The sequence below is a fragment of the Streptomyces sp. NPDC004667 genome (genome assembly GCF_040609475.1).
Classification (GTDB): Bacteria; Actinomycetota; Actinomycetes; order Streptomycetales; family Streptomycetaceae; genus Streptomyces.
In genome coordinates this window covers 1-54,043 of record NZ_JBEXKC010000055.1, presented here as the reverse complement: position 1 = coordinate 54,043, position 54,043 = coordinate 1, and the positions used below count along the sequence as shown (strand labels likewise).

Here is a 54,043-nt window from a genome sequence, read left to right as displayed (position 1 = left end):
GCCCGGTTACATTCCGAACCCGGAAGCTAAGCCTTTCAGCGCCGATGGTACTGCAGGGGGGACCCTGTGGGAGAGTAGGACGCCGCCGAACAATCATTGTGGGAAAGCCCCGCACCTTATGGTGCGGGGCTTTTCTGCGTTCAGGGGCCGGCCGGTCCGCTCGTGGACTCCTGTAGGGTCAGGGGGCAGCGATTCGACCATTTCTAGCGTCACAGTGGAGGCCCCCGGGTGGAGGTCCAGGAGACTCGGGTTCAGACTGACCGAATTTTCACCATTCCGAACATCCTGAGCATGGCTCGCCTCGTCGGCGTACCCCTGTTCCTCTGGCTGATCCTGGAGGGCTACGACGGGTGGGCGCTGGTCGTCCTCATGTTCAGCGGGATCAGTGATTACCTCGACGGGAAACTCGCGCGACGCTGGAATCAGATCAGCAATCTGGGGCGGTTGCTGGACCCCGCCGCGGACCGTCTCTACGTCCTGACCACCCTGTTCGGGCTGACCTGGCGCGAGATCCTGCCCCTGTGGCTGACCGGGCTGCTGCTTGCCCGTGAGGCAATGTTGCTGGTCATGGTGTGGATCCTGCGTCGGCACGGCTATCCGCCGCCCCAGGTGAACTTCCTGGGCAAGGCCGCCACCTTCAACCTGATGTACGCCTTCCCGCTGCTGCTGCTGAGCGACGGTACCGGCTGGTTGGCCTGGACGGCGTCCGTTTTCGGATGGGCGTTCGCGGGTTGGGGTACAACGCTCTATTGGTGGGCAGGAATCCTATACGTGGTGCAGGTCCGCCGTCTCGTGAAGGCGGATGCCACGGCCGATTGAGCTCACTCGGCGCCGGTACTGACGCGGAGGAGTAGCGGAGTCACCGTCCGGGACGGGTGAGGTCGGCCAGACCGTCATCTCTCTAGGAGGACTCTTCCGACATGAAGGCCGTCGTGATGGCCGGTGGCGAAGGTACGCGGCTTCGCCCCATGACCTCAAGCATGCCCAAGCCGCTCCTGCCGGTGGCGAACCGGCCGATCATGGAGCACGTGCTGAGGCTGCTGAAGCGGCATGGACTCAGCGAAACCGTGGTCACCGTTCAGTTCCTGGCATCACTCGTCAAGAACTATTTCGGTGACGGCGAGGAGCTCGGAATGGAGCTCACCTATGCCAATGAGGAGAAGCCACTCGGCACCGCCGGCAGCGTGAAGAACGCCGAGGAGGCCTTGAAGGACGACACCTTCCTGGTCATCTCCGGTGACGCGCTGACGGACTTCGACCTCACCGACCTCATCAACTTCCACAAGGAGAAGGGCGCACTGGTCACGGTGTGCCTGACCCGGGTGCCGAACCCACTGGAATTCGGCATCACCATCGTGGACGAGGAGGGCAAGGTCGAGCGCTTCCTCGAGAAGCCGACCTGGGGGCAGGTGTTCTCGGACACCATCAACACCGGCATCTACGTGATGGAGCCGGAAATCTTCGACTACGTCGACGCCGACGTCTCCGTCGACTGGTCCGGTGACGTCTTCCCGCAGTTGATGAAGGAAGGCCGGCCGATCTACGGCTACGTGGCCGAGGGCTACTGGGAGGACGTCGGCACGCACGAGAGCTACGTCAAGGCGCAGGCCGACGTACTCGAGGGCAAGGTCCAGGTCGACATGGACGGCTTCGAGATCTCCCCCGGCGTGTGGATCGCCGAAGGGGCCGAGGTCAGCCCGGACGCCGTCCTGCGCGGGCCGCTGTACATCGGGGACTACGCCAAGGTCGAAGCCGGCGTCGAGATCCGCGAGCACACCGTCGTCGGGTCGAACGTGGTCGTCAAGAGCGGGGCCTTCCTCCACAAGGCCGTCGTGCACGACAACGTGTACATCGGGCAGCACAGCAACCTGCGCGGCTGCGTCATCGGCAAGAACACCGACATCATGAGGGCCGCCCGGATCGAGGACGGGGCCGTCATCGGTGACGAGTGCCTGGTGGGCGAGGAATCGATCGTCCAGGGCAACGTGCGCGTCTACCCCTTCAAGACCATCGAGGCCGGCGCGTTCGTCAACACCTCGGTGATCTGGGAGTCGCGCGGTCAGGCGCACCTCTTCGGTGCCCGTGGGGTCTCCGGGATCCTGAACGTCGAGATCACCCCGGAGCTGGTGGTCAAACTCGCCGGGGCCTACGCGACGACCCTGAAGAAGGGGGCCATCGTCACCACGGCCCGTGACCACTCCCGAGGCGCGAGAGCACTCAAGAGGGCCGTGATCTCGGCCCTCCAGGCCAGCGCCATCGACGTGCGCGACCTGGAGAACGTACCGCTGCCGGTCGCCCGGCAGCAGACCGCCCGGGGAGCCGCGGGCGGGATCATGATCCGGACCTCTCCCGGGGTGCCGGACTCGGTGGACATCATGTTCCTCGACGAGCGGGGTGCGGACCTCTCGCAGGCGCAGCAGCGCAAGCTGGACCGCGTCTACGCGCGCCAGGAGTACCGCCGTGCCTTCCCCGGCGAGATCGGCGACCTCCAGTTCCCGTCGAGCGTCTTCGACTCGTACACGGGCTCGCTGCTGCGCAGGGTGGACACGACCGGCATCGCGGATTCCGGCCTCAAGGTGGTCGTGGACGCCTCCAACGGGAGCGCCGGACTCGTGCTGCCCAGCCTGCTGGGCCGGCTCGGGGTGGACGCGCTGACGATCAATCCCGGACTCGACGAGTCGCGGCCGACCGAGACCGCGGAGTCCCGGCGGGCCGGACTGGTGCGGCTCGGGGAGATCGTGGCCTCGGCACGGGCGGCCTTCGGCGTGCGCTTCGACCCGGTGGGTGAGCGGATCTCGCTGGTGGACGAGCGCGGGCGGATCATCGAGGACGACCGGGCCCTGCTCGTCCTGCTCGACCTGGTCGCCGCCGAGAAGCGCAGCGGCAAGGTCGCGCTGCCGGTGACCACGACACGGGTCGCCGAGCAGGTCGCCGCCTACCACGGTACGCAGGTGGAGTGGACGACGACCTCGCCCGACGATCTGACGCGGGTGGGCCGTGAGGAGACCACGATCTTCGGCGGCGACGGCCGGGGCGGGTTCATCGTCCCGGAGTTCAGCAGCGTCTTCGACGGATCGGCGGCGTTCGTCCAGCTGATCGGACTGGTCGCGCGCACCCAGCTCACCCTGAGCCAGATCGATGCCCGCATCCCGCGGGCGCACGTGCTCAAGCGGGACGTGCCGACGCCGTGGGCGGCCAAGGGGCTCGTCATGCGGCGGGTCGTGGAGGCGGCCGGCGACCGGCAGGTGGACACCACGGACGGCGTGCGCGTCGTGGAGACCGACGGACGGTGGGCCCTGGTGCTGCCGGACCCGGCGGAGGCCGTCACCCACCTGTGGGCCGAGGGTCCCGACGACGCTTCCGCGCAGGCCCTGCTCGACGAGTGGGGCGCGGTCGTGGAGGGCGCCGGGGAACACTGACCGGCGCCCGGCCCCGTAGGGCGGCCGGGTGCGCGATCGTGGGCGGGGCGGGCACGGGGAGTCACCCGGCCCGGTCCTCCGAACGGCGCATTGGAAGTGGGCGGCGGCGACATGCGACGATGTGCGGCATGTCGCAGCCGTCCAACAACCGGAGTCCGGCCCCGCCGCCCGCGCGCCCGGACGCGTCCATGTCGCTGCTGACGCACGTGATGGACAACAGTCTCGACGAGGGCTATGCGGAGGCGTCGGCCCGGCGTGAGGCGGACGGCACGGCAGGACTGCCGCGTACCCTCAAGGCCAAGCTGGCGCTCGCCGCCGGGCTCGTGCTCGCCGCGATGGTCGTCACCCTGGGTGCGGCCCAGGCGCGGGTGGCTGCGCCGGTGCTGGCCAAGGAGCGCCAGGAGCTGATCGACCGGGTCGAGCGGGCCGACGCGCACGCCAACGGCCTGGAGCGGGACATCGAGCGGCTGCGGACCGAGGTCGAGGACCGGCAGGGCGCGGTGCTCAAGCAGCCCGGCGGGGACCGGGCCCGGTTGCTGGCCCTGTTGTCGGGTGCAACCGAAGTGCACGGTCCGGGCGTCAAACTGGTGGTGGACGACGCGAAGGGATCTTCGTCGGGCGGCGGTGGCGGCCCGCGGGAGAGCGCCGGTTTCTCGGACACCGGCCGGGTCCGTGACCGGGACATGCAGCGGATCGTCAACGGGCTCTGGCAGGCCGGGGCGGAAGCCGTCTCGATCAACGGGCAGCGGCTGACGTCACTGTCGGCGATCCGGGCGGCCGGTGACGCGATACTGGTGGACAACAGGCCTCTGGTGCCGCCCTACGAGATCCTCGCGGTGGGGGACAAGAAGCGGCTCGGCACCGCCTTCCAGGATTCCGTGGACGGCCAGTACCTGCACGTCCTGCAGGAGAGCTACGGGATCCGCTACACCCTGTCCGCCGTGGACGAGGTGAAGCTGCCGGCCGCGTCGAGCCTGACCGTCCGCACAGCCACAGCAGTAGAGCCGAAGAAGGGTGCATCGTGATCGCGGTACTGGGCCTCGTGGCCGGAGTGGTGGTCGGACTTCTGGTCCGGCCCGAAGTGCCGGCCGTGGTGGAGCCTTATCTGCCGATCGCCGTGGTGGCCGCGCTGGACGCGGTGTTCGGCGGCCTGCGCGCGATGCTGGACGGGATCTTCGTCGACAAGGTCTTTGTGGTGTCGTTCCTCTCGAACGTGGTGGTGGCCGCGCTGATCGTCTTCCTCGGCGACAAGCTGGGCGTCGGCTCGCAGCTGTCGACGGGTGTGGTCGTCGTCCTCGGCATCCGGATCTTCTCCAACGCCGCGGCCATCCGCCGGCACGTCTTCCGGGCGTGAGGGCGATGAGCGACGACAACACCCCGCCCGAGGAGCCCCACGTCCCCGAGCGCCCCCTGAAGGGCGAGGCCGGTGCGGAAGCCCCGGAGTCCGGACCCGGGCCCGGGGAGCCGCAGCAGAGCGGGCGCCGGCGTCTGGCGGACGGTCTGTGGCCGCCGCGGGTCAGCCGGGCCCAACTGATCGTCGCGCTGCTGCTGTTCGTGCTGGGGCTCGGGCTCGCGATCCAGGTGCGGTCCAACAGCGACTCCAGCGCGCCGCTGCGCGGTGCCCGTCAGGAGGACCTGGTACGGATCCTCGACGAGCTGGACGGGCGGACCAAGCGCCTGGAGGACGAGAAGCAGAAGCTGGAGGACCAGCGCAAGGAGCTGGAGAGCAGCTCCAACCAGGCCGAGGAGGCCCGGCGGCAGACGGTGGAGAAGGAGCGCCAACTGGGCATCCTGGCCGGTACCGTGGCTGCTCAGGGGCCGGGGATCACACTGAAGATCACCGACACCAAGGGCCAGGTGCGCTCCGACCAGCTGCTGGACACCCTCCAGGAGCTGAGAGCGGCCGGGGCCGAGGCGATCCAGATCAACGGCGTGCGCGTCGTCGCGGGCTCGTACTTCTCGGACGAGGGCGGAGGGGTCTCGATCGACGGTAAGAAGATCACACAGCCCTACGAGTTCAGGGTGATCGGCAGACCGCAGGATCTGGAGCCGGCGCTCAACATCCCGGGCGGTGTCGTGCAGACCATGGAGAAGGAGCAGGCCACGGTCGCCGTCACACGGTCGGCGAAGATCGTTGTGGATGCCTTGCGGGCTGCGAAGCAGCCTGACTACGCTCGGTCGTCATCGTCGTGACGCGGGGCGGAACGTGGACAGGCTCACGTGGGCGTATGCCTGCGGGGGGTCGACGCACCGAAGTCGCGGTGCGTGGTGGAAACTGTCTGGTGGTTACGGACGTTGTGAGAATGTCCGGGTCGGCAGGTGTGTGCATGCAGAGTTCGTCCTGCCCCACGGGCGGGTCTGTTTCGGTCAAGGGGAATCGCCCGTGAAGTTGTTTGAGAAGTTGTTCGGCAAGAAGAACCGCGAGGAAAGCGGCGCGGCGCGTCACCGTGCGGGGCACGGTGACGGCGAAGGACAGGGCGACCGGCCGCTCTTCCGTGACGAGGTGGCCGGTCCGGGTGACATTTCGGGCGCGCAGGGCGCGTCGTCTGTTGACCCTGCCGGTTCCGGACGCATAGGTTTCGGTGACCCATCAACCTCAAGTGCGGGTGGAGGGTTTGCCCCCGACCCGTATGCCACCAATGCCTCCGCGGGGCAGCCGCGGCGCGAGGAGCCGTCCATGTCGGCCGAGCAGGTTTGCAGCAGGTGTGGCCACCGCAGCGATGCGGCGAGCCGTTTCTGCTCGAACTGCGGGGCGCCGCTGCGGGCGGGTCTGACGCCGGAGCGTGCTTCGGAGACCACGTCCACGATCTCGATCTCGGGCCTCGAGGCCTACGAGGCCGAGGTGTCGGGACAAGCGCACGTGTCGTCCTCGCTGTCCCCCGAGGCCCAGGCCGCGGTGGAGGCACTGCCCCCCGGTTCCGCCCTGCTGATCGTGCGGCGCGGCCCCAACTCGGGCAGCCGCTTCCTGCTGGACGGCGAACTGACCACGGCAGGCCGGCACCCGCAGAGCGACATCTTCCTGGACGACGTGACCGTCTCCAGGCTGCATGTCGAGTTCCGCAGGGGCCAGGAGGGCGGCTTCACCGTCGCCGACGTGGGCAGCCTGAACGGCACGTACGTCAACCGTGAGCCGATCGACTCCGTCGCCCTGCACAACGGCGACGAGGTCCAGATCGGCAAGTACCGGCTGGTCTTCTACGCGAGCCTGCGGGGCATCTGACCCTTCCCCCGGACGCGGTCCGGGGGGACCCCAGGGAAGGTCCCATGCTGCGTACCCCGACCGGCGGTGCCCCGAAGAGCGGCACCGCCGGGTCCGCCGGGCGGCTGGTGAGCATCGGAACGGTGCTGACCATGCTGCGTGACGAGTTCCCCGACGTCACCATTTCGAAGATCCGCTTCCTGGAGGCGGAGGGGCTCGTGGAGCCCGAGCGCACACCTTCCGGATACCGCAAGTTCAGCACGGGCGACGTGGAACGGCTCGGCCGCGTCCTGCGCCTGCAGCGGGACCACTACCTGCCGCTGAAGGTCATCCGCGAACAGCTCGACGCGCTCGACCGGGGTGAGCAGATCCGCATCCCCGGGCCCGCGTCCCACGGGGAGGCGGTGGACCCGGCCGGTCCCGTCGCCCTGTACGGGGAGGTGGGACGGGAGCGGCCCACCGTGGCCCGGGTGGGCCGGGCCGAGCTGATCGCCGCCGCCGAGGTGGACGAGGTGCAGCTCGTCGAATGGGAGTCGTACGGGCTCATCTCCGAGGTGCCGGACGGGGGGTTCGACGCCGAAGCGGTCACCGTGGCCCGCCTGATCGCGGATCTCGGCCGTTTCGGGCTGGAACCCCGCCACCTGCGGGCGATGAAGGCCGCCGCGGACCGGGAGGCCGGTCTGGTGGAGCAGCTCGTGGCACCGCTGCGGCGGCACCGCAACCCGCAGACCAGGGCGCACGCCGAGGCCACGCTGAAGGAGCTCGTGGGGCTCTCCGTACGGCTGCACGAGGCCCTGGTACAGACGGCCCTCGGGGTGCGGTCACACTGATCGGACGGCCCGGAAGGGGCCCCGACTACCCAAACCTGCCGAGCAGGTCCTAGGGTTGCTGTGTGAACGAGCTCGACGTTGTGGGTGTCCGGGTGGAAATGCCCTCCAACCAACCGATCGTGCTCCTGCGTGAAGTGGGAGGCGATCGGTACCTCCCCATCTGGATCGGTCCTGGGGAGGCGACCGCCATTGCCTTCGCGCAGCAGGGCATGGCCCCTGCCCGGCCGCTGACGCACGACCTGTTCAAGGACGTGCTGGAGGCGGTCGGTGAGGAGCTCACCGAGGTCCGGATCACGGATCTGCGGGAGGGCGTCTTCTACGCGGAACTGGTCTTCGCCAGCGGGGTCGAGGTGAGCGCGAGGCCTTCCGACGCCATAGCGCTGGCCCTGCGCACGGGAACGCCGATCTACGGCAGTGACGGCGTCCTGGACGACGCCGGAATCGCCATTCCCGACGAGCAGGAGGACGAGGTGGAGAAGTTCCGCGAGTTCCTCGACCAGATCTCACCCGAGGACTTCGGCACCGGCCCGCAGTGAGGGCCGGGGTGTGAGGGGCGCGGCCACGGCGAAACGCGGGCCGCGTCGACCACCGGGAACTTTCAGCCCATTCGAGTAGCCTTTCCCCGCAATGGGGTACGGGAAACCACTCTCAGGGTGATTATCACTCGGCGTGCCGAGTGTGGCGATCGTTGACGCACCCCTGGTCACTGCCTACCTTCAAGGTGGCAGGTCAAGGACGGAGGGTCGGCGTGAGGATCACGGGCGACGGTACGACCGGGGGCACCCCCGCACGCAGTGACGCTGGGCCGTACCCGCTGCACGGCGGCGCGCAGGGCTCCGCGCACCGTCAGCCGGCTTCGGCGCCGGTCGGACCGGTGAGCGACGCTCGGGCGCCCGAGCAGGTCGGCTACCGGGGACCGACGGCGTGCGCCGCTGCCGGGATCACCTACCGCCAGCTCGACTACTGGGCCCGGACCGGGCTCGTGGAGCCCAGCGTGCGGCCCGCGTACGGGTCGGGCACGCAGCGCCTCTACAGCTTCCGGGACGTGGTCGTCCTCAAGATCGTCAAGCGCTTCCTGGACACCGGGGTGGCGCTCCAGAACATCCGCACCGCCGTCCAGCACCTGCGCGACAGGGGTTTCCACGATCTGGAGCGCATGACGCTGATGAGCGACGGTGCCACCGTCTACGAGTGCACCTCCCCGGACCAGGTGGTGAGCCTGCTCCAGGGCGGGCAGGGAGTCTTCGGCATCGCCGTCGGCGTGGTGTGGCGGGACGTGGAGAACGCCCTGTCGCAGCTGCACGGGGAGCGGGTGGACACCGGGGAGACCCTGGTGGGCCACAACCCCGCCGACGAGCTGGCCGCACGCCGCAACCGGGCCGTCTGAGCGGCACCGGGGCGAGCGTGGCCGCGTTGTCAGTGGCGTAGGGCAGCATCGGTGCCGTGAGAGCCGCGCCGACCATCCTGCACCTGGACATGGACGCCTTCTACGCCTCGGTCGAGCAGGCGTCGAAGCCCAGTCTGCGGGGCAAGGCCGTAATCGTCGGGGGGCTCGGGCCGCGCGGTGTGGTGGCCACCGCCTCCTACGAGGCCAGGCGGTTCGGGGTGCACTCGGCGATGCCGACCGCCCAGGCCCGTCGGCTCTGCCCGAACGGCGCCTACCTGATCCCGCGCTTCAGCCTCTACCGGGAGGTCAGCGACCTGGTCATGGGCCTGCTGCGGGAGCTGTCGCCGCTGGTGGAGCCCCTGAGCCTGGACGAGGCCTTCGTCGACCTGGAGGCGGGCGGCACGGCCTTCGACTCGGCGAGCGCCCGGGCCACGGGGGAGCGGCTGCGGGCCGACATCGAGGCCGCCACGGGGCTGAGCGGCTCGGTGGGCCTGGCGGGGTCGAAGATGCTGGCCAAGGTGGCCTCCGAGGAGGCCAAGCCGGCCGGGCTGCTGCTGATCGAGCCCGGGACCGAGCGGGAGCTGCTCGCGCCCATGTCGGTGCGGACCCTGCCCGGGGTGGGGCCGGCCACCGGGGAGCACCTGCGGCGGGCCGGGATCACCACGGTGGGGGAGCTGGCCGAGGCCGGCGAGGACGAGCTGGTCCGGATGGTGGGGAAGGCGCACGGGGTCGGGCTGTACCGGATGGCGCTGGGGCTGGACGACCGGCCCGTGGTCGCCGAGCGGGACGCGAAGTCGGTCTCGGTGGAGGACACCTTCGACGTGGACCTGCACGACCGGGTCCGGATCCGCTTCGAGGTGCAGCGGCTCGCGGACCGGTGCGTGGGGCGCCTGCGGTCCTCCGGGCACTCGGGCCGGACCATCGTGCTGAAGGTGCGCCGCTACGACTTCTCCACGCTGACCCGTTCGGAGACCCTGCGCGGGCCGACCGACGACCCCTCGGTGGTCCGGGAGGCCGCGGCACGGCTGCTGGAGGGGGTGGACACCACCGGAGGCGTGCGGCTGCTGGGGGTGGGCGTGACGGGGCTCGCGGACTACACGCAGGAGGACCTCTTCGCCCAGGTGCTCGGCGCCGGGGCGGAGGCGGAGGAGGCGGGTGCGGTCGCGGAGGGCGCCGTCGCGGAGGGCGTCGAGCCGGAGGGGGAGGAAGCGGCGGCCGAGCCGGACGGGGCCGGCGGGACCGGTGCCGCCGTGAGTGCGGGTACCGCCGGTGGGGCCGTCGTGGAGGCGGGCGGGCCGGACGCGGCGGCCGCGCGGTACTGGCCGGCGGGGAGCGACGTACGGCACGCCCTGTACGGGCCCGGATGGGTCCAGGGCAGCGGGGTCGGACGGGTGACCGTACGGTTCGAGCGGCCCGGATCGCCGCCCGGGCGGGTGCGCACCTTCCGGATGGACGATCCCGAACTGGAGTCCTCCGATCCGCTGCCGCTCGTGGGGCGGGCGGAGGGGGCGGCCTAGATCCGCTCGTCGGGCGGCGGGCGGTGGAAGTCGGTCGGCAGGGAGACGTCCAGGCCGTAGTGGTGGTAGAGCTGGAGCTCCTGCTCGGGGGACAGGTGGCGCCCGACCCCGAAATCGGGTGCATCCCTGATCAAGGAACGCTCGAAGGGCACGCGCAGGGTGTCGTCCACCACTTCGCTGGGCTCCAGGGGGACGAAGGCGTCCCGTCCGAAGAGCCCGGTCCGGACGGCGGCCCATTCGGGCACGCCAGTGGCGTCGTCGAGGTAGACCTCGTCCACGGTGCCGATCTTGGCGCCGTTGCGGTCGAACGCCTTGCGGCCGATCAGGCTGCGCGGATCGATGTCGGTCTGCACGGTCCCTCCGTACGGTCGCAGTGGTACGAGTCATTCGTAATGACTACGAAAGTGCATATTTCAAGAGGGGGCCACTCGGGGAGCCTCCGGATCGTCGCTGGTAGGCTGGGTGATGGCTGTTGACCCTGTGCGGGAGAGTCCTCCGAGTGAGTACGACGGAGGCGCCGAAGGAGCAAATCCTCCCCGGAATCTCTCAGGCATACGTACCGCACGTGGTGAGGCCACTCTGGAAAGCAGGGGCGGGTACCGGGCACGCAGTACCGGTTCCTCTCCTCACCGACGGTGAAAGCCGGACCTCAGGGGCGATCCCCTTGCGGCCCGGTGAAGCTCTCAGGTTGAGATGACAGAGGGGGAGGCCGTCCGGGTGCCCGCGCCGTGGTGCCCCTCGCAGGTCATACGACCAGGAGGCCTCCGTCATGACCGCCAACCGCATTCCGCTCTCCCAGCTGGAGCGAGGCATCCCCTTCGAGCAGCGTCACATCGGCCCGGATGCCGAGGCGCAGGCGAAGATGCTCGCCCAGGTGGGCTACGGCTCCCTGGACGAACTCACCGCCGCCGCGGTACCGGATGTGATCAAGACCGCCGAGGCGCTGAACCTGCCCGAGGCGCGCACCGAGGCCGAGGTGCTGGCCGAGCTCCGCTCGCTGGCCGACCGCAACCAGGTCCTGTCGTCGATGATCGGTCTCGGCTACTACGGCACCTTCACGCCCCCGGTCATCCTGCGCAACGTCATGGAGAACCCGGCCTGGTACACGGCGTACACCCCGTACCAGCCCGAGATCTCCCAGGGCCGCCTCGAAGCGCTGCTGAACTTCCAGACCGTCGTCGCCGACCTGACCGGCCTGCCGACCTCCGGTGCCTCCCTGCTCGACGAGGGCACCGCCGCCGCCGAGGCCATGTCCCTGGCCCGCCGCGTGGGCAAGGTCAAGGGCGGGGTCTTCCTGATCGACGCCGACGCGCTGCCGCAGACCATCGCCGTGATCGAGACCCGCGCCGAGCCCATCGGGGTCGAGGTCGTCGTCGCCGACCTGTCCGACGGGATCCCGGCCGAGATCGCCGAGCGCGGCGTCTTCGGCGTGCTGCTCCAGTACCCGGGTGCCTCCGGCGCCGTCCGCGCGATCAAGCCGGTCATCGACCAGGCCCACGGGCTCGGTGCCATCGTCACCGTCTCCGCCGACCTGCTCGCCCTGACCCTGCTCACCTCCCCGGGCGAGCTGGGCGCCGACATCGCCGTCGGCACCACCCAGCGCTTCGGCGTCCCGATGGGCTTCGGCGGCCCGCACGCCGGCTACATGGCCGTCCAGCAGCAGCACGCCCGCTCGCTGCCCGGCCGCCTCGTCGGCGTCTCCGTGGACGCGGACGGCAACAAGGCGTACCGCCTGGCCCTGCAGACCCGCGAGCAGCACATCCGCCGCGAGAAGGCCACCAGCAACATCTGTACCGCCCAGGTGCTGCTCGCGGTCATGGCCGGCATGTACGCCGTCTACCACGGCCCGGACGGCCTGCGCACGATCGCGCGCCGGACCCACCGCTACGCCGCGCTCCTCGCCGCGGGCCTGACGGCCGGCGGGGTCGAGCTGGTGCACGGCTCCTTCTTCGACACCGTCACCGCCCGGGTGCCCGGCAAGGCCGCCGAGGTCGTCGCCGCCGCCCGTGAGGGCGGGGTCAACCTCTTCCAGGTCGACGCCGACCACGTCTCCGTCTCCTGCGACGAGACCACCCTGCGCGCCGACCTCGACGCCGTCTGGGCCGCCTTCGGCGTCAGCGCGGACATCGAGGCCCTGGACGCGACCACCGCCGACACGCTGCCCGAGGGCCTGCTGCGCTCGGACGCGTACCTCGGCCACCCGGTCTTCCACCAGCACCGCTCCGAGACCGCGATGCTGCGCTACCTGCGCAAGCTCTCGGACAAGGACTACGCGCTGGACCGCGGCATGATCCCGCTGGGCTCCTGCACCATGAAGCTCAACGCGACCACCGAGATGGAGCCGGTGACCTGGCCCGAATTCGGTCAGCTGCACCCGTTCGCCCCGGTGGAGCAGGCGGAGGGCTACCTCACGCTCATCACCGAGCTGGAGGAACGTCTCTGTGAGGTCACCGGATACGACAAGGTCTCGATCCAGCCGAACGCGGGCTCCCAGGGCGAGCTGGCCGGCCTGCTGGCCGTGCGCGCTTACCACCGGGCCAACGGCGACGAGCAGCGCACCATCTGCCTCATCCCGTCCTCCGCGCACGGCACCAACGCCGCCAGCGCCGTGATGGCCGGCATGAAGGTCGTCGTCGTCAAGACCGCCGACGACGGCGAGGTGGACGCGGACGACCTGCGCGCCAAGATCGAGCAGTACCGCGACGAGCTCGCGGTCCTGATGATCACCTACCCGTCCACGCACGGTGTGTTCGAGGAGCACGTCGCCGACATCTGCGCCCAGGTGCACGAGGCCGGCGGCCAGGTCTACGTCGACGGTGCCAACCTGAACGCCCTGGTGGGCCTCGCCAAGCCGGGTCACTTCGGCGGCGACGTCTCGCACCTGAACCTGCACAAGACCTTCTGCATCCCGCACGGCGGCGGCGGCCCGGGCGTCGGTCCGGTCGGTGTCCGGGCCCACCTGGCCCCGTTCCTGCCGAACCACCCGCTCCAGCCGACGGCCGGCCCGGAGACGGGCGTCGGCCCGATCTCGGCCGCGCCGTGGGGCTCGGCCGGCATCCTGCCGATCTCCTGGTCGTACGTACGCCTGATGGGTGGCGAGGGCCTCAAGCGCGCCACCCAGGTGGCGGTGCTCGGCGCGAACTACATCGCCAAGCGCCTGGAGCCCCACTACCCGGTCCTCTACACCGGTCCGGGCAACCTGGTCGCCCACGAGTGCATCATCGACCTGCGTCCGCTGTCGAAGGCGACCGGCGTGAGCGTGGACGACATCGCCAAGCGCCTGATCGACTACGGCTTCCACGCGCCGACCATGTCCTTCCCGGTGGCCGGCACGCTGATGATCGAGCCGACGGAGTCCGAGGACCTGGCCGAGATCGACCGCTTCTGCGACGCGATGATCGCCATCCGCGGCGAGATCGAGCGGGTCGCGGGCGGCGAGTGGCCGGTCGAGGACAACCCGCTGGCCAACGCCCCGCACACCGCGGCGGCCCTGGGCGGCGAGTGGAACCACCCGTACAGCCGTGACGAGGCGGTCTTCCCGGGCGGCGTCACCGCCGCCGAGAAGTACTGGCCGCCGGTGCGCCGGATCGACGGCGCCTTCGGCGACCGCAACCTGGTCTGCTCGTGCCCGCCGCTGGACGAGTACGACAACTGAGTCCCGTGACACGGTGAAGGGGCCGGTCCTGGAGCGTGAGCTCCGGGACCGGCCCCTTCGCGTGGTCCTTCCTCGTGCCGGCTCGGTGCAAGGTGGCCTAGGCCACCGCGAGCGGGCGGTGCGGAGCGATGATCTGGCCGTCCGGCAGCAGCTCACCGGTGTCCTCGAAGAGCAGGACCCCGTTGCACAGCAGGCTCCAGCCCTGTTCCGGGTGGTTGGCCACCGGGCGCGCGGCCTCCCGGTCGGCGGACTCTGATGACGGGCAGGCAGGCTGGTGCTGGCACATGGATGCGTTCTTTCGCTGCGGTGTGGTCTGTTCGCTACGGCTCGATGCGTGATTCATGGCCGTCCCCCTGGGTCGTCCCCGCGCCTGCGGGGAGGATGTCCTCAGTCTTCCCCCACGACGGCTGCTTCGCAGGTATTTCCCGGCAGCTGTCCTCATGGATTGAGGACGCATCACTCGTGCGGGCGGTTCAGGCCAACTCCCCTGTCATTTCGGATGGTTCGCGGGTGGTCCGGGCGGACTAGGCCGAATGGGCAACCCGGGCCACCCCGAACAGGCCAACGGCGGGGCGGCCCCTCAGGCGGCCGGGGCGGCCACCGGGGGCGGGACGGGCGGGGCCGACCGGGTCAGCCGGTGGGTCAGTACGGGCAGCAGTTCCGATACGGGGTGCGGCCGGAACGCGGCGATCCCGGGTGGCGCCGGTGCCAGGGGCACCAGCAGGTCGGCGGCGGCGGGCAGGCCGGCCGCGGCGTCGGCGCCGACCGCCCCGTGCAGCCACAGTGTCAGCATGTACAGCTCGGGTACGGACAGCAGCCGGGGCTGGTACCCCTTGCCGAGCGACTCGGCCTGGCGCAGGGCGCGTTCGGTGGCGGCGACGTAGGGCCCTTCGAAGAAGTGGGAGAAGGCCCACCCGTCCGGGGTCAGCCGGGTGTCGGCCGCGGCGACGAAACGGTCGCCGCTGCGGATCAGGAACCGCCACCCGGTCAGCCGGGTGCGCGGCGGTCGGCCGCCCGCCGGGCGGCCGGACCCGTCGAGCCGGTCGAGCACGTGCACCGGAAGCGGGAGTTCGGCGGTCACCGGCCCTTGGAGCGCGCGCAGGGACGGAGTGTGCGCCTCGTGGACGGCGGTGGGGGAACCGAGTGCCGCGAGGACGCTGCGCAGGGCGGGCGCGGGAGCCGGGGGAACATGCAGCGGCATGGTGGGTCGCCTCTCACTTGGGAGACCTGTGGTACGGGGGAAGGTGCGGACGGCGCTGTCGCATTCTGGGGCCAGAGGGGGGCTGAGGGGCAATGGCCGCGCGCCAACTCTCTGCCTCGTTTGCGGAGTTTATACGACATGTGTTCACGCGGTGTTTCGGCTAGCTGTCCCACCTATTGCCGACAAGGCGGATACCGGTCCCGCTGTCAGGCTATTCATGCCGGTTGTGCGCGAACGGGTCGCGCTGACCTCGGAGGTTACCCGAAGGGTGCTCGGCTGGAAAGCGCCTGTTATCGGGAATCGGCACAGTCTACGGGGAATTTGCATACGGCGAGTTGCCAGGTGAATGTGCCGAAGCGCCCATCAGGCCATACCGGCGCGCGCTCCCCGCCGGACCGCCCGGCCCGGCGTTATCGATCACGGGGCTGGGCATCATCGACCGTAACGCGCGCCCGGGTGCACCGTTCCGGGCCACACGAGGAGGGACGCTTCGATGGGGGAGAAGGTCGTGGCAGGAGGATTCGACCTGTCCGATCGGCATCGGTATCGGAGGAAGCTCCACGAGTGCCTGGAGGGACTGGAGCGCCTTCTGGCGGAGAAGAGGTTCGATCGGCCCAAGAACATGATGGGACTGGAGATCGAGCTGAATCTCGCGGGTGCCGACGGTTTGCCGCGCATGGTGAATGCACAGGTACTGGAGAAGATTGCGAGCCCCGATTTCCAGACCGAACTCGGAATGTTCAATCTGGAGGTGAACGTACTCCCGCACCGTCTCGACGGCCGGGTATTCGACCAGCTCGCCGAAGAGCTGAGCGCGGGGCTGCACTACGCCCACCGGCAGGCCGCGGAGATCGATGCGGGGGTCGTGATGATCGGCATCCTGCCGACCATCTCCCGCTCCGACCTCGCCCTGGCCAACCTCTCGGCCGTGGACCGCTACTCGCTGCTCAACGAGCAGATCCTGATGATGCGCGGCGAGGACTTCACCCTCGACATCGACGGGGTGGAGCGGCTGACCTGGAGCACCGGGTCGATCGTGCCGGAGGCCGCCTGCACCTCCGTACAGCTGCACCTCCAGGTGACCCCGGCGCGGTTCGCGCACGTGTGGAACGCGGCGCAGGCGGTGACCGCCGTGCAGATAGCGGTGGGCGCCAACTCGCCGTTCCTCTTCGGGCGGGAGCTGTGGCGCGAATCGCGTCCGCCGCTGTTCACCCAGGCCACCGACACCCGGCCCCCGGAGCTCCAGGCGCAGGGGGTGCGGCCGCGCACCTGGTTCGGGGAGCGGTGGGTGGACTCGGCGTACGAACTGTTCGCCGAGAACGTCCGCTTCTTCCCCTCCCTGCTGCCGATCTGCGACGAGGAGGAGCCGCTGCGGGTCCTGGCGGAGGGCGGCGTGCCGAGCCTGCAGGAGCTGGTGCTGCACAACGGGACGGTCTACCGCTGGAACCGCCCCGTCTACGGGGTCGCCGACGGGGTGCCGCACCTGCGGGTGGAGAACAGGGTGCTGCCGGCCGGGCCGACGGTGGCCGACGTCGTCGCCAACGCCGCCTTCTACTACGGGCTCGTACGGACCCTCGCGGACGAGCAGCGCCCCGTGTGGACCCGGATGCCGTTCGCGGAGGCGGAGGCCAACTTCGACGCAGCCTGCCGCTACGGGATCGACGCCCGGATCCGCTGGCCGCGCCGCGGCCGGGCCGGGGGACTGGTGAGCGTGCCCGCGGTGCGCCTGGTGCTGGACGAGCTGCTGCCGATGGCCGCGGCCGGGCTGGACGCCTGGGGGATCGAACCCGCCGACCGGGACCTGTACCTCGGGATCATCGAGGAGCGCTGCCGGCGCCGGGTGAACGGGGCGACCTGGCAGGTGGACACCTACCACCGGGCGCTCGCCGCAGGGCTGGAGCGGGACGCCGCCCTGGCGGCCACCACCCGCCGCTACAGCGAGCTGATGCACAAGGGCGACCCGGTCCACACCTGGCCCGTGGGCCTGGAGGAACAGGAGGAGGACGCCACCGGGGCCGTCCGGCGCTGACCGGTGATCCGCTCCGGCCCCCGAGGAGGCAGTATGGGGTGGTCGGAACAGGATGACGCGGTGGTTGGCGGGACGGGAGTCGGGCGTGCGGGCGGAGCCGGAGCCGGTGGTCGGAGAACTGCGCGGGGACGGGCGGCGGGGTCTGCTGCGGACCGAGACCCTGCTCGTGCTCGCGCTGTCGCTGGGCGCGAGCGGGGTCTCGGCCCTGATCAGCTTCATCGGTTCGCTGACCAAGCCCGGCGGCCTCAAGGACCAGGCGGCCACGCTGAACGGCTCGTACGCCCCCGGGCGGCCCTGGCTGGACCTGGCCTGGCAGCTGTTCGGGATCGCCTCCGCGCTCGTCCCCGTCCTGCTGGTCGCGCACCTGCTGACCCGCGAGGGCGTGCCGGGGCTGCGCGTCCTGGGCTTCGACCGGACCCGGCCCGGGTGGGACCTGGCCCGGGGCGCGCTGGTCGCCGCCGGGATCGGGAGCGCGGGACTGGCCTTCTACCTGGTGGCGCGGTCCTCCGGCTTCAACCTGACGGTGGTGCCGGAGGCGCTGCCCGACGTGTGGTGGAAGTTCCCCGTACTGATCCTCTCCGCCGTGCAGAACGCCGTGGTGGAGGAGGTCATCGTGCTGGCCTACCTGCTGCGCAGGCTCGGCCAGCTGGGCTGGTCGCCGACGGCCGCGCTGCTCGCCAGCTCCGTCCTGCGCGGCTCGTACCACCTGTACCAGGGCATCGGCGGGTTCGTCGGCAACATGGTGATGGGCGTCGTCTTCGTGCTGGCCTACCGCCGCTGGGGCCGGGTGGGACCCCTCGTCGTCGCGCACACGCTGCTCGACGTGGTGGCCTTCGGTGGGTACGCGCTGCTCGCGGGGAAGGTGGGCTGGCTGCCCACGCCGTAGCCCCCGTGCTCAGGGCGCGGTGAGCAGCTCGCCGTCGATCACGGTGACCGCGCGGCCGGTGAGCAGGGTCCGCTCGCCCGCGAGGGTGACCCGGACCAGGCCGCGGCGGGCTCCGCCCTGCAGGCCGGTCATCTCCGTGCGGCCCAGGCGGGCCGCCCAGAAGGGGGCGAGGGCGGTGTGGGCGCTGCCCGTCACCGGGTCCTCGTCGATGCCGTGGACGGGGAAGAAGCCGCGGGAGACGAAGTCGTAGCCCCGGGAGGGCTCCTCGGCGGGGGCGGTGACGATCACCCCGCGGCGGGCGTAGGCGCGCAGGGCCGCGTGGTCGGGCGCGAGTTCCCGCACGGTCCGCTCGTCGGCCAGTTCCACCAGCAGGTCGCCGATGTGGGCGGCGGTGTCGTGCAGCGAGACGATCGTGGCGCCCAGGGCGCGGGCGACCTCGGGGACCGGATCGAGTGGGGTCAGCGAGGAGGTGGGGAAGTCCATCGTGACCGTGCCGTCCCCGGCCGCCTCGGCCGTGAGGACCCCACAGCGCGCGTCGAACCGGATCAGGCCCTTGGCCAGGCCGTTCTCGTTCAGCACGTGGGCGGTCGCGAGGGTGGCGTGCCCGCACATGTCGACCTCGCCGGCCGGGGTGAACCAGCGCAGCGCCCAGTCGGCGGGCCCGCCGGGCGGCAGGGGCCGGACGAAGGCGGTCTCGGAGAGGTTGACCTCGGCCGCGACCTGCTGGAGCCAGCCGTCCGGGGGGAACGGCCCGTCGAGGACGAGGACCCCGGCGGGATTGCCGTGGAAGGGGCGGTCGGTGAAGGCGTCGACGATTCGGATGCGCATGGACCGACCGTAGGGGGCCCGCGCCGACGCGCACCAAGGCCAATCCGGGACGACTGGCCCCGGTGCGGTCGAGTCGGCCGACTCCGTCCCTTCCGCTCGACTGTCGAAGATAGGTTCCGATATATCGTTGACGCATCGCGATGGGTCAGCGATAGTGAAAGAGTCGAAGCGACATCCGCTGCGGCAACCGGTACGACAGCCGGTACGACGAGCGATGACGAAAGGAGCGCAGTGATGCGTTCACGTGGACAGCGCGAGCACGGACACGAGCACGGACGGGGTCACGGCCACTGCGGGCCGGACCGTCGGGAGGAGTTCCGGGGGCTGCGGGCCGCCTTCGGGCCGTTCGGTCCGCCCTTCGGTGGTGGACCCTTCGGCGGGAGGGGCGGCCGGGGCGGGCCCCGGGGGCGGGCGCGGCGCGGTGACGTGCGCGCCTCGATCCTGGCGCTCCTCGCCGACCGGCCGATGCACGGCTACGAGATGATCCAGGAGATCGGCGAGCGCAGCGGCGGGGCGTGGAAGCCCAGCCCGGGTTCGGTGTACCCGACCCTGCAGCTGCTGGAGGACGAGGGCCTCATCACCAGCGAGAGCGAGGGCGGCAAGAAGCTGTTCACGCTCACCGGGGCCGGCCGCACCGAGGCGGAATCGGGTCCGGACGCCCCCTGGGCGGACGCCGGGCGCGGCTTCGACTTCGAGGCGATGCACGAGGTCCGCACCGCCGGCGTCGGCCTGATGGAAGCCTTCGGTCAGGTCTTCAAGACCGGCTCGCCCGAGCAGCGGGAGAAGGCCCTCGCGGTCGTCAACGACGCACGCAAGAAGCTCTACCTGATCCTGGCCGACGAGCACTGACCCGGACGCCGGGCCTCCCGGCACACGCGCGGCGCGCCCCGCGAGCGATCTCGCGGGGCGCGCCGTGCGCGTGCCGTGGGTGGGGGTGGGGTCAGGCGACCAGGCCGGCCAGCTTGCGGAGGGATTCGTTCAGGGCGGCGGTCGCGGAGTCCTTGAGCTTGCCCGCCATCAGGGACACCGCGGCGCCCGTGAACTCGCCGTCGATGCGGACGGTGGTGGCGTCGCCGTCCGGGAGCAGGGTGTAGCGGGTCAGGACGGCCACGCCCATCGGGCCCTTGCCGGTGATCGCGAAGACGCGCTGGTCCTCCAGTTCCGAGACGGTCCACAGGACCTCGGCGGGGAAGCCCATCATCTTCATGTTCTCGGCGAAGGTGGACCCGACCGCGAGGGTCTCGGGACCGCCCTTCGGGAAGTTCGTGTGGGTCATGCTCCACTGCCCGTACGCGTCCCAGTCGGTCAGCTGGGCCCAGAGCTTCGCGGCGGGCGCCTCGATGCGTGATTCCGCGGTGACTTCAGCCATGCGTCCACCCCTTCTCGTCGGGTTCGTGCGGCGGAAGGTAGTCCCGGGGAGCGGAACATTCAATACTGACGACCTGTCAGAAACGGTGGGTTCCGGACCGGTCGGTACCGACTGCGTCTCAACAGGTGTCACCGGCGTGACGCTCCTGACCGGCCCTGCCATGATGGCCCGATGCAAGCGTCAGGGAAGAACGCCGGACTGGGCCTCGCCCTCGTCTCGGCGTGTGCGTTCGGTGGTTCCGGTGTGGCGGCGAAGCCGCTGATCGAGGCGGGTCTGGACCCGCTGCACGTGGTGTGGCTGAGGGTGGCCGGGGCGGCGCTGGTGCTGTCCCCGCTGGCCTGGCGGCACCGCGATCTGGTGCGGCGCAAGCCCCTGCTGCTCGCCGGCTTCGGTCTGGTCGCCGTCGCGGGCGTGCAGGCCTTCTACTTCGCCTCCCTGTCGAGGATCCCGGTCGGCGTGGCCCTGCTGCTGGAGTACCTGGGCCCGGCCCTGCTGCTCGGCTGGATCCGCTTCGTGCAGCGCAAGCCGGTGACCCGGGCCGCCGCGGCCGGTGCGGCGGTGGCCGTCGCGGGGCTGGCGTGCGTGGTCCAGATCTGGGCGGGGCTGAGCCTGGACCCGCTCGGGGTGCTGCTGGGGCTGGCCGCCGCCTGCTGCCAGGCCTTCTACTTCGTCTTCGCCGACCAGGGCACCGACGGGGACGACGTGCCCGACCCGATGGGCGTGATCGCGTACGGGATGCTCGTCGGGGCCGCGGTCATGACGGTGCTCGCGCGGCCCTGGGAGATGGACTGGTCCGTGCTCGGCGGGGACGCGCTGCTCGGGGACACCGAGGTCCCCGCCCTGGCCCTGCTGGGCTGGGTGGTGCTGGTCGCCACCGTGTTCGCGTACCTGACCGGGGTGGTCTCGGTGCGCAAGCTCTCCCCCCAGGTGGCGGGCGTGGTGGCCTGTCTGGAGGCGGTCATCGCCACCGTGCTGGCCTGGGTGCTGCTGGGCGAACACCTTTCGACCCCGCAGATCGTGGGCGGCGCGCTGGTGCTCGGCGGGGCCTTCATCGCGCAGTCCTCGCGGCCGGCGCCGCCCGCGGCGCCGGATCCGGCCGTGCCGGCCCCCGAGACCGCCAGGGCGTAGCGCGGGGCCGACTGGCCGGAGGCGGGGAGCGCCCCGTAGGGTGCCGTTCATGCCGTCGACCGTGCTTCCGCCTCCCGCCGCCTAGCGCGGGCGGCCTCCACGCGAACGAGAGTCCCGCCCGGGGAGTCCCCGGGCCGGTGAGCGCTGCCCGCGAAGCGATGACCTGCTTCCCTCATCCTTCACGCATGCGCGGAGACACACGTGTCGAACCATTCGCCCGCTGCCGGGCGCAGTCTGCTGTACCTCGTCGTCGCCGGAGTCGCCTGGGGCACCGCCGGGGCGGCGGCCTCCCTCCTCTTCCTGGCCAGTGACCTCGGCCCGGTCGCCCTGTCGTTCTGGCGGTGCGCGGGCGGTCTGGTGGTCCTGCTGGGCGTGCTCGCCGTGCGCCGTTCGGTGCGGGCGCGGCGGGCTCCGCGGGCCGCGGCGGCCTCGCCCGCCGCACCGGCCCCGCGCGTCCCGGCGGTTTCGCTGATCGGGACCGGGCTGATGTTCACCCTGTTCCAGGCCGCGTACTTCGCCGCCGTGCGCGACACCGGCCTCGCCGTCGGCACCGTCGTGACCCTGGGGGCCGGGCCCGTGCTGATCGCGCTGGGCGGCCGGTACTGGATGGGCGAGCGGCTGGGCCGGGGCGGTGTGGCCGCCGTCCTCGGCGCCCTGGCCGGTCTCGCCGTGCTGGTGCTGGGCTCCGGTGGGGGCGAGGTGCGGCCGCTCGGGGTCGGCTGGGCGCTGCTGTCGGCCGCCGGGTACGCGGGGATGACCCTGCGGGCGCGGTGGCTGGGGCGGCGCGGGACCGGCGGGGACCCGCTGGTCACCACCGCGTGGTCGGTGGCGGTGGGCACGGTGTGCCTGCTGCCGCTCGCCCTGGTCGAGGGGCTGCTGCCGCACACCGCCGACTGGGGCCGGGTGTGCTGGCTGCTGGTCTACGTGGCCACGGTGCCCACCGCCCTCGCGTACGCGATGTACTTCACCGGCGCCGCGTCGGTGCGGGCCGCGACGGTGTCGGTGATCATGCTGATCGAGCCGGTCAGCGCGGCGGCGATCGCGGTCGGGATGCTCGGCGAACGGCTGACCGGGGCGGTGGTGCTGGGCACCGTACTGCTGCTGTCGGCGGTGGGCGCGCTGATCGCGGCCGAGGCGCGCGGTCCGCGGGCCCCGGCCGGGGCCGGGCCGGTGGCCGGGGGCGGCTCCGGGCCGGTGGCCGGGCCCGCCCAGGAGCCTCAGAGCGCGGCGAGGTAGCCCGGGGCCGCGAGGCCGGGGGTCAGGTCGGCGGCCGGGACCGGGGTCCCGTACGCCGGCGCGACCGGGACCACTCCCGACCAGAACGGCAGGCCCAGGTCCTCCGGGTCGTCGTTCGGGCCGCCGGTGCGGACCTTCGCGGAGACCTCGGTCAGGTCCAGCCGGATCACCGCGGTCGCGGCGAGCTCCTTGGCGTTGGCCGGGCGGGAGTCGGCCGAGCGGCCCGGGACGACGTGGTCGACGAGGGCGTCGAGGGCCATCCGGCACTCGTCCTCGTCGGTGACCTGGTAGGCGGTGCCGTGCACGACCACCGAGCGGTAGTTGATCGAGTGGTGGAAGGCGGACCGGGCGAGCACCAGGCCGTCCACGTGCGTCACCGTCAGGCAGACCGGCAGGCCCGGGTCGGTCTTCCCGGCGGCCAGCAGCGGGCGCGAACCGGTGGACCCGTGGACGTAGAGGGTCTCGCCCACCCGGCCGAAGAGGGTCGGCAGGACCACCGGCGCGCCGTCGCGGACGAACCCGAGGTGGCAGACGTAGGCCTGGTCGAGTATCGAGTGCACCGTCTCGCGGTCGTAGCGCGCCCTCGGGCGGCCGCGGGTCGGGACGGTGCGGTCGGTGGGTTCGTATGCGGTCGGGGTGGCGCTCATGGTGCGGACTCCGTTGTACTAGTGCATAATGTTGTTTGTGCTAGGAGAGTATCGGATCATCGGCCGTCGCGCATCGGATATCGCGGCGAGCATCGAAACGGGCGTCGGCTGCGGCGCGCTCGCGCCCGGGGCGCTGCTGCCCCCGATGCGGGAACTGGCGGGGGAGCTGGGCGTCAACCCCAACACCGTGGCCGCCGCGTACCGGACCCTGCGCGAACGCGGAGTCATCGAGACGGACGGCCGGCGCGGCAGCCGGGTGCGCGCGCGGCCCGCCACGGCGCCGCGCGACACGCTGCGGATGACCGTCCCCGACGGCGTCCGGGACGTCACGGAGGGCAATCCCGACGTGTCCCTGCTGCCCTCCCTCGACGCGGCGCTGGCCGCCGCCGCCCGCTGGTACGCGCAGGCCCCGGCCCTCTACGGCCAGGACCCGGTGCTCCCGGACCTCGCCCGGATCGCGCGGGCGGACCTGGACGCCGACGGGGTCCCGGCCGGGCCCGTGGCCGTGACCTCGGGGGCGTTGGACGCCATCGAGCGGGTGCTGGCCGCCCACCTCAGACCGGGCGACGCGGTCGCCGTCGAGGACCCGGGCTGGGGAGCCATGCTCGACCTCGTGCCCGCCCTGGGACTGCGGGCGCTGCCCGTGGCCGTCGACGACGAGGGGCCGGTTCCGGCGGCGGTGGCGCGGGCCCTGGCCGAGGGGGCGCGGGCCCTGGTGGTGACGGCCCGCGCGCAGAATCCGACCGGCGCCGCGATCAGCGCCGTGCGGGCCCGGGAACTGCGGGAACTGCTGGCCGGACATCCCGGGGTGCTCGTCATCGACGACGACCACGGCCACGGCATCGTGGACGTGCCCCTGTGCCCGCTGGGCGGGGTGACCCGGCACTGGGCGCTGGTCCGCTCCACGGCCAAGGCGTACGGGCCCGACCTGCGGCTCGCGGTGCTCACCGGTGACGCGGTGACCCTCGACCGGGTCCGGGGCCGGCAGCGGCTGGGGCCGGGCTGGGTCAGCCGCCTCCTCCAGCGCGCGGTCGTGGAGCTGTGGACCTCCGGCGCCGTGGACCGGCGGGCGGTGGCGCGCTCGTACGGGCTGCGCCGGGACGGGCTGATCGCGGCGCTGGCCGAGCGCGGTGTACGGGCGCACGGGCGCAGCGGGATCAACGTGTGGGTGCCGGTCGCCGACGAGACGGCGGTGGTCACCCGGCTGCTGACGGCCGGGTGGGCGGTGACGGCCGGGGCCCGGTTCCGCGTGGAGGCGGGTCCCGGCGTGCGGATCACCGTCTCCGGGCTCTCCCCGGCGGAGGTGGGCCCGCTCGCCGACGCCGTGGCGGCGGCGGTCCGCCCGGCGCCCGGCGGCCGTTCCGACTGAACGGCCGGAGCCCTCGCGCGCCCCCGCGGCAACGGAGCCGCCCCCGCCGCGGGGCGCGGCGGGGGCGGGCGGCGGGGGACCGGTGCGGCTCAGGCGGGCCTGGGCGCCCGGGGGCGGGCCTGGGTGAGCGCGGCGCCCGCGAGGACGACGACGGCGCCGACCGGGGTGTTCCAGTACAGCTGCTCGCCGAGGATCAGGACGCCGGCGGTGGTGGCGATGACCGGGATGAAGTAGGTGACCATCTGCGCGGTGGTGGGGCCGACCTCCGTCACCAGCCCGTACTGCATCTGCAGGGCCATGCCCGTGCCGAGGGCGCCCAGGGCGATCACCGAGAGGGTCGGCCAGAGCGGGAAGCCGGTGGGGGCGGAGGTGAACAGAACACTGACGGCGGCCAGTTGCACCGTCGAGACCATGAGCTGCGCTCCGGTCAAGGCCACCGGGGAGCCCGGGGTGCCCGCCAGGGTGCGGCGGACGTAGATCCAGCCGATCGGGTAGCAGAGCGAGGCCAGCAGGGCCAGCGCGGTGCCCTTGGCGTCGATGCCCGCGAAGCCCTGCCAGGCGCCGAGGACGGTCAGCACGCCGAGGAAGCCGAGGCCCAGGCCGGCGAAGCGGCGGCGGGTGGGGCGGTCCTCGGAGAGGGCGACCAGCGAGAGCGCCATGCCCCACAGCGGCGAGGTGGCGTTGCAGATCCCGGCCAGGCCGGAGGGGATGCTCAGCTCGGCGTACGCGAACAGCGAGAAGGGGGCGGTGTTCAGCAGGAGCGCCGCCACCGTGAGGTGGCCCCAGGTGCGCGCTCCCCGGGGCAGCGGCTCGCGCCGTACGAGCAGCACGGCCAGCAGGGCGAGGGCGCCGAACAGGACGCGGCCGAAGGCGACCTGGAAGGGCGCGAACGCCTCCGTGCCCACCTTGACCAGGAGGAAGCTGAAGCCCCAGACGACCGAGAGGAAGGCGAAGCGCAGCCGCCAGTCCAGACCGCCGGCGGCGGTGGCGGCCGTCGTGCCGGACGCCGGGGCGGTCACCGTGGCGGTGACGGGGGAGGGGGTGGAGGAGGGGCCGGAACGGGCCGGGCGGGAGGGGGCGGGTGCGCTCATGTGCTCACTCTGCTGCGCGGGACCTCGTAGGACAAGCGAGACTTCCTCCGCCCCACCGCGTAGCATCGCTTACATGTTGAACCTGGAGCGCCTGCGTACCCTGGACGCCCTCGCCCGCCACGGCTCGGTCAGCGGCGCGGCCGACGGCCTCCACGTGACCACGTCCGCCGTCTCCCAGCAGATGGCCAAGCTGGAGCGGGAGGTCGGTCAGCCCCTGCTGGCCAAGAACGGCCGCGGGGTGCGCCTGACGGACGCCGGGCGGCTGCTCGCCGACCACGCCGCCCGGATCATCTCGCAGGTGGAGCTGGCCCAGGCCGACGTCGAGGCCCAGCGGGGCCGCGCGGTCGGGCACCTGCGGATCGGGGCCTTCCCCACCGCGATGCGCGGGCTGCTGCCCCGGGCGCTGACCGCGCTGCGCGCCGGCCACCCGGACCTGCGGGCGATGGTGCGGGAACAGGAGCCGGAGGAGGCCATGTTCGCCGTGGTGCGCGGGGACCTCGACATGGCCCTGGCCATCGACTGGCACAACAAGCGGATGCCGGTGCCGGCCGAGCTGACCCGCACCCACCTGCTCGACGACGCCGTCGACATCGCGGTGCCGCGCTCCCACCCGCTGGCCGGCCGCGCGGAGATCTCCCTGGCCGACTTCGCCGACGACGACTGGATCTCCTGGAACGAAGGCCAGTTCTGCCACGAGTGGCTGGTGTTCACCCTGCGCGGCACCGGGGTCGAGCCGCGCGTCGCGCACATCGCCGAGGAGCACCACACCCAGCTCGCTTTCGTGGAGGCCGGGCTGGGGGTGTGCGTGACGCCCCGGCTGGGCCGGGGGCCCGTGCCGCCGGGCGTCCGGCTGCTGCCGGTGTGCGACGCCGTACGCCGGCACGTGTACGCGGTCTGGCGCGCGGACGCCGGCCGGCGCCCCTCCATCAGGGCCGCCGTCGCGGCGCTGCAGGAGGCGGCGGCGGCCGCGTAGGACGCCTTCGGGACTCCCCGGCCGCCGGGTCAGATCTTGCGGAAGTCCCAGGAGACGACCGAGTGCGGCGTGAGGCGGATCCACGCGTGGCGGCCGTCGTGGGGCATCTCCTCGATGCCGAAGTTCTTGACGGGGAAGATCCGTTCGGGCTCCGCCAGCTCGGGGCAGGGCTCGCCGGTGCGCGGGGCCTCGCCCACGAAGACGGCGCTGCCGGACAGTTCGACCCCGCGCAGCTCGTCGTACGACTCGCCGGAGTCCACCACCACCGAGATCCGGGGGTCCTTGCGCAGGTCGGCCCAACGGCGGCTGCGCGTGATCGAGTACAGCCACAGCGAGGTGCCGTCCCAGGCGAACCACAGGGCCCCCACGTGCGGGCGCCCGTCGGGGGAGACCGTGGCCACCCGGCAGGTCCGCTGCTCGCGGAGGAAGGCGTCCACTTCCGCGTCGGTCATCATGATGCGGCGGCCCCGCCGCTGCGTACCGGCCCCGAGCGTTTCGTCCATCGTGCCCCTGCCCCTTCACATCTGACTGTGTGTCAGGAATCATGCGGGCTCCGTCGCCACCACGCCAGGGGGAGCCATGCCGGAGTTCGATCCCGCCGCCACCGCGCTGCTCACCGTCGAGTGCCAGAACGGCGTCGTAGGCGAGGAGAGCGCCCTGCCGGAGCTGGCGAAGGAGGCGCGGGACTCCGGGATCCTGGACCGCGTGGCCGCCCTCGCCGTCGCCGCGCGCGCGGCCGGCGTACAGGTGCTGCACGCCGTTGCCGAGCGGCGGCCGGACGGGCTGGGGGCCAGTACCAACGCGCGGCTCTTCCGGGCCGCCGGGAGGCTGCCGGTGCGCCAGCTGACGGGGAGCCGGGCCGTCGAGGTCGCGGCCCCGATCACCGTGGCCGAACGGGACCTGGTGGTCCGGCGGCTGCACGGACTGTCCCCGATGGCCGGCACCGACCTGGACGCCCTCCTGCGCAACCTCGGCATCCGCACCCTCGTCGTCACCGGGGTCTCCTCCAACATCGCGATCCCCAACACCGTCTTCGACGCCGTCAACCTCGGGTACGGGGTCGTGGTGCCCGCCGACGCGATCGCCGGGGTGCCGGCCTCGTGCACGGCCGAGGTGATCCGCAACTCCCTCGCGCTGGTGGCGGAGGTCACCACGACCGAGGCCCTGCTCGCGCGGTGGGCCCCGCAATAGCCCCGGGGCGGGACGCCCGCCCGCCGGTTAGCCTGGGCGGATGCTCACAGAAGTGATCGCGACCCGCTACGTCACGCCCCTGCGTGAGGGCGGCTCGCTCCCGGGGATCGTCGAGGCCGACGATCTCGGGACCTACGTCATGAAGTTCACCGGAGCCGGCCAGGGCCGCAAGACCCTGGTCGCCGAAGTCGTGTGCGGGCGCCTCGCCCAGCGGCTGGGACTGCGGGTCCCGCGGCTGGTGGGGATGCAGCTCGACCCCGTCATCGGGCTCGGCGAGCCCGACCAGGAGGTCCAGGAGCTGCTCAAGGCCAGCGGCGGGCTCAACCTCGGGATGGACTACCTGCCGGGCTCGATCGGCTTCGACCCGCTCGCGTACCAGGCCGACCCGGCCGAGGCGGGCCGCGTGGTCTGGTTCGACGCCCTGATCAACAACGTCGACCGCTCCTGGCGCAACCCCAACATGCTGGTCTGGCACGGCGACCTGTGGCTCATCGACCACGGCGCCACCATGATCTGGCACCACAACTGGCCCACCGCCCCGTCCGCCGCGGCCAAGCCCTACAACGCCTCCGACCACGTCCTGGCCCCCGTGGGACCGGACATCGCCGCGGCCGCCGCCGAGCTGGCACCGCTGGTGACCGAGGACCTGCTCACCGAGGTCACCGCCGACGTCCCCGACGAATGGCTGGTCGACGAGCCCGGTTTCGACTCCACCGACGCCGTGCGCCGCGCCTACGTGGAGGCGCTGCTGCCGCGCGCGGCCACGATCCACGAGAGGATCACCATGGAGGCCGAGGTCAGGCCGCGGTCCGGTCCGCCGGGCTGGCTCGCCGAGCGCCTGCCTCCCCAGTCCGACAAGAACGAGCGGAAGAGCGGCGACGAGTGACCGAGCGGGACGTGTTCGAGTACGCGCTGGTGCGCGTGGTGCCCCGGATGGAGCGCGGCGAGTGCTTCAACGCCGGGGTCGTCGTCTACTGCCGGGCGCACGCGTACGTCGCCGCGCGCACCCACCTCGACGAGGCGAAGCTCCTCGCGCTGGACCCGGGGGCCGACGTGGCCGGCGTCCGGGCCGCGCTGCGCGGGGTCGAGGGGCTGTGCGCGGGCGGCGAGCGGGCCGGGCAGGCGGCGGGTGACGATCCGGGACGGCGCTTCCGGTGGCTGATCGCCCCCCGCAGCACGGTGGTCCAGCCCGGTCCGGTCCACACCGGTCTGACGGCCGACCCGCGGGCCGAGCTGGAACGCCTCCTCGACCTGCTGGTCCGCTGACACGGGGATCGGCGGGACGCGCGCGCCGGGGTGCCGTTGACACGAGGTGTCACGGCTCCTAGCGTCTCCTCGACTGAAGCTACTAAGCGGTTGCTCACCTTCGGGCGGCCGCTCTCAAGGGCGAGGAGATCCAGCATGTCCACCACCGAGCAGCGCGTCGCGATCGTCACCGGGGCGGCCCGGGGCATCGGCGCCGCCACCGCCGTGCGCCTGGCCGCCGAGGGCCGTGCGGTCGCCGTACTCGACCTGGACGAGGCGGCCTGCAAGGACACCGTGGAGGCGATCACCTCCGCCGGCGGCCGGGCCCTGGCGGTCGGCTGCGACGTCGCCGACAGCGCCCAGGTGGAGGCGGCCGTCGAGCGGGTCGCGAGCGCGCTCGGCGCCCCGACCATCCTGGTCAACAACGCGGGCGTGCTCCGCGACAACCTGCTGTTCAAGATGAGCGACACCGACTGGGACACCGTCATGAACGTGCACCTGCGGGGCGCGTTCCTGATGACGAGGGCCTGTCAGAAGTACATGGTGGAGGCCAAGTTCGGCCGGGTCGTGAACCTCTCCAGCAGCTCCGCGCTGGGCAACCGGGGCCAGGCCAACTACGCCGCCGCCAAGGCCGGTCTGCAGGGCTTCACCAAGACCCTGGCCATCGAGCTCGGCAAGTTCGGCGTCACGGCCAACGCGGTCGCCCCCGGTTTCATCGTGACCGAGATGACCGCCCAGACGGCCGCCCGCGTGGGCATGGGCTTCGAGGAGTTCCAGGCGGCCGCCGCCACGCAGATCCCGGTGCAGCGCGTCGGCCGCCCGGACGACATCGCCAACGCCATCGCCTTCTTCACGGGCGAGGCCGCCGGCTTCGTCTCCGGCCAGGTCATGTACGTGGCCGGCGGCCCGCTCAACTGACCCGTCCACGAGAGGCAGGGCGTACGGCATGACGTACAACGGCATCGACAGCGGCAGGGTCGCGCTGATCACCGGCGCGAGCCGGGGCATCGGCTACGGGATCGCCGAGGCGCTGGTCGCCCGGGGCGACCGGGTCTGCATCACCGGGCGCAACGAGGACTCCCTCAAGGAAGCCGTCGAGAAGCTCGGCGCGGACCGGGTGATCGGCGTGGCCGGGAAGGCCCACGACGAGGCCCACCAGGCCGTCGCCGTGGACCGCGCGATGGAGGCCTTCGGCCGCGTCGACTTCCTGGTGAACAACGCGGGGACCAATCCGGTCTTCGGGCCGATGGCGGACCTCGACCTCGGGGTCGCGCGCAAGGTGTTCGAGACCAATGTGATCTCGGCCCTCGGTTTCGCCCAGCGGACCTGGCACGCCTGGCAGAAGGAGAACGGCGGGGCGATCGTGAACATCGCCTCCATCGCCGGCGTCTCCGCCTCGCCCTTCATCGGGGCGTACGGGATGAGCAAGGCCGCCATGATCAACCTCACCCTGCAGCTGGCGCACGAGATGGCGCCGCGGGTGCGGGTGAACGCGATCGCCCCGGCGGTGGTCAAGACGAGGTTCGCGCAGGCGCTCTACGAGGGCCGTGAGCAGGAGGCCGCCGCGGCGTACCCGCTCGGCCGGCTGGGGGTCCCGGAGGACATCGGGGGCGCGGCGGCATTCCTCACATCTGCACAAGCGGAATGGGTAACTGGACAAACCCTCGTGGTCGACGGAGGCATGTTCCTCAATGCCGGAGTCCACTGACCGATAAACGGACGCATTTGCCTCCCTCGGGGAGGCAAATGCGTATCGAATAGGCACGTAATCGGTCAAGTGCCTCACGAAACCTGCCCATTGGATTTGTGACGTACTGCGGTAGGGTCTGCCGCACCCCTGGCTGATCGAGGAGCGTGCACGTGTTCAACCGGACCAGATGCCTGCAGGTCTCTGCGGCCCTTGCGTCCATATCCCTGCTCTCCGGATGCGGTCTGTTCTCCGACGACAGCGGAGACAAGGCCAAGAGGATCGTGGTCGGTACGACGAGCGCCCCGAGCACCCTCGATCCGGCGGCGGCGTGGGACGGCTCCTGGGAGCTCTACCGGAACGTCTACCAGACCCTCCTGGCGTTCCCCACGGGCAGCACGAAGCCCCAGCCGGACGCCGCCCAGGGCTGCGATTTCACCGACACGGCGAACACCGCCTACCGGTGCACGCTGCGCAAGGGGCTGAAGTTCTCCGACGGCGAGCCGCTCGACGCCAAGGCCGTCAAGTACTCCCTGGACCGGATCAGGAAGATCGACTCGAAGGTCGGCCCCAAGGGCCTCTTCAACTCCCTCGACAAGATCGAGACCCCGGACGCGCTGACCGTGGTCTTCCACCTGAACACGCCGGACGCCACCTTCCCCTTCGTCCTCGGCTCGCCGGCCGCCTCGCTGGTCGCGCCCAAGGATTACCCGGCGGACAAGGTGCGCGAGGACGGCAAGGTCACCGGATCCGGCCCCTACGTCCTCACCTCGTACAAGGCGGGCTCCGAGGCGGTCCTGGGGAACAACGAGACCTACCAGGGCTTCGCCAACCGCCACAACGACGGCGTGACGATCCGCTACTTCAAGAAGTCCGACGCGATGGTCGCGGCCCTGAAGGCCAAGGAGATCGACGCGACCTACCGAGGCCTCTCGGCCCCCGAGATCAAGGACCTGCAGAGCCCGGCCTCGCACAACGCGGGCGTCCAGGTCGTCGAGAACGTCGGCGCGGAGATCCGCTACCTGGTCTTCAACCCCAAGGACCCGCAGGTCGCCAAGCTCCCCGTGCGCCAGGCGATCGCCCAGATCGTCGACCGCGGCGCGCTGGTCACCAAGGTCTACCAGGGCACCGCCGAACCGCTGTACTCGATGGTCCCCAAGGGGGTCGTCGGCCACAAGACGCCCTTCTACGACCTCTACGGCCAGCCCAGCGTCGAGAAGGCCAAGAAGATCCTCAAGGACGGCGGGGTCCCCACTCCGGTCGACCTGACCCTCTGGTACACCTCGGACCGCTACGGCGGCTCCACCGCCGACGAGTTCACCGAACTCAAGCGCCAGCTGGACGAGAGCGGCCTCTTCAAGATCACGCTGCGGAACAAGCCCTGGGTGGAATTCCAGGTCGGCTACAAGAACGGCGAGTACCCGGTCTTCGGCCGCGGCTGGTTCCCCGACTTCCCGGACCCGGACAACTTCATCGCGCCGTTCGTCGGCAAGGAGAACGCCGTCGGCACCCCGTACGAGCCCCCCGCCATCGTCAACGAACTGCTGCCCAATTCCCGTCGCGAGGGCGACCGGTCGGCCGGCGTCAAGGAGTTCGAGCAGGCACAGCAGATCTTCGCCCAGGACGTCCGCCTGCTGCCCCTGTGGCAGGGCAAGCTCTACGTCGGCGCGCGCGAGGACATCGCCGGCGCCGAGCGGGCCCTGGACCCGCAGACCGCCATGCAGATGTGGGAGCTGTACCGCAAGACCAGCTGGTGACGTCCGGGGGCGGTGCCGGGTCGCGGCGTTGTCAGTGGTCCCCGGTAGGTTCTGAGCAGTTGCACGAACTTGTACCGGAGGTTGTCGACGTGACCCAGATGCTGCCCGAGTCCTGGCTCCCCGTTCTCGGCGGGGAGCTGGACCAGCCCTACTTCAGGGAACTCACCGAGTTCGTCGAGAAGGAACGGGCGAACGGGCCGGTCTACCCGCCCCGCGAGCAGGTCTTCGCGGCCCTGGACGCCACGCCGTTCGACAAGGTGAAGGTCCTGGTCCTCGGCCAGGACCCGTACCACGGCGCGGGCCAGGGCCACGGCCTGTGCTTCTCCGTGCAGCCCGGGGTCAAGACCCCGCCCTCGCTGCGCAACATCTACAAGGAGATGAAGGAGGAGCTCGGCCTGCCGGTCCCGGACAACGGGTACCTGATGCCGTGGGCCCAGCAGGGCGTCCTGCTCCTCAACGCGGTCCTCACCGTCCGCGAGGCCGAGCCGAACTCGCACAAGGGCAAGGGCTGGGAGAAGTTCACCGACGCCGTGATCCGCGCGGTCTCCGACCGTCCGGACCCGGTCGTCTTCGTCCTCTGGGGCGCCTACGCCCAGAAGAAGATCCCGCTGATCGACGGGGAGCGGCACGTCATCGTCAAGGGCGCCCACCCCTCGCCGCTGTCGGCGAAGAAGTTCTTCGGCTCCCACCCCTTCACCCAGATCAACGAGGCCGTCGCCGCCCAGGGCCATGAGCCGATCGACTGGCGGATCCCGGACCTGGGCTGACGCCACACCGCGCCTCGGCGGCGCAGGCGCCGCCTCCGGCTAGCTTCGTGACGACCGGACCGGAGCGGGTCCGGCGGAGCGAGCCGGAGGCCGCGTTGAGGGAGCAGCAGGAGGCGTCGGAGGACGCCGTCATGACCAGGATCGGCCAGGCGGTCATCCTGCTGCACGCCGGTGACCGCGAGGAGGCCCGCAACCGTCTCGGCGAGATCTGGTCCGAGATCGGCGAGGAGGGGGACGGTCTCCACCGCTGCACCCTCGCGCACTACCTGGCCGACGCCCAGGACGACCCCGGCGACGAACTGGCCTGGGACCTGAGGGCGCTGACCGCCGCCGAGGGGCTCGCGGACCGGCCGCGCGAGGCGGTCCGCGCCTTCTACCCGGCACTGCACCTCAGCCTCGCCGCCGACTACGTCAAACTCCGCCGCCCCGAGGCGGCCCGGGTGCACCTGGCGCGGGCCCGCGCGGCCACCGCGGAGCTCTCCGACGACGGGTACGGCGACGGCGTACGGGCGGCCATCGCCCGGCTGGAGCGGCGGCTCGCGACGGAGCCGGGGCAGGGGCGCCGGCCGTTTCCCGGGCAGTCCCCGTAGGGGCGGGGCGGGGCGGCCCGGGGTCCGCGGGGCCGGGGTCCGCAGGGCCGGGCCGGGGCCCTCGGAGCTCCGTAGGGCCCGCACGGGCCGTCCCGGCCGCACGGGGCCGTCGCGGCTTCACGGGGCAGACCCGGCCGCACGGGCCGTTCCTCAGTCGTCGTGGACGCCCGCGCAGATGCGGGCCTCCGGGCTGTCCGGGCGCCACTGGCCGTGCCGCCTGCCCAGCGCGCAGACGTCGGCCGGCCGGACCGGCAGCTCCCGCACCAGCTCGCGCGGCACCCGCGCGTCCTTCCGCAGGGGGTCCGGACGGCCCTCACGGCGCCTCTCGGCGGGCCGGGCGGGCTTCCGGGGCTCCGGGATGTCCGGAACCGGGGGAACGGCCTCCGCGGCCTCCGCGGCCCCCGGTGACGCCGCCGGGGCCGTGCGCGCCGTGCCCCGGCCCGCGGCCGTCGGGCCCGACGGCCGCTCCGCTCCGCCCGGCACCGCCCCCAGTGCCTCCAGCGCGGGGGCCTGGACGACCACCGGGAGCGCCCCCGGCCCCCCGCGCGGCTCGTACCGGGGCGCCGACCCGGCGGAGGGGGCCGTCGCCGGCCGCCCCGGACCGGGGCCCACGCTCACGCAACCGGAGACGGTGGAGACGGCGGAGGCCGCACAGACGGCTCCGAGGAGCAGTTTCGTCGAGGTTCGGGTTGGATGCACCCGCGCAACTCTGCTGTGCGAGGACCCCGTTGTGAAAACCCTGGACCGATATTCACCCCGCACGGGTGACGCGGAGGGGATGTCCGGCGGACAGCGCCTACTCGCCGGTGGCGCCGTCGATGTGCTCGCGCAGCAGGTCCGCGTGCCCGTTGTGGCGCGCGTACTCCTCGATCATGTGGGTGTAGATCCAGCGCAGGCTGAACACCTCGCCGCGGTGGTGGACGGCGGCGTCCGACACCGCGTCGAGGGAACGGCCCGCGGCGGCCTGCCGCGCCAGCTCCACCTCGGTCTGCCACACGCGCTCGGCGGAGGCCCAGGTGTCGGCGCCGGTGAAGTGGAAGTCGCCGTCGCGGTCCTCCCGGGTGCTGTAGAGCTCGGGCAGGTCCTCGCCCAGCGAGATCTCGCGGAACCAGTACCGCTCCACCTCCGCCATGTGCCGTACGAGGCCCATCAGGCTGAGCCCGGAGGGCTTCAGCGGGGTCAGGCGCACCTGCTCCTCCGTCAGCCCGGAACACTTCCAGGCGAGGGTCGAACGGTGGTAGTCGAGCCACCCGTCCAGCATGTCCCGCTCGCCGGCGGTGGTGGAGGGTTCGAAGCGGTGTGATCCATCGGATGTCATGGGCGCCATCCTGACCGAACACGCCCCCTCCCACCAGGGATTAAGCTGCCGGTATCCCATTGGGCCCACAGGAGGAGGCACCCGGTGAAGGTCGGCGTCATCGGACTCGGCGACATCGCCAGCAAGGCGTACCTGCCCGTCCTCACCACCCGCCCCGGAGTCGAACTGCACCTGCAGACGCGCACTCCCGCCACGCTGGAGCGGCTCGGCGCGATCCACCACGTCCCGCGCGAACGCCGCCACACCACCCTCGACGCACTGCTCGCCGAGGACCTCGACGCCGCCTTCGTCCACGCGCCGACCGCCGTCCACCCCGAGATCGTCGAGGCGCTGCTGCGGGCCGGAGTGCCGACGTACGTGGACAAGCCGCTGGCCTACGCCTTCGAGGACTCGCGGCGCCTGGTGGAACTGGCCGAGGAACGCGGGGTCGGCCTCTTCGTCGGCTTCAACCGCCGCTACGCGCCCGGCTACGCCCAGTGCGCCGACCACCCGCGCGAGCTGATCATCCTGCAGAAGAACCGGGTCGGGCTCCCCGAGGACCCGCGCACCCTGGTGCTCGACGACTTCATCCACGTCGTCGACACCCTGCGCTTCCTGCTTCCCGGCGAGGCGGACCACATCGACGTGCGGGCCGTGGTGCGCGAGGGGCTGATGCACCAGGTGGTGCTCCAGATGTCCGGCGAGGGCTTCACCGCCATCGGCGTCATGAACCGGCTCTCCGGATCCACCGAAGAGGTCCTGGAGGTCTCCGGACAGGACTCCAAGCGCCAGGTCGTCAACCTCGCGGAGATCATCGACCACAAGGGCCAGCCCACCCTGCGGCGGCGCGGGGACTGGGTGTCCGTGGCCCGCCAGCGCGGCATCGAGCAGGCCGTGGACACCTTCCTGGAGGCCGTGGAGGCGGGCAAGGAGCTCAGCGCCCGGGACGCGCTGCTGACCCACGAACTGTGCGAGCGGGTGGTGCTGACGGCTCTGGAGCAGGCCTCCCGCGCCTGACCGCCCGGACGCCCCGGAGCACGACGTACGCCGCCAGCGCGGCGACCGCCGCGCCGCCGGGCCAGTTCCCGAAGCGCACGAAGAGGGTGGTGCCCCGGGCGAGCGGCAGCTCGTACACGGCCGCCGTGCTCGCCGACGTGGACAGGTCCGGGCCGATCCGCGCGCCCGAGGGGCCGTACACGGCGCTGACGCCGGTGAGGGTGGCGTGCACGAAGGGGCGGCCGGTCTCGGCCGCGCGCAGCGCCCCCAGGGAGGCGTGCTGGGCCGGGGCCCAGCTGTGCTGGAAGGTGGAGGTGGAGGACTGCGCCACCAGGACCGCCGCACCCATCCGGGTCAGCTCCCGGCTCATGTCGGGGAAGGCCGACTCGAAGCACACCAGCGGGCCGATCCGGGTGCCGTCCGGCAGCCCCATGACCACCGGGGCGGCGCCGCGCATCCGGTCCTCGCCGGCCGCCTTGCCCACCGAGGTGGCCCACCCCAGCACCGAGCGGGCCGGCACGTACTCGCCGAAGGGCACCAGCCGCATCTTGTCGTACCGGTCACCCGTCGGCCCCCGCGGGCCGACCAGGACGGAGCTCTTGTAGATGCCGGGCCGGTCCGAGCGCCGGGCGTCCACGTTGACCAGCAGCGGGGCCCCGACCCGCGCCGAGAGGGCGGCCAGCCGCCGGGACAGGTCCGGCCGGGCCGCCAGGTCCGCGCCGACGCTGCTCTCGCCCCACACCACCAGGTCCACCCGCCGCCCCACCAGCGTCCCGGTCAGCCGCTCCTGCGCGTCGAACCGCCGCTGGGCCGCGTCGGCCGTCGCCGCCGCGGCGGCGGTGCCCCCGGCGCCGGAGGCCCCCTGCGGGCCGTCCGCCATCAGGCCGGGCTGGACCACGGCCACCCGCAGCACGCCGCCCGACGCCTCGGGGCGCGGCAGCCACAGCCCCACCACCCCCGTGAGCACCGCACACCCCGCCACGGCGGCCACCGCGGGAACCCGCGCACGCGGCACGGCGACCAGCAGCACCACGGCGCAGTTCACCGCCACCACGAGCAGGCTCACCAGCCACACCCCGCCCACCGAAGCCAGCCGCAGCGCCGGCGGCACCTGCCACTGACTGGCGCCGAGCAGCCCCCACGGCCCGCCCAGCCCCTGCCAGGACCGGGCCAGCTCAGACAGCAGCCACCCCGCCGGTACGAGGACCAGCGCGGCCGCGGCACGCCACCCGTGCGGCGTCCCGCCGAGCAGCTCCCGCACCAGGAGCGCCCAGGGGATCCAGAGCAGCCCCAGCAGCAGCGCCACCGGCAGCAGGAACACGTGCAGGCTCGGCAGCAGCCAGTGGTGCACCGCCACGATGAACCCGGCGCCCCCGAGCCAGCCCTCCAGGGCGGCCCGGCGCCCGGTGGGGGCGGAGCGCAGCAACAGCATCCAGGGCACGAGGGCGACGTAGGCGAACCACCAGAGCGCCGGGGCGGGGAAGGCGAGGCACGGCAGAGCCCCGGCCGCCACCGCCGCGGCCGTACGCCACCACCGGGTCCGCTTCGTGACCAATGCGCGCCTCCGCTTCCAGTGTGGGACCTGCGGCCCCGCCCTTCATTCCGAGAGGCGGCGCCACTTCTCGTGCACGGTGACCCCGCTCAGGCGCCAGCCGTCGGAGGTGCGGGCCAGCTCGAACGCGTAGCGGCCCGCGGCGACGAAGTTCGGGGCGGTGACCGTGCCGTCGAAGTCCTCGCCCGCCAGCCGCATCGGGTTGAGGAAGTCGGCCCGGACACGCGCCGTGTCCCCGGGGGAACCGCCCTGGTCCTCCAGCCGGACCAGCCGGTTGACGATCAGGTGCTGGCGCACCGGGAACAGCGTCATGGTCCGCCGCAGCCAGTCCGCGACCTCCCCGGCGGGACCCTCGATGCCGCCCGCCGATCGGTAGTCGGCCCGACCGTCCGGCGTGAACAGGGCGCGGTAGCCGGGCCAGTCCCCGTCGTCGACGGCCGCCGCGTACCCCGAGACCACCTCGTCGATGGCCAGCCGGTCCATTACCGTCGCCAGGTCCACACGCTGCGTCATCGGGACAGTGTGGGGCTGCGGGGCCGCCAGGCCAAGGGGCGTGCGGCCGCCGGATGCCGGACCCACCACTGCCGAGGCGCGTTCCCGACGGCGCTGCGCGACGGCACACCGGTACCCGGTGCCGCCGGGCGGGGGCCGGGCGGCACAGGGCGACCTCCCTCAGCGCCCGGAACGCGCCTCCCGCTGCCGGACCACGACCAGGAACGCGTCGCTGGCCAGGTCCATCACCACCTCCGCCGGCACGCCCTCGCGCATCCGCTGCGCGGCGTACTCCTCGGCGGGCCAGCTCCCCCTCGGACTTCCGGCCGGAAATCGTTCCAGTACCACACGGCTCATGGGACACCCCCTGCTGCTGTTCCTCGCTCCAGGGACAACGACGCGGAGGCCGCCCGGGAACGTTCCCGGACGGCCTCCGATTCACACCGATCGGTGAGCGGCGGTGCCGCTAGGACCCCGACTCGCCGGCGTGGGGGCTGAGCACACCGGCGCCTATCAGGGCGAAGAGCACGATGCCGAGCAGGATCCGGTAGATCACGAAGGGCATGAAGCTCTTGGTGGAAATGAATTTCATGAACCACGCGATGACGGCGTATCCGACGAAGAACGCGATGACCGTGGCGAAGATCGTCGGACCCCAGGTGATGTGGCCGGGGGTCTCGATCACGTCCTTGATCTCGAAGGCGCCCGAGGCCAGTACGGCAGGGATCGCGAGGAGGAAGGAGTAGCGGGCCGCGGCCTCGCGGGTGAAGCCCAGCAGCAGACCGCCGGAGATGGTCGCGCCGGAGCGGGAGACGCCCGGGATCAGGGCCATCGCCTGGCAGGCGCCGAAGATCAGGCCGTCCTTGACGCCCAGTTCCTTCAGCGTCTTGCGCTGGTGGACGACCCGGTGGCGGCCGCCCTGCTCGTCGCGCGAGGCCAGCCAGTCGGCGAAGCCGAGGATCAGACCCATCACGATCAGCGTGGTGGCGGTCAGCCGCAGGTCACGGGCGGGGCCCTCGATCTGGTCCTTGAACAGCAGGCCCAGCACACCGATCGGGAGCGATCCGACGATCACCAGCCAGCCCATCTTGGCGTCCTGCTCGGAGCGCAGCGCCTTGGTGAACAGCGAGCGGAACCAGGTGGAGATGATCCGCGCGATGTCCTTGCGGAAGTAGATGAGGACGGCGGCCTCGGTGCCGATCTGGGTGATGGCCGTGAAGGCCGCACCGGGGTCGTGCCAGCCGGCGAACGCCGCGGTCAGCCGCAGATGGGCGCTGGAGGAGATCGGGAGGAACTCCGTAAGCCCCTGGACGAGACCGAGGATTAGGGATTCGAACCAGCTCATGTCGGGGTGCGCTCGTCCTTGTGATCGTCGGGCAGTTCGGGTCCGATGCTAGGGCCCGTGCGGAGCGGCCGTGACCACAGGGGGGTGAACAGCCCGCGGCCGGTGCGCGGGAGCCTCCGCGCCGGGAGGCGCGAGGCGGTGCCGCTTGCGCCAGGCGACCCCTGCGGCGACCACCGCGGACAGTGCGATGAACCCGGACGAGACGAGGAACGCGGGCGACCCGGGGGTGGCGGCGCTGGCCCCCGCGATCACGTACGCCGCGGTGTTGGGGACCGTGCCGAGCGCCGTGGCGAGGAGGAAGGGCAGCCAGCCGCAGCGGGACACCGCCGCCAGGTAGTTGGCCGCCGCGAACGGCACTCCGGGGAAGATCCGCACCGCGAGCACGGAACGGAACCCGTGCCGGTTCAGCTGGCCGTCGGCCGCCAGCAGCCAGCGTCCGCGCAGATACGGGCGCAACGCCTCCTGCCCCAGGACCCGCCCGAGCCCGAAGGCGACCGCGGCGCCGAGGACGGTCCCGCCGACGGCCGCCACCAGCCCGAACGCCGAACCGAAGACCGCCCCCGCCGCGAGGTTCAGCAGCGGGCGGGGCACGAACGCGGCCGTGCACAGTCCGTACGCACCCGCGAACAGCAGCACCCCCGCGCCGAGCGGCAGCTCCGGCGGCCAGCCCCGGGACAGCAGCCGCTGGGGCTCGTAGAGGACCACGCACGCCCCGGCCGAGACCAGCAGCACGACGAGCAGCGACAGCCGGGCCCACGGCGCGAGGAGGAGGGACATTCCGGGAGACTAACCGAGGCCCGTGACGCCGCGCCGTAATGTGGGCCTCATGCGGCCGAACACGCGGCGACCCACGGGGATCCCGCACAGTGCCCTCGCGGACGTCCTCCTGGAGCGGCTCACCACCGCGTACGCAGCCGCCGCGGATCCCGAGCGGGCCGGGCCGATGGCCGCGTACATGAAGGACGTCTCCCCCTTCCTCGGAATCCGGACCCCGGAGCGCCGCGCGCTGTCCCGCAGCGTGACGAAGGACACTCCGCCGCCCACGGAGACGGACTGCGCGGCACTCGCACTGCGTTGCTGGGGGCTCGCGGAGCGTGAGTACCGGTACTTCGCGGTGGACTACCTGCGCCGCCACGTCTCCCGCTGCTCCTCGGATTTCCTGCCCGTGGTGCGGCACCTGCTCGTCACCGGGTCCTGGTGGGACACCGTCGACCTGCTCGCCGCCCACACGGTCGGCCCGCTGGTGGCGGCGGACCCGCGGCTGACCGCCGTCATGGACGCCTGGATCGAGGACGACGACATCTGGCTCGTGCGCACCGCCCTCCTGCACCAGCTCGCGTACAAGTCCGCCACCGACGCCGAGCGGCTGTTCGCGTACTGCCGACGCCGGGCCGGCCACCCGGAGTTCTTCGTCCGCAAGGCCATCGGCTGGGCCCTGCGCGAGTACGCCAAGACCGACCCGGAGGCCGTCCGGGCCTTCGTCGCGGACCAAAGTGCCCTGCTCGCACCACTGTCGGTGCGCGAGGCCCTGAAGAACCTGTAGGACCGGCGGGCGCCTCCGGTCCGAACGGGCGCCCGGAACAAGGAAATTCATTCGACGCTCCCGGTCCGGTCCGGCAGGATCGGGGACATGTCCCGGTACGCCTTCCCCGCAGCGCCGTCCGCAGTCGCGGACGCGCCGAAGGCTGCCCCGGACTCCTTCCCCGCAGCGGGCTTCCTCGCCGAAGCCTTCGCGGCGGCACCCTTCGCCGCATTCGACGGCGCACGAAGCTGACCCTTCCCGGATCGTCCGGCGGACCCCGCAGGGGGAGGGTCGGCTCGCTCCAGGGGTCCCGTCCACGCTTCGATAACACGGGAAAGAAACCATGGCCAAGACGGCCTTCACCCGCACCAAGCCGCACCTCAACATCGGCACCATGGGTCACGTCGACCACGGCAAGACCACCCTCACCGCCGCCATCACCAAGGTCCTCGCCGAGCGCGGCGGCGCCTCCTACGTCCCGTTCGAGCGCATCGACCGGGCCCCGGAGGAGGCCCGGCGCGGCATCACCATCAACCTCACGCACGTCGAGTACGAGACCGACACCCGCCACTACGCCCACGTCGACATGCCCGGCCACGCCGACTACATCAAGAACATGGTCACGGGCGCGGCCCAGCTGGACGGGGCGATCCTCGTCGTCTCCGCCCTCGACGGGGTCATGCCCCAGACGGCCGAGCACGTCCTGCTCGCCCGCCAGGTCGGGGTCGACCACATCGTGGTCGCCCTCAACAAGGCCGACGCCGGGGACCCCGAGCTCACCGACCTGGTCGAGCTGGAGGTCCGCGAGCTGCTCACCGCGCACGGCTACGGCGGCGACGCGGCGCCGGTCGTACGGGTCTCCGGGCTCGGCGCGCTGGAGGGCGACCCGCGGTGGACCGGTGCGGTGGAGGCGCTGCTGGACGCGGTGGACACGTACGTGCCCATGCCCGTGCGGTACACCGACGCGCCGTTCCTGCTGTCCGTGGAGAACGTCCTCACCATCACCGGCCGCGGCACCGTCGTCACCGGGGCCGTCGAGCGCGGCACCGTCCGCCTCGGCGACCGGGTCAGCGTGCTCGGCGGTGACGGCGAGCCGGTCGAGACGGTGGTGACCGGGCTGGAGACCTTCGGGAAGCCGATGGAGTCCGCCGAGGCGGGGGACAACGTCGCCCTGCTGCTGCGCGGCGTGCACCGCGACGGCGTGCGCCGCGGCCACGTGGTCGCCGCGCCCGGCAGCGTGACGCCCGCCCGGCGGTTCACCGCGCAGGTCTACGTGCTCTCCGCCCGCGAGGGCGGACGCAGCACGGCGATCGCCTCCGGGTACCGGCCGCAGTTCTACATCCGCACCGCCGACGTCGTCGGCGACGTGGACCTGGGCACGGCCGGGGTGGTCCGGCCCGGGGAGACGGTCACCATGACCGTCGAACTGGGGCGGGACGTCCCGCTGGAGTCCGGCCTCGGCTTCGCCATCCGCGAGGGCGGCCGCACGGTGGGCGCGGGCACGGTGACCCGGGTCGGCTGACGCGGGTTGCGGGTTGCGGGTTGCGGGTCGCCGGTCGTCTGACGTCTGATGTCTGACGTCTGACGCCGGTCGGCCGGCGAGGGCCGGCTCACCCGGGCCGGCCGGTCGGAGCCGGCCGACCCGGTGTGGTGACGGCGGTGGCCCTGCGCCAGACTGCCGTCACCACACGGCGTGCGACCGCGTGCGCGCACCGGCGCGCGGGCGGAAGCGGAAGCGGCGCGCGCGGACGAGAGAGGGGCGGGGCGGCGATGGGCGGCGACACGGCACTGGTGCTCGGCGGCGGAGGACTCACCGGCATCGGATGGGAGACCGGGATCCTCTACGGGCTCTCCCGCGCCGGAGTGGACCTCTCCCGCGCCGACCTCGTCGTCGGCACCTCGGCCGGCTCGGTGGTCGGCGCGCAGCTCGCCTCCGGGCTGCTCACCCCGCAGGAGCTGTACGAGCGCCAGCTCGGCGACACCACCGGCGAGGTCGCCGCCCGGATCGGCGCGGGCGTCATCGCCCGGTACGCCGTGGCCATGGCCCGCTCCCGCGACGCGGTCGGCTACCGCAAGCGGATCGGCGCGATGGCCCTCGCCGCCGACACCACCGACGAGGCGGAGCGGCGCGCGGTGCTGGCGGCCCGCCTGGTCTCCCACGAGTGGCCCGAGCGGCGCCGCCTGGTCGTCACCGCCGTCGACGCGCTGAGCGGGGAGCTCGCCGCCTTCGAGCGGGACGGGGACGCGGGGCTGGTGGAAGCGGTCTCGGCGAGCTGCGCCGTACCCGGGGTGTGGCCGCCGGTGACGATCGGCGGGCGCCGGTTCGTAGACGGCGGGGTCCGCTCCGCCACCAACGCCGACCTCGCCGCCGGATACCGCCGCGTCGTGGTCATCGCCCCGATCGCCTTGGGCTCCGGGAAGGTTCCCGCCCCCTCCGCGCAGGCCGCGCGGCTGCGGGCCGAGGGGGCCCGGGTGCTGCTGATCACCCCGTCGCCCGAGGCCCGCAAGGCCTTCGGGCGCAACGTGCTCGACCCCGCCCGCCGGGACCCGGCCGCGCGGGCCGGGCTGGCCCAGGCCGCCGCCCACGTGGAGGCGGCCCGGGAGGTCTGGGAGGGTCCGGCGGGGGCCTGACAATGGTGGGGTGAGCGACGAACAGATCCCGGTGATCCGGGAAGTGGGCCAGGGCACCGCCAAGCTGATGCCGGACGTGGACCGGGAGCGGGCCTGGCTGCTCACCGTGGACGGGGCCCCGCAGTCGTACGTCGACCTCGACGAGCCCGGACACCTGGAGTTCGAGTACGTACGCCGCCTCGCGCACGTGCTCGACTGCGCTGCCGGGCCGGGGGCCGCCCTGGACCTGCTGCACCTGGGCGGCGGCGCCCTGACCCTGCCGCGGTACGCCGCCGGGTCCCGGCCCGGGTCCCGGCAGACGGTGGTGGAGTTCGACGCCGGCCTGGTGGACCTGGTCGCCGAACACCTGCCGCTGGCCGCCGGGGCGGACGTGACCGTGCACGCGGCCGACGCCCGGGGCTGGCTGACCTCCGCCCCGGCCCGGAGCGCGGACGTGATCGTCGCCGACGTGTTCGGGGGCTCCCGGGTGCCGGCCCAGCTCACCTCGGTGGAGTACGCGCGGGAGGCGGCCCGGGTGCTGCGGCCCGGGGGGCTGTACGCGGCGAACCTGGCGGACGGGGCGCCGTTCGGCTTCCTGCGGTCCCAGCTGGCGAACTTCGGGGCCGTCTTCGCGGAGCTGGCGCTGATCGCGGAGCCGGGCGTGCTGCGGGGCCGGCGCTTCGGCAACGCGGTGCTGCTGGCCTCGGACGCCGCCCTTCCGGTGGCCGCCCTCGCCCGGCGGTGCGCCGGGGACGCCTTCCCGGCCCGGGTGGAGCACGGGGAGGCGCTGGCCCGCTTCGTGCGCGGGGCCAGGCCGGTGGCGGACGCCGACGCGGTGGCCTCGCCGGAGCCGCCGGAGGGGGCGTTCAGCCTCGGCTGAGCCCGGCCCGGCGGAGCACCTCGTGCCCCGGCCCCGGCCCGGCTCCGCCGTCAGGAGACTCCGGCGGTGCTGCCGCGCGCCGCGTCCGGGGCGGCGTCCGGGGCCGTGGGGACGGGGGCGGCGGAGCGTACGGGCGGGTGCTTGCGGGTCAGCCGGCGGACGTCGGGCACGAACAGCACCGCCGCCGTGCCGACGACCACCAGTGCCGCACAGCCCCACAGGGCGGTGGTGCGGCCGAAGGCGGTCTCGGCGGGGCCGGCCAGGGCGGTGGCCAGGGGGAGCATGGAGACCGAGCCGAACCAGTCGTAGGCCGAGACCCGGGAGAACTTCTCCGCCGGTATCTCCTGGTGCATGGCGGTCATCCAGTTCACGCCGAACACCTCGATGGCGGCGCCGCTGACGAACATCACCGCGCACAGCCCCCACACGGGCAGCGGTACGGCCAGCCCCGCCGAGGGCAGCGCCAGCGGGAACACGCACAGCGTGCCGACCAGGAGCAGGCGGCGCGGCTTCCACATCATCATCAGCAGGGCCCCGGCGATGGTGCCCGCGCCGAAGCAGGCCAGGGCCATGCCCCAGGGGGCCGGCCCGCCGAGGTGGTCGCGGGCCACGAGGGGTCCGTAGACCGCCTCGGCGGCACCGACGACGGCGACGACCACGGAGAACTGGAGCACGATGCTCCACAGCCAGGGGCGGGTGCGCACCTCGACCCAGCCCTCGCGCAGGTCGGCCAGCAGGCCGCCGCCCGGGGCCCGCCCGGCGACGTGATCCACCCGGAGGAAGGCGCGCAGGAGGCCGGCGAGCGCGAAGGCCGCCGCGTCCACGGCCAGTACCCAGCCCGGCCCGATCGCCGCGATCATGGCGCCGCCGAGGGCCGCGCCGCCGATGCCGGCGCCGTTCATCGCCATCCGGAAGAGGGCGAAGGCGCGGTTGGCGTGCTCGCCCGACACGCTGGAGAGGAGCATCCCCTCGGCGGCCGGGTTGAAGAAGGCCGTTCCGGTGCCGCACAGCGCGGTGAGCAGCATCATCTGCCACAGCTGGGGGTCCCCGGCGAGCACGAGGACGGCGAAGACGGCCTGCGAGAGGCAGTTCAGCGCGTTGGCCGCGACCATCACCCGGTGCCGGGGCAGCCGGTCGGCGAGCGCGCCGCCGACGAGGAGGAACAGGACGAGGGGGAGCGTACGGGCGGCGGCGACGAGGCCGACGTCCCCGCCGGACCCGCCGGCTTCGAGGACCGCGAAGGCGGCTGCGATGAGCGCTCCGTGGCTGCCGAGGTTGGTGATGACGGCGGCGCCGGTCAGCAGCGTGTAGTTGCGGCCGGCCCACTCGGGCCGGCGGCGCGGCAGGCCGTGGGGGGTGGTGGTGGGGGAAGGGCTCACCCACGGACTATCCCCTGCCCCGGGCCGGGACTCCAAACCGATTGCGGCTGGATCGCCGGCCCGGCGCCGGGCCGCGGGGATCAGTTCGCGGTGAGTCGGATGGAGCTGAGGATCTTGTCGTAGACGTCGGCCTGGACCTCGTCCTTCACGCCGGCCGGGCCGACGAGCACGAAGCTGGCGAAGTCACCGACGGCGTTCTTGAAGCCGAAGCCGATCGCCTTGCCGTCGGTGGAGCACTTGTGCTCCTTCTTCACGTTCGGCGCGGTGGCGATCACCATGTGGCCCTTGAGCCCGGAGGAGGTCGTGTACTCCTTGGGGTCGGTCACCTTGACCGTTCCCTTGGGTTCCTTCTGGGCGTAGCCCGCCCATACCCAGGAGCCGGTGTTGTCGGTCGCGACCTGGGCCGTGTCCTTGGCGCCCTGGGCGCCCTTGATGCCGGTGTCGGCGAGCGAGAACTTCTCCAGGCTGCCGTTCTTGTCCGTGTCGACCGTGCACCACTCGCGCTTGAAGGAGGAGGTGCCGGTCATGGTGATGACCGGCGAACCGTCCTTCTTGACCTGGTCGTCGAAGAAGAGGATCGAGCCGGACTCGGGGACGTCCCAGTCGGGGGGCACGTCGTAGGCGGCCCCGTACTTCGTGTTGACGACCACCTTCCAGCCCGGGATCACCGGCTGGGGCGCGCCCCCGGCGCGCGGGTTGCCGGACGGGGCGCTGGGGGAGGGCACCACCGGGGCGGAGGCGGGGGCGGCCGGCTTGTCGTCGGCCCGGTCGTCCTTCTTGTCCTCACGGGTCAGGACGAAGGCCGCGGTGCCGGCCGCGGCCACCACGACCGCCGAGGCCGCGACGATGGCCACGGTCCGGGTGGAGAGCTTGCCTCCGCCGGAGGGCGGGGACGGCGGCGGGGGAGCCTGCTGGCCCCACGGCTGGGTCGGTGGCGGCGTCTGGTATCCGGCCTGCGGGTACCCGTAGCCGGGCTGCTGCTGTCCGAATCCGGGCTGCTGCTGCGGCTGTTGCGGCTGCTGGTACGGGTTCGGCTGTCCCGGCTGCTGCTGGTACGGGTTCTGTTGCGCGTCCTGAGGGTTGTGTTCTCCCCCGGGCGGCTGCTGCTGTCCTGGCCACATGGCCGGTAACGATAGTGGGAGAGGGTGAGGGGGGCCACGGCCGCCCCCGGGGCAGGGTCTGGCCAAGCCTGTCTACTCGTGGGTAACATCGCGTGTCATGAGCGCAGACCAGATGAACGTGGGCGAACTGCTCGCCCAGACCGTGCCGATGGCGGGCACCCTCAACCTCGAATTCATCGAGACCACCCCCGAGCGCGCGGTCGTGCGGCTGCCCGACCAGCCCGCCTTCCACAACCACGTCGGCGGCCCGCACGCCGGTGCCATGTTCACCCTCGCCGAGTCCGCGAGCGGCGCCATCGTCCTGGCCGCCTTCGGCGACCAGCTCTCGCGCGCCGTGCCGCTGGCCGTCCGCGCGGAGATCGGCTACAAGAAGCTCGCCAAGGGCGTCGTGACCGCCACCGCCACCCTCGGCCGCCCGGCCGCCGACGTCGTGGCCGAACTGGACGCGGGCGGCCGCCCGGAGTTCCCCGTCACCATCGCCATCCAGCGCGAGGACGAGGCCGTCACCGGCGAGATGACCGTCGTCTGGACCCTGCGCCCCAACGCGTGACGGTCCGGCCCGTGACGGCCTGACCTGTGACGGCGTGACCTGGGATGGCCTGACCCGCGACGGCCTGATCCGCGCCGGCCTGACGGGCCGGTCGGTTCCGGCCGTCGCCGGGTGTTCGCCGGTCGTTCCTCCCGTGAACCTCCCTCGCGGCCCGGGGCTGTCGCGGGGAGCGGATAGGCTGCCCGTTCGGCGTGTCACGGGGGCGCGCCGCCGAGGACTCGGGAGGGCGTGCCGGTGCACATCCAGGAATGGCTGGAGACGATTCCGGCGATCAGTGTCTACCTCCTGGTGGGCCTGGTCATCGGACTGGAGAGCCTCGGCATCCCACTGCCCGGGGAGATCATCCTGGTCAGCGCGGCCCTGCTGGCCTCGCAGCAGGGGCACATCGACCCCGTGGTCCTCGGTGCCTGCGCGGTCGCGGGGGCGATCATCGGCGACTCCATCGGCTACGCGATCGGGCGCCGGGGAGGCAAGCCGCTGCTGGAACGGCTCGGACGGCGCTTCCCCAAGCACTTCGGGCCCGCCCACGTGGCCCTCGCGGAGCGCTCCTTCGACAAGTGGGGCATGTGGGCCGTCTTCTTCGGCCGGTTCGTCGCCCTGCTGCGGATCTTCGCCGGGCCCCTCGCGGGCGTCCTGCGCATGCCGTACTGGCGGTTCCTGATCGCGAACGTCCTCGGCGGCATCCTGTGGGCGGGCGGTACGACCGCCGTCATCTACACCGTCGGCATCGTCGCCGAGCCGTGGATCAAGCGGTTCTCCTGGCTGGCGCTGGTGGTGGCCCTGCTGATCGGCCTCGCCGTGACCCTGGTGGTCCGCTTCCGCATGAAGAAGGCCGCCGCCGAGGTCCACGAGGCGGAGCCGGCGGCGGCGACGGCCGCCGCCGCGGCGACCTCCGACTGAGGCCCGTCCGGGCCCCGCGGGGCCCGGACGCGGTCCGGTCCGGGCCCGGGCGTACGGGCTCAGGCGTCCGGGGTCACCGAGGCGCGGTGCTGCTTCGCCAGCTCCGTGTACATCGCGGCGTTGACCTTGATCCCCTCGCGCTCCTCCTCGGTGAGCTCCCGCCGCACCTTGGCCGGCACCCCGGCGACGAGCGAGCCGGGCGGGACGACCATCCCCTGCGGGACCAGCGCCTGCGCCGCGACCAGTGAACCGGCGCCGATGACGGCCCCGTTCAGGACCGTCGCGCCCATCCCGATGAGGCAGTCGTCCTCCACGGTGCAGCCGTGCACGACGGCGTTGTGCCCGATGGAGACGCGCTCGCCGATGGACACCGGGAAGCCGGGGTCCACGTGGAGCGTGCAGTTGTCCTGCACGTTGCTGTCCGCGCCGAGCGTGATCGGGCCGCAGTCGGCGCGCAGCACCGCCGAGTACCAGACGCTCGCGCCGGCGGCCAGGGTGACGTCGCCGACCACGACGGAGGTCGGAGCGGTGAAGGCCGTCGGGTCCACGGACGGGTGCCGGTCGCCGACGCCCGCGATGAGTCCTGCCCGGCCCTGGTTCGGCTGTTGCGTCATGGTCATTTCCCTCTGTTTCCGTATGCCGCGCTACCGGCACCGTAGGGCACGCGCCGCCGCGGTCCCGCGATGGGGTGAAGATCACAGGAGTGTGGTCCGGCGGCCCGGCACGCGGCGCACTACCGTGGCCGGGTGCCGAAGAACCAGAACACGTTCTCATCGCTGACGGCCCTGCGCCGACGGGTCGCCGGCCGCGTGGTGCACGCGGGCTGGCGCTGGATGCAGCAGGCGGGCGCGGTCACCGCGCAGCACCCCGGACGGCTGCGTTTCGGCGGGATCGGCGACGGCACCCGACTGGCCTTCCCGCAGGGCACCGTCTTCGGCGAGCGCTGGATCCGGCTCGGCGAACACTGCATCATCGCCGAACAGGTGACCCTGACCGCCGGGATGATGCCCGACCTCGACCTCGGGCCCGAACCGATGCTCGTTCTGGGCAACGGCGTGGTCCTCGGACGCGGCAGCCACGTCATCGCCGACACCCGCATCAGCATCGGCGACGACACCTTCTGCGGGCCGGGGGTGTACATCACCTCCACCAACCACAGCTACGACGACCCGAACGAGCCCGTCGGCAAGCAGTGGCCGCGCAGCGCGCCGGTCGAGATCGGGCCGGGCTGCTGGCTGGGCACCGGCGCGGTGATCCTCCCCGGGGCCCGGCTGGGCCGCAACGTGGTGGTGGCCGCGGGTTCCGTCGTACGGGGCGAGGTGCCCGACCACGCGGTGGTGGCGGGGGCGCCCGCCCGGATCGTGCGCCGGTGGGAGCCCGACACGGGCTGGCAGCCGCCGCTGCGCACCCCGGCGCCGGTGCCGATCCCGGACGGGATGACGTCGGAGCAGTTGCGCGGGCTGGCGCGGCTGGCGGAGGCCGAGCAGTCCTGAGCTGCTCCCGCCCGCCGGGGCTCAGCCCGCGGCGAGCAGGACCGTGCCCGCGAGGGCCAGTCCGGCGCCGGCCGCCTGCACGCCGCGCAACCGTTCCTTGAGCACGGCGAAGGCGGCGAACGCGGTGACCACCGGGTAGAGCGAGGACAGTACGGCGGCCACGGTGACCGGGCCGTTCTGGGCGGCGATGGAGTAGGTGCCGTTGGCCGCGACGTCCGCCAGGCCGACGAAGGCCAGGGCGGGCAGCAGGCTCCACAGCACGCGCGGCCCGGTACCGGCGGGCAGGGCCGGGGTGCCGCGCCCGACCCGCACCCACAGGACGGCGCCGCCGACGGCCACGTTGGTGACCCGCTGGACGAAGAGGGCCAGGAACAGGCCGGTCAGGGTGGTGGAGGCGTGTGCGATCAGGGCCATGACGGCGCCGAAGCCGAAGGCGGCGAGCAGGGTGAGCACGACGGCCTGCCGCTGTACGGGGGCGCCGCGCAGTTCGGGGCCGCCCGCGAGGACGATGCCGGCCACGGCCACGGCGATGCCCGCGAACTGCCCCGGTCCGGGCCGCTCGCCGAGGGCCAGGCCCACCCCGACCGGTACGACCACGCCGACGGAGCCGAGCGGCGAGACCACGCCCATCGGGCCGAGGGCCAGCGCCTTGTAGAAGCTGAGCATGGCGGCCGGTCCGACGAGACCGGCGGCCACCGCGAACCACAGCTGCGGTCCGGCCTCCCGCCAGGCGCCGGTGCCGATCACGATCGCCCCCAGCACGGCGACGGCGGCGATCTGCGAGACCACGACCACCGTCAGCGCCGGGAGCCGGCGGGTCAGAAGCCCGCCGCCGAAGTCGGCGAGGCCCCACAGCACGGCTGTGGCCAGGGCGAACAGGGCGGTCATGGCAGGACCTCGCAGTACAGTGCGGTGAACGGTGGAGTGCAGCATCGAATACACCGCAGGTTAGTTCAGTCTATTGAACTGTGTCATCCAAAATATTGGACGGAATGGTGTCGGACCTCGAACAGCTCACCCAGGCGCTCGCCCGGAACCTCAAGCGGTGGCGCGGTGAGCGCGGTTTCACCCTGGACGCCCTCGCCGCCCGTGCGGGGGTGAGCCGCGGCATGATCATCCAGATCGAGCAGGCCCGTACGAACCCCAGCGTGGGTACCACGGTCAAACTGGCCGACGCCCTCGGCGTCAGCATCACCACCCTCCTGGACCACGAGCGCAGCCCTCAGGTGCACGTGGTGCGGCCGGGGGAGGGAGTGCGGATGTGGTCCAGCGGCATGGGCAGCGAGGCGCGCATGCTGCTCGGCGACGACCGTCGCGGGCCCGTGGAGATGTGGATCTACCGGCTGGAGGCCGGAGACGGCACGGCCTCCGACCCCCACCCGGCGGGCACCTTCGAGATGCTGCACGTGACGGCCGGGGAACTCACCCTGGAGATCGCCGACGACCGTTACGTGGTCCCGGCGGGCGGGGCCGTCTCCTTCGAGGCGAACGTGCCGCACGCCTACCGCAACGAGGGCCCCGGGCCGATGGAGATGACCATGGCCGTGTCGATCCCGCCGGTCCAGGGGGTGGCGGGCGCCCACTGACGGCGCGCGGCGACCGCCCACGGGCCGGCCGACTGTCGCCGGGCCCGACGGGTGCCTACGGGCCCGACGGGTGCCGCCGGGCCCGACGGGTCGGCTAGAGCGCCGGGATCTCGATCGCGGGACAGCGGTCCATGACCATCTCCAGGCCCGCCGCGCGGGTGCGGGCGTAGGCCTCCTCGTCGACCACGTCCAGCTGGAACCAGACGGCCCCGGCACCCACCGCCACCGCCTCGTCGGCGACCGCGCCGGCCAGCGCGCTGTTCACGAAGACGTCCACCACGTCCACCTCGAACGGGATCGCCGCCAGCGACGGGTACCCCGGCTCCCCGTGCACCGTCTCCGCCTTCGGGTGCACGGGAACCACCCGCTTCCCGAACCGCTGCAGCACGCGCGCCACCCCGTAGGCCGCCCGGTCCTGGTTGTTGGACAGGCCCACCACGGCCCAGGTGTCACCGAGTTCGGTGAGGATCTTGCGAATGGTCGCCGGGTCGCCGTACACGCGCGCCGCCTCCTGTTGCTCCGGACCGCTCTGCTCTCCCCGCCTCAACGAAGGGGACGCCTGTCCGATTCCCCGTAGGGTGGAGCGGTGAAGGCAGACCAGTACGTGACGGTGGCCCGAGAGGGAACGCACGAGTCCGAGATCAACCGCTCGCGGTTCCTGTGCTCGCTCGCGCCCGCGGCGACGGAGCGGGAGGCGCAGGAGTTCGTCGCGCGCGTCCGCAAGGAGCACCCCACCGCCACGCACAACTGCTACGCCTACGTGATCGGCGCCGACGCCTCCGTGCAGAAGGCCAGCGACGACGGGGAACCCGGCGGGACCGCCGGGGTGCCCATGCTGCAGATGCTGACCCGGCGCGACATCCGGTACGCGGTGGCCGTGGTCACCCGCTACTACGGCGGCGTGAAGCTCGGCGCCGGCGGCCTCATCCGGGCCTACGGAGGGGTCGTGGGGGAGGCCCTGGACGCCCTCGGGACCGTCACCCGGCACCGCTACCGGCTGGCCACCGTCACCGTCGACCACCAGCGGGCCGGGAAGACCCAGAACGACCTGCGCTCCACCGGGCGGGCGGTGCTGGACGTGCGCTACGGGGAGGCCGTCTCGATCGAGATCGGCCTCCCCGAGGCGGAGGTCGAGGCCTTCCGGGCCTGGCTCGCCGACGTCACCGCCGGAACCGCGGGCTTCGAGCTCGGCGGAGAGGCCTACGCGGAGGGCTGACCGGATCGGCCGGCCCGGGCCGGGGCGCCGTCAGAGCGCGCCGTACAGCCGGTCGGCGTGCCGCAGCGCGTACTGCCCGACGGCCTCGCCGAGCCGGACGCCCGCCTCGTCGGCGCTGCGGCTGTGGATCCCCGAGTACACCCGGGCGTCCACGTTGTCCCGGGTCAGCTGCCGCCACCCGGTGTAGGTGCGCCGCACGCCCGGTGCCGTCGGGCTGGTCAGCCCGAACGGGGCCGTCACCGGCCCGGCGAGCGCGTCCAGCACCGCCTGCGCGGCGCCCGCGTACGTGGCGTGGCCGCTCGGGTAGTCGGGGTGGGCCGGGGTCTGGTGCAGCGGGGTCCACGCCGGGTCGGTGCCGATGTCCCCGGTCCGGATCGCGGTGACCGGCCGCCACCGCACGTACGTGTACTTGCTGTCGGAGGTGGCGATCTGGGTGTCGACGGACGCGGCGTGGAACAGCGCGAGCAGCTCCGCCCGCTCGGCGGCCGAGCCGTGCGCGCGGGCCACGGCCACCCGCAGCGGTTCGGTGTAGAGGACCTGGGAGGACGCGTACCAGAAGTTCGCCGTCTCGGTCTGGCGGGGCGTGCGCACGGCGCTGTCGGCGGCCCCGTACGCACGCACCTCGGCGAGGTCGGTCCGGTAGCGGCGGGAGTCCAGCGCGGGCGGCGGCCCCAGCCGGAACTGGTCGGCGCGCTCCAGCAGGAAGGGCTTCGCCAGGCGGTTGCCGTACTGCGCGGCGGGCGCGTACCCGTCGGGCGTGGGCTGCCAGACCCCCGGCGCGGCGGGCGGCACCGGGAACGGCGCGTTCACCGAGGCCGGGTCGAGGCCGTCCCCCGCACGGGCCGCCAGCACGGCCGCGGCCTGCCGGGCGCCCGCCGCCACGCCCCCCGCCTCGGCGGAGCCGTCCGGGATCCGGCCCAGGGTGGCGGCCAGCGCCGCGTCGAGGTCGGCCCGGCGGGACGGGGCGAGGCCGACGAGCACGTCGTGCACCGCGGAGGCGACGGCGGCGTCCTGGAAGCGGCCCCGCGCCGGGCCATCTTCGGGCTGCTGTGGATCCTGGGCCTGCTGCTGATCACCCTGCTGGTCTCGCGGCGCGCGCCGCT

The 54,043-nt window shown here is 72.6% G+C and carries 58 protein-coding genes, 1 rRNA gene and 1 riboswitch; of the genes, 38 read left to right on the top strand and 21 right to left on the bottom strand.

The features are described from left to right. From rrf to ABZW32_RS26720, 11 genes are all read left to right on the top strand, one after another. A 5S ribosomal RNA gene (gene rrf, locus ABZW32_RS26770) occupies positions 1 to 91 on the top strand; the annotation flags it as partial. Between the two features lie 137 nt (positions 92 to 228). Further along, entirely contained in the window at positions 229 to 819 is a 591-nt protein-coding gene (locus ABZW32_RS26765; protein ID WP_356220294.1) for a CDP-alcohol phosphatidyltransferase family protein, read from the top strand. A 101-nt stretch (positions 820 to 920) separates the two neighbouring features. Next, positions 921 to 3,419: a mannose-1-phosphate guanyltransferase gene (locus ABZW32_RS26760; protein WP_356220291.1), complete on the top strand. Its 2,499-nt coding sequence runs from the start codon at positions 921 to 923 to the stop codon at positions 3,417 to 3,419. A 119-nt stretch (positions 3,420 to 3,538) separates the two neighbouring features. After that, positions 3,539 to 4,444 carry a DUF881 domain-containing protein gene (locus ABZW32_RS26755; RefSeq protein WP_356220288.1) on the top strand — a complete coding sequence of 302 codons (906 nt, stop codon included), beginning with the start codon at positions 3,539 to 3,541 and terminating at the stop codon, positions 4,442 to 4,444. Further along, positions 4,441 to 4,773: a small basic family protein gene (locus ABZW32_RS26750; protein ID WP_030158423.1), complete on the top strand. Its 333-nt coding sequence runs from the start codon at positions 4,441 to 4,443 to the stop codon at positions 4,771 to 4,773. Before ABZW32_RS26755 ends, ABZW32_RS26750 begins: the two co-directional genes overlap by 4 nt. A 5-nt stretch (positions 4,774 to 4,778) precedes the next feature. Further along, the gene (locus ABZW32_RS26745; RefSeq protein WP_356220284.1) at positions 4,779 to 5,612 is read left to right on the top strand and encodes a DUF881 domain-containing protein; all 834 of its coding nucleotides are present in this window, start codon (positions 4,779 to 4,781) and stop codon (positions 5,610 to 5,612) included. Positions 5,613 to 5,694: 82 nt separating this feature from the next. Next, the gene (locus ABZW32_RS26740; protein ID WP_356220309.1) at positions 5,695 to 6,639 is read left to right on the top strand and encodes an FHA domain-containing protein; all 945 of its coding nucleotides are present in this window, start codon (positions 5,695 to 5,697) and stop codon (positions 6,637 to 6,639) included. 44 nt (positions 6,640 to 6,683) lie between these two features. Next, positions 6,684 to 7,448, top strand: coding sequence for a MerR family transcriptional regulator (locus ABZW32_RS26735; RefSeq protein WP_356220282.1), 765 nt, complete (start codon positions 6,684 to 6,686; stop codon positions 7,446 to 7,448). A gap of 62 nt (positions 7,449 to 7,510) precedes the next feature. Further along, complete coding sequence (locus tag ABZW32_RS26730; RefSeq protein WP_007262890.1) at positions 7,511 to 7,984, top strand: bifunctional nuclease family protein; 474 nt, start codon at positions 7,511 to 7,513, stop codon at positions 7,982 to 7,984. Positions 7,985 to 8,196: 212 nt separating this feature from the next. After that, the gene (locus ABZW32_RS26725; protein ID WP_356220280.1) at positions 8,197 to 8,835 is read left to right on the top strand and encodes a MerR family transcriptional regulator; all 639 of its coding nucleotides are present in this window, start codon (positions 8,197 to 8,199) and stop codon (positions 8,833 to 8,835) included. Between the two features lie 56 nt (positions 8,836 to 8,891). Continuing rightward, positions 8,892 to 10,352, top strand: coding sequence for a DNA polymerase IV (locus ABZW32_RS26720; protein WP_356220278.1), 1,461 nt, complete (start codon positions 8,892 to 8,894; stop codon positions 10,350 to 10,352). On the opposite strand, the gene ABZW32_RS26715 is transcribed toward ABZW32_RS26720, so the two are convergent. Continuing rightward, complete coding sequence (locus ABZW32_RS26715) at positions 10,349 to 10,705, bottom strand: PRC-barrel domain-containing protein (protein ID WP_356220275.1); 357 nt, start codon at positions 10,703 to 10,705, stop codon at positions 10,349 to 10,351. The two genes, ABZW32_RS26720 and ABZW32_RS26715, sit on opposite strands and share 4 nt — an antisense overlap. A 120-nt stretch (positions 10,706 to 10,825) precedes the next feature. After that, positions 10,826 to 10,924, top strand: a riboswitch (glycine riboswitch). A 197-nt stretch (positions 10,925 to 11,121) separates the two neighbouring features. Between ABZW32_RS26715 and gcvP the strand changes: the two genes are divergently transcribed. Continuing rightward, on the top strand, positions 11,122 to 14,007 hold the full coding sequence (gcvP, locus tag ABZW32_RS26710; protein WP_356220272.1) for an aminomethyl-transferring glycine dehydrogenase: 2,886 nt from the start codon (positions 11,122 to 11,124) through the stop codon (positions 14,005 to 14,007). Between the two features lie 97 nt (positions 14,008 to 14,104). Here the strand turns inward: gcvP and ABZW32_RS26705 are convergent, their stop codons facing one another. Further along, positions 14,105 to 14,293, bottom strand: coding sequence for a DUF5999 family protein (locus ABZW32_RS26705; RefSeq protein ID WP_030236602.1), 189 nt, complete (start codon positions 14,291 to 14,293; stop codon positions 14,105 to 14,107). A gap of 294 nt (positions 14,294 to 14,587) precedes the next feature. Beyond that, positions 14,588 to 15,208 (bottom strand): hypothetical protein, encoded by a 621-nt coding sequence (locus ABZW32_RS26700; RefSeq protein ID WP_356220270.1) that lies wholly within the window; start codon positions 15,206 to 15,208, stop codon positions 14,588 to 14,590. 493 nt (positions 15,209 to 15,701) lie between these two features. Here ABZW32_RS26700 and ABZW32_RS26695 point away from each other — a divergent pair, with 493 nt between their 5' ends. Together ABZW32_RS26695 and ABZW32_RS26690 are read left to right on the top strand one after the other, a co-directional pair. Next, positions 15,702 to 17,237, top strand: coding sequence for a glutamate-cysteine ligase family protein (locus ABZW32_RS26695; RefSeq protein WP_356220267.1), 1,536 nt, complete (start codon positions 15,702 to 15,704; stop codon positions 17,235 to 17,237). 52 nt (positions 17,238 to 17,289) lie between these two features. Beyond that, positions 17,290 to 18,123, top strand: coding sequence for a CPBP family intramembrane glutamic endopeptidase (locus ABZW32_RS26690; RefSeq protein WP_356220264.1), 834 nt, complete (start codon positions 17,290 to 17,292; stop codon positions 18,121 to 18,123). Positions 18,124 to 18,132: 9 nt separating this feature from the next. Here ABZW32_RS26690 and ABZW32_RS26685 read toward each other — a convergent pair whose 3' ends face one another. Further along, a complete protein-coding gene (locus ABZW32_RS26685; RefSeq protein ID WP_356220262.1) occupies positions 18,133 to 18,951 on the bottom strand; it encodes a PhzF family phenazine biosynthesis isomerase in 819 nt (272 codons plus the stop codon). Positions 18,952 to 19,185: 234 nt separating this feature from the next. On the opposite strand from ABZW32_RS26685, the gene ABZW32_RS26680 reads away from it, so the two are divergent. Next, complete coding sequence (locus ABZW32_RS26680) at positions 19,186 to 19,800, top strand: PadR family transcriptional regulator (RefSeq protein ID WP_356220260.1); 615 nt, start codon at positions 19,186 to 19,188, stop codon at positions 19,798 to 19,800. A gap of 91 nt (positions 19,801 to 19,891) precedes the next feature. Here the strand turns inward: ABZW32_RS26680 and ABZW32_RS26675 are convergent, their stop codons facing one another. Continuing rightward, positions 19,892 to 20,320, bottom strand: coding sequence for an SRPBCC family protein (locus ABZW32_RS26675; protein WP_356220258.1), 429 nt, complete (start codon positions 20,318 to 20,320; stop codon positions 19,892 to 19,894). A 171-nt stretch (positions 20,321 to 20,491) separates the two neighbouring features. Between ABZW32_RS26675 and ABZW32_RS26670 the strand changes: the two genes are divergently transcribed. Next, a complete protein-coding gene (locus ABZW32_RS26670) occupies positions 20,492 to 21,448 on the top strand; it encodes an EamA family transporter (protein ID WP_356220255.1) in 957 nt (318 codons plus the stop codon). 201 nt (positions 21,449 to 21,649) lie between these two features. Beyond that, complete coding sequence (locus tag ABZW32_RS26665; RefSeq protein WP_356220252.1) at positions 21,650 to 22,684, top strand: EamA family transporter; 1,035 nt, start codon at positions 21,650 to 21,652, stop codon at positions 22,682 to 22,684. On the opposite strand, the gene ABZW32_RS26660 is transcribed toward ABZW32_RS26665, so the two are convergent. After that, positions 22,666 to 23,331 carry a pyridoxamine 5'-phosphate oxidase family protein gene (locus ABZW32_RS26660; protein WP_356220250.1) on the bottom strand — a complete coding sequence of 222 codons (666 nt, stop codon included), beginning with the start codon at positions 23,329 to 23,331 and terminating at the stop codon, positions 22,666 to 22,668. The two genes, ABZW32_RS26665 and ABZW32_RS26660, sit on opposite strands and share 19 nt — an antisense overlap. A gap of 37 nt (positions 23,332 to 23,368) precedes the next feature. On the opposite strand from ABZW32_RS26660, the gene ABZW32_RS26655 reads away from it, so the two are divergent. Next, a complete protein-coding gene (locus tag ABZW32_RS26655) occupies positions 23,369 to 24,700 on the top strand; it encodes an aminotransferase class I/II-fold pyridoxal phosphate-dependent enzyme (RefSeq protein WP_356220247.1) in 1,332 nt (443 codons plus the stop codon). Positions 24,701 to 24,789: 89 nt separating this feature from the next. On the opposite strand, the gene ABZW32_RS26650 is transcribed toward ABZW32_RS26655, so the two are convergent. Then, positions 24,790 to 25,791 (bottom strand): DMT family transporter, encoded by a 1,002-nt coding sequence (locus ABZW32_RS26650; RefSeq protein WP_356220245.1) that lies wholly within the window; start codon positions 25,789 to 25,791, stop codon positions 24,790 to 24,792. A 73-nt stretch (positions 25,792 to 25,864) separates the two neighbouring features. Here ABZW32_RS26650 and ABZW32_RS26645 point away from each other — a divergent pair, with 73 nt between their 5' ends. After that, complete coding sequence (locus ABZW32_RS26645; RefSeq protein WP_356220242.1) at positions 25,865 to 26,764, top strand: LysR family transcriptional regulator; 900 nt, start codon at positions 25,865 to 25,867, stop codon at positions 26,762 to 26,764. 29 nt (positions 26,765 to 26,793) lie between these two features. On the opposite strand, the gene ABZW32_RS26640 is transcribed toward ABZW32_RS26645, so the two are convergent. Next, positions 26,794 to 27,267: a pyridoxamine 5'-phosphate oxidase family protein gene (locus ABZW32_RS26640; protein WP_356220239.1), complete on the bottom strand. Its 474-nt coding sequence runs from the start codon at positions 27,265 to 27,267 to the stop codon at positions 26,794 to 26,796. A 76-nt stretch (positions 27,268 to 27,343) separates the two neighbouring features. On the opposite strand from ABZW32_RS26640, the gene ABZW32_RS26635 reads away from it, so the two are divergent. The 8 genes from ABZW32_RS26635 (at position 27,344) to ABZW32_RS26600 (ending at position 34,001) form a co-directional block, all read left to right on the top strand. After that, complete coding sequence (locus ABZW32_RS26635; protein ID WP_356220236.1) at positions 27,344 to 27,955, top strand: cysteine hydrolase; 612 nt, start codon at positions 27,344 to 27,346, stop codon at positions 27,953 to 27,955. A 40-nt stretch (positions 27,956 to 27,995) separates the two neighbouring features. After that, on the top strand, positions 27,996 to 28,841 hold the full coding sequence (locus ABZW32_RS26630; RefSeq protein ID WP_356220234.1) for a HipA family kinase: 846 nt from the start codon (positions 27,996 to 27,998) through the stop codon (positions 28,839 to 28,841). Then, the gene (locus ABZW32_RS26625) at positions 28,838 to 29,221 is read left to right on the top strand and encodes a DUF3037 domain-containing protein (protein WP_356220231.1); all 384 of its coding nucleotides are present in this window, start codon (positions 28,838 to 28,840) and stop codon (positions 29,219 to 29,221) included. The genes ABZW32_RS26630 and ABZW32_RS26625 overlap by 4 nt, the downstream gene beginning before the upstream one ends. 135 nt (positions 29,222 to 29,356) lie before the next feature. Continuing rightward, positions 29,357 to 30,118 carry a 3-oxoacyl-ACP reductase FabG gene (gene fabG, locus ABZW32_RS26620; RefSeq protein ID WP_356220229.1) on the top strand — a complete coding sequence of 254 codons (762 nt, stop codon included), beginning with the start codon at positions 29,357 to 29,359 and terminating at the stop codon, positions 30,116 to 30,118. A 28-nt stretch (positions 30,119 to 30,146) separates the two neighbouring features. Further along, complete coding sequence (locus tag ABZW32_RS26615) at positions 30,147 to 30,908, top strand: SDR family oxidoreductase (RefSeq protein ID WP_356220226.1); 762 nt, start codon at positions 30,147 to 30,149, stop codon at positions 30,906 to 30,908. Positions 30,909 to 31,060: 152 nt separating this feature from the next. Continuing rightward, a complete protein-coding gene (locus tag ABZW32_RS26610; RefSeq protein WP_356220224.1) occupies positions 31,061 to 32,644 on the top strand; it encodes an ABC transporter substrate-binding protein in 1,584 nt (527 codons plus the stop codon). A gap of 98 nt (positions 32,645 to 32,742) precedes the next feature. Continuing rightward, positions 32,743 to 33,411: a uracil-DNA glycosylase gene (locus tag ABZW32_RS26605; RefSeq protein WP_356220307.1), complete on the top strand. Its 669-nt coding sequence runs from the start codon at positions 32,743 to 32,745 to the stop codon at positions 33,409 to 33,411. Positions 33,412 to 33,506: 95 nt separating this feature from the next. Beyond that, entirely contained in the window at positions 33,507 to 34,001 is a 495-nt protein-coding gene (locus ABZW32_RS26600; RefSeq protein ID WP_356220304.1) for a hypothetical protein, read from the top strand. Positions 34,002 to 34,151: 150 nt separating this feature from the next. On the opposite strand, the gene ABZW32_RS26595 is transcribed toward ABZW32_RS26600, so the two are convergent. Further along, the gene (locus ABZW32_RS26595; RefSeq protein ID WP_356220221.1) at positions 34,152 to 34,700 is read right to left on the bottom strand and encodes a hypothetical protein; all 549 of its coding nucleotides are present in this window, start codon (positions 34,698 to 34,700) and stop codon (positions 34,152 to 34,154) included. A 97-nt stretch (positions 34,701 to 34,797) separates the two neighbouring features. Then, positions 34,798 to 35,319 (bottom strand): DinB family protein, encoded by a 522-nt coding sequence (locus ABZW32_RS26590; protein ID WP_356220219.1) that lies wholly within the window; start codon positions 35,317 to 35,319, stop codon positions 34,798 to 34,800. Positions 35,320 to 35,403: 84 nt separating this feature from the next. On the opposite strand from ABZW32_RS26590, the gene ABZW32_RS26585 reads away from it, so the two are divergent. Next, entirely contained in the window at positions 35,404 to 36,315 is a 912-nt protein-coding gene (locus ABZW32_RS26585) for a Gfo/Idh/MocA family oxidoreductase (RefSeq protein ID WP_356220217.1), read from the top strand. On the opposite strand, the gene lnt is transcribed toward ABZW32_RS26585, so the two are convergent. The 5 genes from lnt to ABZW32_RS26560 all read right to left on the bottom strand — a co-directional run bounded on the left by lnt (position 36,233) and on the right by ABZW32_RS26560 (position 40,460). Next, positions 36,233 to 37,849 carry an apolipoprotein N-acyltransferase gene (gene lnt / locus ABZW32_RS26580; protein ID WP_356220215.1) on the bottom strand — a complete coding sequence of 539 codons (1,617 nt, stop codon included), beginning with the start codon at positions 37,847 to 37,849 and terminating at the stop codon, positions 36,233 to 36,235. The two genes, ABZW32_RS26585 and lnt, sit on opposite strands and share 83 nt — an antisense overlap. Before the next feature lie 42 nt (positions 37,850 to 37,891). Further along, on the bottom strand, positions 37,892 to 38,359 hold the full coding sequence (locus ABZW32_RS26575) for a nuclear transport factor 2 family protein (protein ID WP_356220212.1): 468 nt from the start codon (positions 38,357 to 38,359) through the stop codon (positions 37,892 to 37,894). A gap of 159 nt (positions 38,360 to 38,518) precedes the next feature. Further along, the gene (locus ABZW32_RS26570) at positions 38,519 to 38,695 is read right to left on the bottom strand and encodes a hypothetical protein (protein WP_356220210.1); all 177 of its coding nucleotides are present in this window, start codon (positions 38,693 to 38,695) and stop codon (positions 38,519 to 38,521) included. A 109-nt stretch (positions 38,696 to 38,804) separates the two neighbouring features. Further along, entirely contained in the window at positions 38,805 to 39,683 is an 879-nt protein-coding gene (locus ABZW32_RS26565; RefSeq protein WP_356220208.1) for an undecaprenyl-diphosphate phosphatase, read from the bottom strand. A gap of 48 nt (positions 39,684 to 39,731) precedes the next feature. Continuing rightward, positions 39,732 to 40,460 carry a TVP38/TMEM64 family protein gene (locus ABZW32_RS26560; protein ID WP_356220205.1) on the bottom strand — a complete coding sequence of 243 codons (729 nt, stop codon included), beginning with the start codon at positions 40,458 to 40,460 and terminating at the stop codon, positions 39,732 to 39,734. Between the two features lie 49 nt (positions 40,461 to 40,509). Between ABZW32_RS26560 and ABZW32_RS26555 the strand changes: the two genes are divergently transcribed. The 5 genes from ABZW32_RS26555 (at position 40,510) to ABZW32_RS26535 (ending at position 44,695) form a co-directional block, all read left to right on the top strand. Next, positions 40,510 to 41,226 carry a DNA alkylation repair protein gene (locus ABZW32_RS26555; protein ID WP_356220203.1) on the top strand — a complete coding sequence of 239 codons (717 nt, stop codon included), beginning with the start codon at positions 40,510 to 40,512 and terminating at the stop codon, positions 41,224 to 41,226. An 87-nt stretch (positions 41,227 to 41,313) separates the two neighbouring features. Beyond that, a complete protein-coding gene (locus tag ABZW32_RS26550) occupies positions 41,314 to 41,457 on the top strand; it encodes a hypothetical protein (RefSeq protein ID WP_266837587.1) in 144 nt (47 codons plus the stop codon). A gap of 91 nt (positions 41,458 to 41,548) precedes the next feature. Further along, on the top strand, positions 41,549 to 42,727 hold the full coding sequence (gene tuf, locus ABZW32_RS26545; RefSeq protein ID WP_356220201.1) for an elongation factor Tu: 1,179 nt from the start codon (positions 41,549 to 41,551) through the stop codon (positions 42,725 to 42,727). Positions 42,728 to 42,975: 248 nt separating this feature from the next. Next, positions 42,976 to 43,836: a patatin-like phospholipase family protein gene (locus ABZW32_RS26540; RefSeq protein WP_356220198.1), complete on the top strand. Its 861-nt coding sequence runs from the start codon at positions 42,976 to 42,978 to the stop codon at positions 43,834 to 43,836. Positions 43,837 to 43,903: 67 nt separating this feature from the next. Then, on the top strand, positions 43,904 to 44,695 hold the full coding sequence (locus tag ABZW32_RS26535; RefSeq protein ID WP_356220302.1) for a fused MFS/spermidine synthase: 792 nt from the start codon (positions 43,904 to 43,906) through the stop codon (positions 44,693 to 44,695). A 50-nt stretch (positions 44,696 to 44,745) separates the two neighbouring features. Here the strand turns inward: ABZW32_RS26535 and ABZW32_RS26530 are convergent, their stop codons facing one another. Both ABZW32_RS26530 and ABZW32_RS26525 read right to left on the bottom strand, forming a co-directional pair. Beyond that, positions 44,746 to 46,074, bottom strand: a complete 1,329-nt coding sequence (locus tag ABZW32_RS26530; protein WP_356220196.1) for an MFS transporter — start codon at positions 46,072 to 46,074, stop codon at positions 44,746 to 44,748. An 80-nt stretch (positions 46,075 to 46,154) separates the two neighbouring features. Continuing rightward, positions 46,155 to 47,195, bottom strand: a complete 1,041-nt coding sequence (locus tag ABZW32_RS26525; RefSeq protein WP_356220193.1) for a hypothetical protein — start codon at positions 47,193 to 47,195, stop codon at positions 46,155 to 46,157. A gap of 97 nt (positions 47,196 to 47,292) precedes the next feature. Here ABZW32_RS26525 and ABZW32_RS26520 point away from each other — a divergent pair, with 97 nt between their 5' ends. Continuing rightward, positions 47,293 to 47,745, top strand: a complete 453-nt coding sequence (locus ABZW32_RS26520) for a DUF4442 domain-containing protein (RefSeq protein ID WP_078950544.1) — start codon at positions 47,293 to 47,295, stop codon at positions 47,743 to 47,745. Positions 47,746 to 47,979: 234 nt separating this feature from the next. Continuing rightward, entirely contained in the window at positions 47,980 to 48,645 is a 666-nt protein-coding gene (locus ABZW32_RS26515; protein ID WP_356220299.1) for a DedA family protein, read from the top strand. A 59-nt stretch (positions 48,646 to 48,704) separates the two neighbouring features. On the opposite strand, the gene ABZW32_RS26510 is transcribed toward ABZW32_RS26515, so the two are convergent. Next, the gene (locus tag ABZW32_RS26510; RefSeq protein ID WP_356220191.1) at positions 48,705 to 49,259 is read right to left on the bottom strand and encodes a gamma carbonic anhydrase family protein; all 555 of its coding nucleotides are present in this window, start codon (positions 49,257 to 49,259) and stop codon (positions 48,705 to 48,707) included. 132 nt (positions 49,260 to 49,391) lie between these two features. Between ABZW32_RS26510 and ABZW32_RS26505 the strand changes: the two genes are divergently transcribed. Continuing rightward, the gene (locus ABZW32_RS26505) at positions 49,392 to 50,138 is read left to right on the top strand and encodes an acyltransferase (protein ID WP_356220188.1); all 747 of its coding nucleotides are present in this window, start codon (positions 49,392 to 49,394) and stop codon (positions 50,136 to 50,138) included. 21 nt (positions 50,139 to 50,159) lie between these two features. Here ABZW32_RS26505 and ABZW32_RS26500 read toward each other — a convergent pair whose 3' ends face one another. Beyond that, positions 50,160 to 51,026, bottom strand: a complete 867-nt coding sequence (locus ABZW32_RS26500; RefSeq protein WP_356220185.1) for a DMT family transporter — start codon at positions 51,024 to 51,026, stop codon at positions 50,160 to 50,162. A 107-nt stretch (positions 51,027 to 51,133) separates the two neighbouring features. Between ABZW32_RS26500 and ABZW32_RS26495 the strand changes: the two genes are divergently transcribed. Further along, positions 51,134 to 51,724: an XRE family transcriptional regulator gene (locus tag ABZW32_RS26495; RefSeq protein ID WP_356220296.1), complete on the top strand. Its 591-nt coding sequence runs from the start codon at positions 51,134 to 51,136 to the stop codon at positions 51,722 to 51,724. 94 nt (positions 51,725 to 51,818) lie between these two features. Here the strand turns inward: ABZW32_RS26495 and ABZW32_RS26490 are convergent, their stop codons facing one another. Then, positions 51,819 to 52,223, bottom strand: a complete 405-nt coding sequence (locus tag ABZW32_RS26490) for a CoA-binding protein (protein WP_356220182.1) — start codon at positions 52,221 to 52,223, stop codon at positions 51,819 to 51,821. A gap of 87 nt (positions 52,224 to 52,310) precedes the next feature. Between ABZW32_RS26490 and ABZW32_RS26485 the strand changes: the two genes are divergently transcribed. Next, positions 52,311 to 52,940 (top strand): YigZ family protein, encoded by a 630-nt coding sequence (locus tag ABZW32_RS26485; protein WP_356220180.1) that lies wholly within the window; start codon positions 52,311 to 52,313, stop codon positions 52,938 to 52,940. Positions 52,941 to 52,970: 30 nt separating this feature from the next. Here ABZW32_RS26485 and ABZW32_RS26480 read toward each other — a convergent pair whose 3' ends face one another. Next, entirely contained in the window at positions 52,971 to 53,921 is a 951-nt protein-coding gene (locus tag ABZW32_RS26480) for a vanadium-dependent haloperoxidase (RefSeq protein ID WP_356220177.1), read from the bottom strand. Positions 53,922 to 54,043 lie beyond the last annotated feature (122 nt).

Excerpts from the sequence above, each read along its gene's own strand:
- ABZW32_RS26760 (WP_356220291.1), top strand. The coding sequence starts at position 921 with ATGAAGGCCGTCGTGATGGCCGGTGGCGAAGGTACGCGGCTTCGCCCC.
- ABZW32_RS26755 (WP_356220288.1), top strand. The coding sequence starts at position 3,539 with ATGTGCGGCATGTCGCAGCCGTCCAACAACCGGAGTCCGGCCCCGCCG.
- ABZW32_RS26745 (WP_356220284.1), top strand. The coding sequence starts at position 4,779 with ATGAGCGACGACAACACCCCGCCCGAGGAGCCCCACGTCCCCGAGCGC.
- ABZW32_RS26735 (WP_356220282.1), top strand. The coding sequence starts at position 6,684 with ATGCTGCGTACCCCGACCGGCGGTGCCCCGAAGAGCGGCACCGCCGGG.
- gcvP (WP_356220272.1), top strand. The coding sequence starts at position 11,122 with ATGACCGCCAACCGCATTCCGCTCTCCCAGCTGGAGCGAGGCATCCCC.
- ABZW32_RS26705 (WP_030236602.1), bottom strand. The coding sequence starts at position 14,293 with ATGTGCCAGCACCAGCCTGCCTGCCCGTCATCAGAGTCCGCCGACCGG.
- ABZW32_RS26700 (WP_356220270.1), bottom strand. The coding sequence starts at position 15,208 with ATGCCGCTGCATGTTCCCCCGGCTCCCGCGCCCGCCCTGCGCAGCGTC.
- ABZW32_RS26695 (WP_356220267.1), top strand. The coding sequence starts at position 15,702 with ATGGGGGAGAAGGTCGTGGCAGGAGGATTCGACCTGTCCGATCGGCAT.
- ABZW32_RS26690 (WP_356220264.1), top strand. The coding sequence starts at position 17,290 with ATGACGCGGTGGTTGGCGGGACGGGAGTCGGGCGTGCGGGCGGAGCCG.
- ABZW32_RS26685 (WP_356220262.1), bottom strand. The coding sequence starts at position 18,951 with ATGCGCATCCGAATCGTCGACGCCTTCACCGACCGCCCCTTCCACGGC.
- ABZW32_RS26680 (WP_356220260.1), top strand. The coding sequence starts at position 19,186 with ATGCGTTCACGTGGACAGCGCGAGCACGGACACGAGCACGGACGGGGT.
- ABZW32_RS26675 (WP_356220258.1), bottom strand. The coding sequence starts at position 20,320 with ATGGCTGAAGTCACCGCGGAATCACGCATCGAGGCGCCCGCCGCGAAG.
- ABZW32_RS26670 (WP_356220255.1), top strand. The coding sequence starts at position 20,492 with ATGCAAGCGTCAGGGAAGAACGCCGGACTGGGCCTCGCCCTCGTCTCG.
- ABZW32_RS26660 (WP_356220250.1), bottom strand. The coding sequence starts at position 23,331 with ATGAGCGCCACCCCGACCGCATACGAACCCACCGACCGCACCGTCCCG.
- ABZW32_RS26650 (WP_356220245.1), bottom strand. The coding sequence starts at position 25,791 with ATGAGCGCACCCGCCCCCTCCCGCCCGGCCCGTTCCGGCCCCTCCTCC.
- ABZW32_RS26645 (WP_356220242.1), top strand. The coding sequence starts at position 25,865 with ATGTTGAACCTGGAGCGCCTGCGTACCCTGGACGCCCTCGCCCGCCAC.
- ABZW32_RS26640 (WP_356220239.1), bottom strand. The coding sequence starts at position 27,267 with ATGGACGAAACGCTCGGGGCCGGTACGCAGCGGCGGGGCCGCCGCATC.
- ABZW32_RS26635 (WP_356220236.1), top strand. The coding sequence starts at position 27,344 with ATGCCGGAGTTCGATCCCGCCGCCACCGCGCTGCTCACCGTCGAGTGC.
- ABZW32_RS26630 (WP_356220234.1), top strand. The coding sequence starts at position 27,996 with ATGCTCACAGAAGTGATCGCGACCCGCTACGTCACGCCCCTGCGTGAG.
- fabG (WP_356220229.1), top strand. The coding sequence starts at position 29,357 with ATGTCCACCACCGAGCAGCGCGTCGCGATCGTCACCGGGGCGGCCCGG.
- ABZW32_RS26615 (WP_356220226.1), top strand. The coding sequence starts at position 30,147 with ATGACGTACAACGGCATCGACAGCGGCAGGGTCGCGCTGATCACCGGC.
- ABZW32_RS26605 (WP_356220307.1), top strand. The coding sequence starts at position 32,743 with ATGCTGCCCGAGTCCTGGCTCCCCGTTCTCGGCGGGGAGCTGGACCAG.
- ABZW32_RS26590 (WP_356220219.1), bottom strand. The coding sequence starts at position 35,319 with ATGACATCCGATGGATCACACCGCTTCGAACCCTCCACCACCGCCGGC.
- ABZW32_RS26575 (WP_356220212.1), bottom strand. The coding sequence starts at position 38,359 with ATGACGCAGCGTGTGGACCTGGCGACGGTAATGGACCGGCTGGCCATC.
- ABZW32_RS26570 (WP_356220210.1), bottom strand. The coding sequence starts at position 38,695 with ATGAGCCGTGTGGTACTGGAACGATTTCCGGCCGGAAGTCCGAGGGGG.
- ABZW32_RS26565 (WP_356220208.1), bottom strand. The coding sequence starts at position 39,683 with ATGAGCTGGTTCGAATCCCTAATCCTCGGTCTCGTCCAGGGGCTTACG.
- ABZW32_RS26560 (WP_356220205.1), bottom strand. The coding sequence starts at position 40,460 with ATGTCCCTCCTCCTCGCGCCGTGGGCCCGGCTGTCGCTGCTCGTCGTG.
- ABZW32_RS26555 (WP_356220203.1), top strand. The coding sequence starts at position 40,510 with ATGCGGCCGAACACGCGGCGACCCACGGGGATCCCGCACAGTGCCCTC.
- ABZW32_RS26550 (WP_266837587.1), top strand. The coding sequence starts at position 41,314 with ATGTCCCGGTACGCCTTCCCCGCAGCGCCGTCCGCAGTCGCGGACGCG.
- tuf (WP_356220201.1), top strand. The coding sequence starts at position 41,549 with ATGGCCAAGACGGCCTTCACCCGCACCAAGCCGCACCTCAACATCGGC.
- ABZW32_RS26540 (WP_356220198.1), top strand. The coding sequence starts at position 42,976 with ATGGGCGGCGACACGGCACTGGTGCTCGGCGGCGGAGGACTCACCGGC.
- ABZW32_RS26535 (WP_356220302.1), top strand. The coding sequence starts at position 43,904 with ATGCCGGACGTGGACCGGGAGCGGGCCTGGCTGCTCACCGTGGACGGG.
- ABZW32_RS26525 (WP_356220193.1), bottom strand. The coding sequence starts at position 47,195 with ATGTGGCCAGGACAGCAGCAGCCGCCCGGGGGAGAACACAACCCTCAG.
- ABZW32_RS26520 (WP_078950544.1), top strand. The coding sequence starts at position 47,293 with ATGAGCGCAGACCAGATGAACGTGGGCGAACTGCTCGCCCAGACCGTG.
- ABZW32_RS26510 (WP_356220191.1), bottom strand. The coding sequence starts at position 49,259 with ATGACGCAACAGCCGAACCAGGGCCGGGCAGGACTCATCGCGGGCGTC.
- ABZW32_RS26500 (WP_356220185.1), bottom strand. The coding sequence starts at position 51,026 with ATGACCGCCCTGTTCGCCCTGGCCACAGCCGTGCTGTGGGGCCTCGCC.